General features: G+C 67.1%; 63 protein-coding genes (1 of these 63 running past the window's edge). 33 read left to right on the top strand and 30 right to left on the bottom strand.

The window, feature by feature from the left end; all coding sequences use genetic code 11:
- Positions 1-34: 34 nt before the first annotated feature.
- A complete protein-coding gene (locus tag ACRWNM_RS10825; protein WP_431966131.1) occupies positions 35-472 on the bottom strand; it encodes an STAS domain-containing protein in 438 nt (145 codons plus the stop codon).
- Between the two features lie 490 nt (positions 473-962).
- On the opposite strand from ACRWNM_RS10825, the gene ACRWNM_RS10820 reads away from it, so the two are divergent.
- Complete coding sequence (locus ACRWNM_RS10820; RefSeq protein WP_431966129.1) at positions 963-1,310, top strand: transglycosylase family protein; 348 nt, start codon at positions 963-965, stop codon at positions 1,308-1,310.
- 545 nt (positions 1,311-1,855) lie between these two features.
- Entirely contained in the window at positions 1,856-2,554 is a 699-nt protein-coding gene (locus tag ACRWNM_RS10815; protein WP_431966127.1) for a hypothetical protein, read from the top strand.
- Positions 2,555-2,744: 190 nt separating this feature from the next.
- On the opposite strand, the gene ACRWNM_RS10810 is transcribed toward ACRWNM_RS10815, so the two are convergent.
- Positions 2,745-3,434, bottom strand: coding sequence for a hypothetical protein (locus tag ACRWNM_RS10810; protein WP_431966125.1), 690 nt, complete (start codon positions 3,432-3,434; stop codon positions 2,745-2,747).
- Positions 3,435-3,621: 187 nt separating this feature from the next.
- On the opposite strand from ACRWNM_RS10810, the gene ACRWNM_RS10805 reads away from it, so the two are divergent.
- The 12 genes from ACRWNM_RS10805 to ACRWNM_RS10750 all read left to right on the top strand — a co-directional run bounded on the left by ACRWNM_RS10805 (position 3,622) and on the right by ACRWNM_RS10750 (position 14,972).
- On the top strand, positions 3,622-4,869 hold the full coding sequence (locus ACRWNM_RS10805) for an ATP-grasp domain-containing protein (protein WP_431966123.1): 1,248 nt from the start codon (positions 3,622-3,624) through the stop codon (positions 4,867-4,869).
- Positions 4,866-5,702, top strand: a complete 837-nt coding sequence (locus ACRWNM_RS10800) for a hypothetical protein (protein WP_431966121.1) — start codon at positions 4,866-4,868, stop codon at positions 5,700-5,702. The genes ACRWNM_RS10805 and ACRWNM_RS10800 overlap by 4 nt, the downstream gene beginning before the upstream one ends.
- Positions 5,699-6,739: a PLP-dependent cysteine synthase family protein gene (locus tag ACRWNM_RS10795; protein ID WP_431966119.1), complete on the top strand. Its 1,041-nt coding sequence runs from the start codon at positions 5,699-5,701 to the stop codon at positions 6,737-6,739. The genes ACRWNM_RS10800 and ACRWNM_RS10795 overlap by 4 nt, the downstream gene beginning before the upstream one ends.
- Entirely contained in the window at positions 6,736-7,776 is a 1,041-nt protein-coding gene (locus ACRWNM_RS10790; RefSeq protein ID WP_431966117.1) for a mandelate racemase/muconate lactonizing enzyme family protein, read from the top strand. Before ACRWNM_RS10795 ends, ACRWNM_RS10790 begins: the two co-directional genes overlap by 4 nt.
- On the top strand, positions 7,773-9,068 hold the full coding sequence (locus ACRWNM_RS10785; protein ID WP_431966115.1) for an MFS transporter: 1,296 nt from the start codon (positions 7,773-7,775) through the stop codon (positions 9,066-9,068). Before ACRWNM_RS10790 ends, ACRWNM_RS10785 begins: the two co-directional genes overlap by 4 nt.
- On the top strand, positions 9,065-9,898 hold the full coding sequence (locus tag ACRWNM_RS10780; RefSeq protein WP_431966113.1) for a class I SAM-dependent methyltransferase: 834 nt from the start codon (positions 9,065-9,067) through the stop codon (positions 9,896-9,898). The genes ACRWNM_RS10785 and ACRWNM_RS10780 overlap by 4 nt, the downstream gene beginning before the upstream one ends.
- Complete coding sequence (locus ACRWNM_RS10775) at positions 9,895-10,818, top strand: hypothetical protein (protein WP_431966111.1); 924 nt, start codon at positions 9,895-9,897, stop codon at positions 10,816-10,818. The genes ACRWNM_RS10780 and ACRWNM_RS10775 overlap by 4 nt, the downstream gene beginning before the upstream one ends.
- Complete coding sequence (locus ACRWNM_RS10770; protein WP_431966109.1) at positions 10,815-11,603, top strand: ABC transporter ATP-binding protein; 789 nt, start codon at positions 10,815-10,817, stop codon at positions 11,601-11,603. The genes ACRWNM_RS10775 and ACRWNM_RS10770 overlap by 4 nt, the downstream gene beginning before the upstream one ends.
- Positions 11,600-12,655 (top strand): FecCD family ABC transporter permease, encoded by a 1,056-nt coding sequence (locus tag ACRWNM_RS10765; protein WP_431966107.1) that lies wholly within the window; start codon positions 11,600-11,602, stop codon positions 12,653-12,655. Before ACRWNM_RS10770 ends, ACRWNM_RS10765 begins: the two co-directional genes overlap by 4 nt.
- Positions 12,656-12,680: 25 nt before the next feature.
- On the top strand, positions 12,681-13,652 hold the full coding sequence (locus tag ACRWNM_RS10760) for an ABC transporter substrate-binding protein (RefSeq protein WP_431966105.1): 972 nt from the start codon (positions 12,681-12,683) through the stop codon (positions 13,650-13,652).
- Positions 13,649-14,218, top strand: coding sequence for a GNAT family N-acetyltransferase (locus ACRWNM_RS10755; protein ID WP_431966103.1), 570 nt, complete (start codon positions 13,649-13,651; stop codon positions 14,216-14,218). The genes ACRWNM_RS10760 and ACRWNM_RS10755 overlap by 4 nt, the downstream gene beginning before the upstream one ends.
- Before the next feature lie 334 nt (positions 14,219-14,552).
- Positions 14,553-14,972, top strand: a complete 420-nt coding sequence (locus ACRWNM_RS10750) for a DUF6463 family protein (RefSeq protein ID WP_431966101.1) — start codon at positions 14,553-14,555, stop codon at positions 14,970-14,972.
- A 76-nt stretch (positions 14,973-15,048) separates the two neighbouring features.
- Here ACRWNM_RS10750 and ACRWNM_RS10745 read toward each other — a convergent pair whose 3' ends face one another.
- Positions 15,049-15,441 carry a hypothetical protein gene (locus tag ACRWNM_RS10745; protein WP_431966099.1) on the bottom strand — a complete coding sequence of 131 codons (393 nt, stop codon included), beginning with the start codon at positions 15,439-15,441 and terminating at the stop codon, positions 15,049-15,051.
- 303 nt (positions 15,442-15,744) lie between these two features.
- A complete protein-coding gene (locus ACRWNM_RS10740) occupies positions 15,745-16,773 on the bottom strand; it encodes an aldo/keto reductase (protein ID WP_431966097.1) in 1,029 nt (342 codons plus the stop codon).
- A 107-nt stretch (positions 16,774-16,880) separates the two neighbouring features.
- Here ACRWNM_RS10740 and ACRWNM_RS10735 point away from each other — a divergent pair, with 107 nt between their 5' ends.
- Positions 16,881-17,807, top strand: a complete 927-nt coding sequence (locus ACRWNM_RS10735; RefSeq protein WP_431966095.1) for an AraC family transcriptional regulator — start codon at positions 16,881-16,883, stop codon at positions 17,805-17,807.
- Here the strand turns inward: ACRWNM_RS10735 and ACRWNM_RS10730 are convergent.
- The 6 genes from ACRWNM_RS10730 to ACRWNM_RS10705 all read right to left on the bottom strand — a co-directional run bounded on the left by ACRWNM_RS10730 (position 17,794) and on the right by ACRWNM_RS10705 (position 22,154).
- The gene (locus tag ACRWNM_RS10730; RefSeq protein WP_431966093.1) at positions 17,794-18,894 is read right to left on the bottom strand and encodes a hypothetical protein; all 1,101 of its coding nucleotides are present in this window, start codon (positions 18,892-18,894) and stop codon (positions 17,794-17,796) included. The genes ACRWNM_RS10735 and ACRWNM_RS10730 overlap by 14 nt on opposite strands.
- 225 nt (positions 18,895-19,119) lie before the next feature.
- Positions 19,120-19,530: an arsenate reductase ArsC gene (locus tag ACRWNM_RS10725; RefSeq protein WP_431966090.1), complete on the bottom strand. Its 411-nt coding sequence runs from the start codon at positions 19,528-19,530 to the stop codon at positions 19,120-19,122.
- Positions 19,531-19,568: 38 nt separating this feature from the next.
- Entirely contained in the window at positions 19,569-20,237 is a 669-nt protein-coding gene (locus ACRWNM_RS10720; RefSeq protein WP_431966088.1) for an arsenate reductase ArsC, read from the bottom strand.
- A gap of 32 nt (positions 20,238-20,269) precedes the next feature.
- A complete protein-coding gene (locus ACRWNM_RS10715; RefSeq protein WP_431966185.1) occupies positions 20,270-20,629 on the bottom strand; it encodes a low molecular weight phosphatase family protein in 360 nt (119 codons plus the stop codon).
- Between the two features lie 53 nt (positions 20,630-20,682).
- Positions 20,683-21,732 (bottom strand): ACR3 family arsenite efflux transporter, encoded by a 1,050-nt coding sequence (arsB, locus tag ACRWNM_RS10710; protein ID WP_431966183.1) that lies wholly within the window; start codon positions 21,730-21,732, stop codon positions 20,683-20,685.
- A gap of 47 nt (positions 21,733-21,779) precedes the next feature.
- Positions 21,780-22,154: an ArsR/SmtB family transcription factor gene (locus ACRWNM_RS10705; protein WP_431966086.1), complete on the bottom strand. Its 375-nt coding sequence runs from the start codon at positions 22,152-22,154 to the stop codon at positions 21,780-21,782.
- Between the two features lie 105 nt (positions 22,155-22,259).
- Between ACRWNM_RS10705 and ACRWNM_RS10700 the strand changes: the two genes are divergently transcribed.
- Positions 22,260-22,790, top strand: a complete 531-nt coding sequence (locus ACRWNM_RS10700; protein WP_431966084.1) for a DinB family protein — start codon at positions 22,260-22,262, stop codon at positions 22,788-22,790.
- A gap of 38 nt (positions 22,791-22,828) precedes the next feature.
- Here the strand turns inward: ACRWNM_RS10700 and ACRWNM_RS10695 are convergent, their stop codons facing one another.
- Positions 22,829-23,668, bottom strand: a complete 840-nt coding sequence (locus tag ACRWNM_RS10695) for a helix-turn-helix domain-containing GNAT family N-acetyltransferase (RefSeq protein ID WP_431966082.1) — start codon at positions 23,666-23,668, stop codon at positions 22,829-22,831.
- A 36-nt stretch (positions 23,669-23,704) separates the two neighbouring features.
- On the bottom strand, positions 23,705-23,911 hold the full coding sequence (locus tag ACRWNM_RS10690; RefSeq protein ID WP_431966191.1) for a hypothetical protein: 207 nt from the start codon (positions 23,909-23,911) through the stop codon (positions 23,705-23,707).
- Between ACRWNM_RS10690 and ACRWNM_RS10685 the strand changes: the two genes are divergently transcribed.
- Together ACRWNM_RS10685 and ACRWNM_RS10680 are read left to right on the top strand one after the other, a co-directional pair.
- Positions 23,816-25,147, top strand: a complete 1,332-nt coding sequence (locus ACRWNM_RS10685; RefSeq protein ID WP_431966181.1) for a flavoprotein — start codon at positions 23,816-23,818, stop codon at positions 25,145-25,147. The genes ACRWNM_RS10690 and ACRWNM_RS10685 overlap by 96 nt on opposite strands.
- A gap of 6 nt (positions 25,148-25,153) precedes the next feature.
- Entirely contained in the window at positions 25,154-26,386 is a 1,233-nt protein-coding gene (locus ACRWNM_RS10680; protein ID WP_431966080.1) for an MFS transporter, read from the top strand.
- A 72-nt stretch (positions 26,387-26,458) separates the two neighbouring features.
- Here ACRWNM_RS10680 and ACRWNM_RS10675 read toward each other — a convergent pair whose 3' ends face one another.
- The gene (locus ACRWNM_RS10675; protein WP_431966078.1) at positions 26,459-26,860 is read right to left on the bottom strand and encodes a hypothetical protein; all 402 of its coding nucleotides are present in this window, start codon (positions 26,858-26,860) and stop codon (positions 26,459-26,461) included.
- Positions 26,861-26,958: 98 nt separating this feature from the next.
- Between ACRWNM_RS10675 and ACRWNM_RS10670 the strand changes: the two genes are divergently transcribed.
- From ACRWNM_RS10670 to ACRWNM_RS10650, 5 genes are all read left to right on the top strand, one after another.
- Positions 26,959-27,348, top strand: coding sequence for a MerR family transcriptional regulator (locus ACRWNM_RS10670; protein WP_431966076.1), 390 nt, complete (start codon positions 26,959-26,961; stop codon positions 27,346-27,348).
- 75 nt (positions 27,349-27,423) lie between these two features.
- Entirely contained in the window at positions 27,424-27,780 is a 357-nt protein-coding gene (locus tag ACRWNM_RS10665) for a hypothetical protein (RefSeq protein WP_431966074.1), read from the top strand.
- Positions 27,777-28,235 carry a MerR family transcriptional regulator gene (locus tag ACRWNM_RS10660; RefSeq protein WP_431966072.1) on the top strand — a complete coding sequence of 153 codons (459 nt, stop codon included), beginning with the start codon at positions 27,777-27,779 and terminating at the stop codon, positions 28,233-28,235. Before ACRWNM_RS10665 ends, ACRWNM_RS10660 begins: the two co-directional genes overlap by 4 nt.
- Positions 28,225-28,527: a hypothetical protein gene (locus ACRWNM_RS10655; protein WP_431966070.1), complete on the top strand. Its 303-nt coding sequence runs from the start codon at positions 28,225-28,227 to the stop codon at positions 28,525-28,527. Before ACRWNM_RS10660 ends, ACRWNM_RS10655 begins: the two co-directional genes overlap by 11 nt.
- A 26-nt stretch (positions 28,528-28,553) precedes the next feature.
- The gene (locus ACRWNM_RS10650; RefSeq protein ID WP_431966068.1) at positions 28,554-28,889 is read left to right on the top strand and encodes a YnfA family protein; all 336 of its coding nucleotides are present in this window, start codon (positions 28,554-28,556) and stop codon (positions 28,887-28,889) included.
- A gap of 311 nt (positions 28,890-29,200) precedes the next feature.
- Here ACRWNM_RS10650 and ACRWNM_RS10645 read toward each other — a convergent pair whose 3' ends face one another.
- From ACRWNM_RS10645 to ACRWNM_RS10630, 4 genes are all read right to left on the bottom strand, one after another.
- Positions 29,201-29,434 (bottom strand): hypothetical protein, encoded by a 234-nt coding sequence (locus ACRWNM_RS10645; RefSeq protein WP_431966066.1) that lies wholly within the window; start codon positions 29,432-29,434, stop codon positions 29,201-29,203.
- A 69-nt stretch (positions 29,435-29,503) separates the two neighbouring features.
- Positions 29,504-30,163, bottom strand: coding sequence for a sigma-70 family RNA polymerase sigma factor (locus ACRWNM_RS10640; RefSeq protein ID WP_431966064.1), 660 nt, complete (start codon positions 30,161-30,163; stop codon positions 29,504-29,506).
- Positions 30,164-30,608: 445 nt separating this feature from the next.
- The gene (locus ACRWNM_RS10635; RefSeq protein WP_431966062.1) at positions 30,609-31,418 is read right to left on the bottom strand and encodes an ABC transporter permease; all 810 of its coding nucleotides are present in this window, start codon (positions 31,416-31,418) and stop codon (positions 30,609-30,611) included.
- Positions 31,415-32,344, bottom strand: a complete 930-nt coding sequence (locus tag ACRWNM_RS10630; RefSeq protein WP_431966060.1) for an ATP-binding cassette domain-containing protein — start codon at positions 32,342-32,344, stop codon at positions 31,415-31,417. The genes ACRWNM_RS10635 and ACRWNM_RS10630 overlap by 4 nt, the downstream gene beginning before the upstream one ends.
- Before the next feature lie 130 nt (positions 32,345-32,474).
- On the opposite strand from ACRWNM_RS10630, the gene ACRWNM_RS10625 reads away from it, so the two are divergent.
- On the top strand, positions 32,475-32,669 hold the full coding sequence (locus ACRWNM_RS10625) for a hypothetical protein (RefSeq protein ID WP_431966058.1): 195 nt from the start codon (positions 32,475-32,477) through the stop codon (positions 32,667-32,669).
- Positions 32,670-32,701: 32 nt separating this feature from the next.
- On the opposite strand, the gene ACRWNM_RS10620 is transcribed toward ACRWNM_RS10625, so the two are convergent.
- Positions 32,702-33,862 (bottom strand): helix-turn-helix domain-containing protein, encoded by a 1,161-nt coding sequence (locus tag ACRWNM_RS10620; RefSeq protein ID WP_431966056.1) that lies wholly within the window; start codon positions 33,860-33,862, stop codon positions 32,702-32,704.
- A gap of 397 nt (positions 33,863-34,259) precedes the next feature.
- Between ACRWNM_RS10620 and ACRWNM_RS10615 the strand changes: the two genes are divergently transcribed.
- The 4 genes from ACRWNM_RS10615 to ACRWNM_RS10600 all read left to right on the top strand — a co-directional run bounded on the left by ACRWNM_RS10615 (position 34,260) and on the right by ACRWNM_RS10600 (position 36,314).
- Complete coding sequence (locus ACRWNM_RS10615) at positions 34,260-34,598, top strand: hypothetical protein (RefSeq protein ID WP_431966054.1); 339 nt, start codon at positions 34,260-34,262, stop codon at positions 34,596-34,598.
- Positions 34,595-34,813 carry a hypothetical protein gene (locus tag ACRWNM_RS10610; protein WP_431966052.1) on the top strand — a complete coding sequence of 73 codons (219 nt, stop codon included), beginning with the start codon at positions 34,595-34,597 and terminating at the stop codon, positions 34,811-34,813. The genes ACRWNM_RS10615 and ACRWNM_RS10610 overlap by 4 nt, the downstream gene beginning before the upstream one ends.
- A gap of 467 nt (positions 34,814-35,280) precedes the next feature.
- Positions 35,281-35,610 carry an ArsR/SmtB family transcription factor gene (locus ACRWNM_RS10605; protein WP_431966050.1) on the top strand — a complete coding sequence of 110 codons (330 nt, stop codon included), beginning with the start codon at positions 35,281-35,283 and terminating at the stop codon, positions 35,608-35,610.
- Positions 35,610-36,314 carry a cation transporter gene (locus tag ACRWNM_RS10600; protein ID WP_431966048.1) on the top strand — a complete coding sequence of 235 codons (705 nt, stop codon included), beginning with the start codon at positions 35,610-35,612 and terminating at the stop codon, positions 36,312-36,314. The genes ACRWNM_RS10605 and ACRWNM_RS10600 overlap by 1 nt, the downstream gene beginning before the upstream one ends.
- A 412-nt stretch (positions 36,315-36,726) precedes the next feature.
- Here the strand turns inward: ACRWNM_RS10600 and ACRWNM_RS10595 are convergent, their stop codons facing one another.
- The 3 genes from ACRWNM_RS10595 to ACRWNM_RS10585 all read right to left on the bottom strand — a co-directional run bounded on the left by ACRWNM_RS10595 (position 36,727) and on the right by ACRWNM_RS10585 (position 39,174).
- Positions 36,727-37,668 (bottom strand): sigma-70 family RNA polymerase sigma factor, encoded by a 942-nt coding sequence (locus ACRWNM_RS10595; RefSeq protein ID WP_431966046.1) that lies wholly within the window; start codon positions 37,666-37,668, stop codon positions 36,727-36,729.
- Between the two features lie 10 nt (positions 37,669-37,678).
- Entirely contained in the window at positions 37,679-38,869 is a 1,191-nt protein-coding gene (locus tag ACRWNM_RS10590; protein WP_431966044.1) for an NAD(P)/FAD-dependent oxidoreductase, read from the bottom strand.
- 137 nt (positions 38,870-39,006) lie between these two features.
- Positions 39,007-39,174, bottom strand: a complete 168-nt coding sequence (locus tag ACRWNM_RS10585) for a hypothetical protein (RefSeq protein ID WP_431966042.1) — start codon at positions 39,172-39,174, stop codon at positions 39,007-39,009.
- 121 nt (positions 39,175-39,295) lie between these two features.
- Between ACRWNM_RS10585 and ACRWNM_RS10580 the strand changes: the two genes are divergently transcribed.
- Positions 39,296-40,219, top strand: coding sequence for a cation diffusion facilitator family transporter (locus tag ACRWNM_RS10580; RefSeq protein WP_431966040.1), 924 nt, complete (start codon positions 39,296-39,298; stop codon positions 40,217-40,219).
- Positions 40,220-40,622: 403 nt separating this feature from the next.
- Here ACRWNM_RS10580 and ACRWNM_RS10575 read toward each other — a convergent pair whose 3' ends face one another.
- A complete protein-coding gene (locus ACRWNM_RS10575) occupies positions 40,623-42,458 on the bottom strand; it encodes an acyl-CoA dehydrogenase (RefSeq protein ID WP_431966038.1) in 1,836 nt (611 codons plus the stop codon).
- Positions 42,459-42,641: 183 nt separating this feature from the next.
- The gene (locus ACRWNM_RS10570; protein ID WP_431966036.1) at positions 42,642-44,537 is read right to left on the bottom strand and encodes a TetR/AcrR family transcriptional regulator; all 1,896 of its coding nucleotides are present in this window, start codon (positions 44,535-44,537) and stop codon (positions 42,642-42,644) included.
- Between the two features lie 315 nt (positions 44,538-44,852).
- On the opposite strand from ACRWNM_RS10570, the gene ACRWNM_RS10565 reads away from it, so the two are divergent.
- A complete protein-coding gene (locus ACRWNM_RS10565; protein ID WP_431966034.1) occupies positions 44,853-45,614 on the top strand; it encodes a lysophospholipid acyltransferase family protein in 762 nt (253 codons plus the stop codon).
- Between the two features lie 779 nt (positions 45,615-46,393).
- On the opposite strand, the gene ACRWNM_RS10560 is transcribed toward ACRWNM_RS10565, so the two are convergent.
- Positions 46,394-46,840 (bottom strand): VOC family protein, encoded by a 447-nt coding sequence (locus ACRWNM_RS10560; RefSeq protein ID WP_431966032.1) that lies wholly within the window; start codon positions 46,838-46,840, stop codon positions 46,394-46,396.
- Between the two features lie 70 nt (positions 46,841-46,910).
- Between ACRWNM_RS10560 and ACRWNM_RS10555 the strand changes: the two genes are divergently transcribed.
- Positions 46,911-47,582: a TetR/AcrR family transcriptional regulator gene (locus tag ACRWNM_RS10555; protein ID WP_431966030.1), complete on the top strand. Its 672-nt coding sequence runs from the start codon at positions 46,911-46,913 to the stop codon at positions 47,580-47,582.
- 126 nt (positions 47,583-47,708) lie between these two features.
- Here ACRWNM_RS10555 and ACRWNM_RS10550 read toward each other — a convergent pair whose 3' ends face one another.
- The 3 genes from ACRWNM_RS10550 to ACRWNM_RS10540 are packed head-to-tail and all read right to left on the bottom strand — an operon-like array spanning position 47,709 to position 49,224.
- Positions 47,709-48,113: a hypothetical protein gene (locus ACRWNM_RS10550; RefSeq protein WP_431966028.1), complete on the bottom strand. Its 405-nt coding sequence runs from the start codon at positions 48,111-48,113 to the stop codon at positions 47,709-47,711.
- Positions 48,110-49,051, bottom strand: a complete 942-nt coding sequence (locus tag ACRWNM_RS10545; RefSeq protein WP_431966026.1) for a hypothetical protein — start codon at positions 49,049-49,051, stop codon at positions 48,110-48,112. Before ACRWNM_RS10545 ends, ACRWNM_RS10550 begins: the two co-directional genes overlap by 4 nt.
- A complete protein-coding gene (locus ACRWNM_RS10540) occupies positions 49,048-49,224 on the bottom strand; it encodes a hypothetical protein (protein WP_431966024.1) in 177 nt (58 codons plus the stop codon). The genes ACRWNM_RS10545 and ACRWNM_RS10540 overlap by 4 nt, the downstream gene beginning before the upstream one ends.
- Positions 49,225-49,594: 370 nt before the next feature.
- Here ACRWNM_RS10540 and ACRWNM_RS10535 point away from each other — a divergent pair, with 370 nt between their 5' ends.
- Positions 49,595-50,083, top strand: coding sequence for a serine hydrolase (locus ACRWNM_RS10535; protein ID WP_431966179.1), 489 nt, complete (start codon positions 49,595-49,597; stop codon positions 50,081-50,083).
- 211 nt (positions 50,084-50,294) lie between these two features.
- Here the strand turns inward: ACRWNM_RS10535 and ACRWNM_RS10530 are convergent, their stop codons facing one another.
- The 3 genes from ACRWNM_RS10530 to gabT form a co-directional block, all read right to left on the bottom strand.
- Positions 50,295-50,702: a hypothetical protein gene (locus ACRWNM_RS10530; RefSeq protein ID WP_431966022.1), complete on the bottom strand. Its 408-nt coding sequence runs from the start codon at positions 50,700-50,702 to the stop codon at positions 50,295-50,297.
- 184 nt (positions 50,703-50,886) lie between these two features.
- Positions 50,887-52,341 carry an NAD-dependent succinate-semialdehyde dehydrogenase gene (locus tag ACRWNM_RS10525; RefSeq protein ID WP_431966020.1) on the bottom strand — a complete coding sequence of 485 codons (1,455 nt, stop codon included), beginning with the start codon at positions 52,339-52,341 and terminating at the stop codon, positions 50,887-50,889.
- A 33-nt stretch (positions 52,342-52,374) separates the two neighbouring features.
- Positions 52,375-53,724 carry a 4-aminobutyrate--2-oxoglutarate transaminase gene (gabT, locus tag ACRWNM_RS10520; protein WP_431966018.1) on the bottom strand — a complete coding sequence of 450 codons (1,350 nt, stop codon included), beginning with the start codon at positions 53,722-53,724 and terminating at the stop codon, positions 52,375-52,377.
- A 171-nt stretch (positions 53,725-53,895) separates the two neighbouring features.
- Here gabT and ACRWNM_RS10515 point away from each other — a divergent pair, with 171 nt between their 5' ends.
- Positions 53,896-54,432, top strand: the 5' portion of a protein-coding gene (locus tag ACRWNM_RS10515) for a PucR family transcriptional regulator (RefSeq protein WP_431966016.1). It continues 963 nt past the right edge of the window; the window shows 537 of its 1,500 coding nt (coding positions 1-537); its start codon is at positions 53,896-53,898; the stop codon falls past the right edge of the window.

Here is a 54,432-nt window from a genome sequence, read left to right as displayed (position 1 = left end):
ACCGCTTCTATTCGGGCCGCACGGCGGGCCCTGCTCAGTCGGTGGCGGCGATTGTCTCGTCGGGCCGGTTGAGGCGCCCAGGTCGGGGCGGATGGGTGGAATTCTCGCCGCACAGGTGATTCAGGCCGGTGAGGGTAAGCAGCCGGTGGACGGGTGGGGAGGGCTTGCGCAGGGTGAGAGTCGTGCCTCGTTCTCGTGCCGCGGTGCGGAGGAGCCAGAGCGTATCGATCGTCGCCGCGCTGAAGAAACTCACGTCGGCCAGGTCGATCTCGATGTGGTCGACGGCGGGATCGGTGACCGCCGTGCCGACGGCGTCGTAGAACTGTCCACCGGTGCCATAGTCGATTTCGCCGCGGCAGACGACTTCGCACCGGTCACCGGATCGGCGCGTCACCACTGAGAGATACGAGCCCGGGGTGACGAAGTCGTCCGCGATATCGGTGCTCGGCGAAATATCGTGCTGGTCGTTCATGAGGTGTCACCTCAGCGATCGAGGGCGGACACCCGCGCGCATTTGTGTGACGAGGGTGCGGGGGTTCGTCCATCAGACCGCAGGCCCGCGGTGGTGTCTAGTACCGGAAACGAACCGCGACCGGCCAGAATGCGAACCGCGGCCGCCCCGTCCTGCCTGAGCGGCACGCCCGAGGCCGCCACGATGCGCGGAATTGCCACTCGACCGGCCGCCCGTCCAAGGACCGGTTCGGCGCGCGCAGACACCGTTTGTGCCGCCCCCCGGCCGACCGGGATGAGGGGGCTCGCGACGACGTTATTCAACGGCGCATCGCCGCGCGCGAGCGCGGTTCACGCACGATATGGGTCTGTATTTCGATGTGGACACGATATCGAGGACCATTGCTCGAGGTCACCGCGCCCAGCACACACTCGAACGGGCTCAAAGATCAAGTGATCACCTTTCATGTTTGGACACCTGTTCAGGTTGCTGACTCGAAAGGAACTGTGACATGAGCGCTCTGGGCACCCCACTCAAGAAGATCGTCGCCATCAGCGCGATCATCGGCGGCGCCGGCATGGTAAACGTCGGCCAAGCTTCCGCCGTTACCGATCAGGAATGGGACAGCCTCGCCGCGTGTGAGTCGGGTGGTAATTGGAGTAGCAACACCGGCAACGGGTTTCACGGCGGCCTGCAGTTCTCGCCGGGCACATGGGCTGCATATGGCGGTGCCGCGTATGGGCGGACTGCCGACAAAGCCACCCGTGAGCAGCAGATCGCCGTCGCCGAGCAGGTACTTGCCGCTGAGGGCTGGGGTCCTTGGGCAGGTTGTTCGGCAGCGCTCGACCCTTTCCGCTGAGACGGCCGAGATGTCCAGCGGGTACGACCGAGCCATGACCCTGTCATCGTCCCGGTCCTCATGAACGCCGCCCGCTGCGGTGAACATCTCGCGGGGTGGTAGCCGCAGCGACGCCGGTCAGTGGGAACAGCACCAACCCTTGCGAGTGATAGTCGGCACTCCAGGATGTTCGGTCGAGTGTCAGCTGCCTCAGATGATCTCGGCGCGTTGATCTTCCACCGAGCCGCGTGGCCGTTTCGAACCACGCGGCTCGCGGCACAAGGGTGCATTCGGTGCATCTGACGGAACTGCCAGATGTCGAACCGGGTGAGGATCGCGGGGATAAGTCTCTCGGTCGCAGAACCTCTTGTTCCAGGCGCGCAATCCGATCGAGGCGATCGCGGTCTGTCGGCTTGCATGCCGACCGGATTGGTTCCGATCAGGACGCCGCCTACCGGGCAGGCGGTGATCCGAGGGTATTGAGATGGCGACTGCCTTGCAGACGACGAGGCGCCTGACACGGTGCGACGAGTGCGTTGGAGGGCAAGTCGTGCCTCTGGAGTAGATTGCGCGCCAAAGGTTTTACTGACTGCCCGATCTGGATTGGCCTGAGAATGTTTTTCGATGGGATGCCCGGCGACTGGAAGCCGATGCCGTTGGCGCAGGCGACACAACGCTTCGACATCGCCGAGGCGAGCGACGACAGTGTGTACCTGGAGGACCTGTTCGGCGACGAACCCCAGCACTTCTACGTACATACCGGCGACATCGAGGCCGATGGCCCGCTCGTGCTGGGTAACGGCCCCGGCGAAGATGAGGACACCGTCTACGTCGTCGACGGCGACCTGACTGTCAACGGCCCGGTCAGCTTCCTCAACATGGACATCTACACCTCGCTCTATGTCACCGGTTCGCTGAAGGCGCGTGATCTGATCTGCCTGTGGGACAGTTGCCTGTTCATCGGCGGCTCTCTGCACATAGACCAGCTACTCGCGACAGCGTTGACCGACGCCGGCCATCTGGTCGTCAAGAAGACGGTCTTCGCTCAGGCGTGGCTGGACGACTGTGACCGAGGCGCGATCTACTTCGATGACATCCAGGTGCCCAGACGGATCGGCGCTTCCGGCAATTCCTACCTCGGTGCCGACCACCCGATCGAAAGCCGGTCCGCCACCGTACGCCCCGAATACTTCGGCGAGAGTGGCGAACTCGACATGTTCCGGCTACGCACAGCGCTCATCCAGGGCCTGCCTGTGCTCCGCTGACTCACATCCCGTTTCCTCGGGCAAGCCGGACCCATCGCCGCAAACATCTCACTGGAGCACGTGGCAGTGGTTTCGGTGAGGGTGAAACGGCTCGGCCTCGTCGCCCCCGTCTGGCGACGGACTGAATGTCGTTTACTGACAAGGTCATCCGACCGGTTGGCCCGTCGTATGACGGACCAACCGGAAACACTCACTTCGCCGGGAACGGCGAGTTGATCGTGGTGAAGTACTGGATGGCCGCGCCTGCGGCGACCGGGGCGGTGACCAGGATCTGGCCGGCGAGCGTGCCGAGGGCGCCGACTGCGAGAATGCCGCCGATGCAGCCGACGGCGGCGGCGGGGATGAAGGGCCCGAAGAGGCCGACGATGGTGGCCGAGGCAACCGTAGCCCCGACGATGCCGCCGAGCACGCAGCCGACGGCGCCGCCGCCGAGTCCGCCGACCAGGGTGCCGATGGTGGCGCCCATGCTGATGGTGCTGGTCATCCGGGACCAGGCTGCCTGCTCCCGTTCGTATTCGGTCTTCCACGGCGCCTTGTCCTCGAAGGGCAGTGCGACCGGCTTGTAAACGGCCTTGTCCATGGACAGTTCCGGGGTGAGGGTGGCGGTGCGGCCGTTGATGTCGGCGCGGATCGGGAACTGGAAGTCGTCGATGTTGAAGGTCAGCGGCGTCGCGGCGATCACGGTCCCGCTCGGCGACTTCACCTTCAGCGCTCCGTCCTCGACCGTCAGCGCACCGGAATCGATCTCGACGATCGAGGCGGTGTCGGTGGCCTGCGCGGTGAAGGACACCGGCGATTCCGGTGTGGCGTGCGCGGTAGCGGTAGCGGTGGTCAGCGCGGCCAGAGCCAGCGCGGGCAGAGCCAGGGTCCTCATCAGCATGGAGATTTTCCTCGTTGTCGAACAGTGCCGAGCGGTGCGTCGGCTGTCTTACTATTGATAATGATTATCGTTAGCGCAAATCGGCCAACGAAACACGCTGTGCCGCAAGGTCGTCGCACCGCCGACTTGTCGTGCGATTAAAGATAATGGTTATCATTAGCGTCTGCGCGACGTTTGGAGGCTTCTGTTGGGACACCTGTTGATGGTGGAGAGCTGGGTCGGATCGATGAGCACACTGCTGCCTGCCGGAATTGGGGACAGCGGGCACACGTTCAGCTTCCTGACTCGCGATCTGGGGCACTACCTGCGCGGGAAGCCGGGTACGCATCCGCTGCTCGGCGCGGCCAATGTGCTCACCGCCGAGACCAACGACGAGGACACGCTGCTGCCGTACGTGCGGCGCCTGCACGAGGTGCTCGGCTTCGACGGGGTGCTGTCGTCATGCGACTACTACCTGCCCACCGTGGCGGCGATCGCCGCCGACTTGGGTCTGCCCGGCCCCGGCCGCGACGCGGTCGCCGCGGCCTGCCAGAAGCACCGCACTAGGGAACTGTGCGGTGCCGCAGGCGTTTCGGGTCCGGCGTTCGCGGTGGTGACGGGTGCCGAGGAGGCCGTCGAGGCGGCGCGGGGCATCGGATACCCGGTGGTGGTCAAACCGGTCGACTTGTGCGGCGGCATGTTCGTCACCCGCGCCGACGACGACGCGCAACTGCGCGAGGCGCTCGACAGGCTCGGCGGATTCCCGCGCAATGCCCGCGGCCAGGAGCGCTCACCTCAGGTACTCGTCGAAAAGCTCCTGCACGGACCGGAATTCAGCGTCGAGACCGTGACCGCCCGCGGCATCACCACGGTGGTCGGCGTCACCGACAAGCGTCTCACCGGCGCCCCGGCGTTCATCGAGGCGGGCCACATGTTCCCCGCCGCGCTCTCCCCGGCCGAACGCGACACCCTCACCGGCACGGCCCGCGCCGCGATCTCCGCGCTCGGTCTCGACGACACCGTCGCCCACATCGAGATCATGCTCACCGCGGAAGGTCCGCGTTTGATCGAGGTGAACCCGCGCCCGGCGGGCAACCGCATCACCGAACTCGTCCGCCGGGTCACCGGCATCGATCTGGCCGCTGTCCACGCGCAGGTCGCCGCGGGGCAGACGCCCGATCTGACGGTGCGGCCCACCGGAATCGGCAGTGCCGCCATCGCTTTCGTGGTGCCACAGGAGGTAGGCACCTTGACCGCGCTGACGGGTGCGCAGGACTGGCCGCTCGACCCGCGGATCGTCGAGCACACCCTCGCCGAACCCGGCACGACCGTGCAGGCCGCGACGAACAACAACACCTATCTCGGCCACGTCATGGTTGGCGTCGAATCCTCTGACGCCGCAGGAGATCTCGCTCGATCGCTGATCGAAAAACTGTCGGTCGAGGTCGCTCGATGAGTCCCGTGCAGACCACCGCCCCGTATTCGGTCGCCGAACTCCTGGCCCGGGCCACGGACGGACGCCTCGGCCCCGACCCGGCGACCCTAACGATCTCCAACGCCTTCCTCACCCGATACGACACCCGCCACCGGGGCAGCCGCAGCGGCTACCGCAATGCCGTGCTCGGCCTGCGCACCGGAGCCTCGGTCGGCTCGTGCAGTATCGAGCCCACTGCGGACAACGACGAACTGCTCGACGACTGTGTCGGCGTCCGTGTGGCCGATCTCCTGCGGCACTCGCTGCTCCCGGTGCGCATCGCCGCCTTGGACGCCTATCTGATGCACCTGCGCCCGCATCCGGCGGCAGTCGGCACGATGGCTCGTGCGGTGACGATCGAGCCCGGCGACAGCCTGGCGAAATCGCGGCAGCGGGCGCGGGCGGTGGTGGCGCTGCTGCCCGAGCACACCCGCCGCGTGCTGGTCGTCGGCGTGGTCGGATCGCTGCTCGCCGCGCTGCGTGAACGCGGAATAGCGTATATCCCTTGCGATTTCGCTGGCGGCACCACCGAGTGGGGTGAACCAGTGCGCCGCGACCTCGATGGAGTCGCCCGTGACTACGACGCCATGCTGGTGACCGGGATGACCCTGGGCAACGGTTCCTTCGACGATTTGGTGGCCGAGGCTCGAGACCGCTCGCTCCCGCTCGTCGCCTACGCCCAGAGCGGCAGTGCGGTGCTGCCGTGGTTCCTCGACGCCGGTGTGTACGCCGTGTCGGCCGAACCGTATCCGTTCTTCTCTCTCGACGGCGGACCGAGCACGCTGTTCCACTACCGCAGCGGGGTGGACGCGTGAAACCCCAACCGGATCTGCTGGCATTGGTCGGCGGTACTCCCGTGATCCCGGTCCCTGCCGGTGCCACCCACTATCTGGCCAAACTGGAGGCGGCGAGTATCGCGGGAATGAAAGCGCGCGCCGCGGTCTCCATGCTGACCGCCGCCCGCGCCCGCGGCGAGCTCGAGGCCGGTGCGCCGGTGATCGAATCCACAAGCGGCACGCTGGGACTGGGCCTCGCCCTAGCGGGCAAAGCGCTCGGCCATCCGGTGACCCTCGTGGTCGACGCCGGTCTCGAACCGGAGATGCGCTCCCTGTTCACCGTCTTCGGCGTCGGACTCGACATCGTCACCGAACCACACCCCGACGGCGGTTGGCAGCAGGCCCGCCTCGACCGGCTCGCCGCCCTCGTAGCCGCGACACCGGGCGCCTACTGGCCCGACCAGTACGACAACCCCGACAACGCGGCCGGATACACCGCCATGGGCCAGGAAATACTGGACCAGGTCGACCGAGTCGATGTCCTGGTCGCCGCGATCGGGTCGGGTGGGCACTGCGCGGGCCTGACGAAGGTGCTGCGCACCCGCTGGCCGGATCTGCGGGTCGTCGGCGTGGACGCGGCCGGGTCGCGGATCTTCGGCCAACCCGACCGGCCGCGCCTGATGCGCGGCCTCGGCAGCAGCATCCTGCCGCGCAATGTGGCCTACGACGACTTCGACGAGGTGCACTGGGTTGGTGCGGCCGAAGCGGTGGCCTCCTGCCGCGAGCTCGCCGCGCGGATCGGCGTCGCCGGTGGCTGGAGCACCGGGGCGGCCGCCCTGGTCGCGGACTGGCTGGCACGGCGCGAACCCGATTCCCGCGTCCTCACGGTGTTTCCGGACGGACCGCACCGCTACCTGCGCTCGATCTACGACGACGACTGGTGCCACCGGCACGGCCTCACCGCGATACCGGCCACCGAACCAGACGAGCTCGCCGCCCCGGATGCCGTCGAGGTCCACGGCTGGGCCCGGTGCGCGGTGGTGCGTGATCCCCGTCGCGAGCAGGTGGGCGCATGAGGATCACCTGGCAGAGCACCCGCTTGGAACTTGCTCGCCCCCTTCGCATCTCCCGCGCGAGCATGTCCGGACGCGACGCAGTGTGGGTGCGCCTGAGCGACGGGGAAGACTACGGCTGGGGTGAAGTGGTCACCAGCCCCCGGCTGGGACTCGACACCGCGCGCATCACCATCGCGCTCACCGAACTGGCCGCCCGGATCGAGGCCTGCGGTGCGCCCGAACAACTTCGCGCGAACCTGCCCGGCCTGCGCGCCGCCTTCCCGCTGCCGGTGGTCTGCGCCGTCGACAGCGCGGTGCACGACCTGCTGGCCCGCCGCGCAAGCGTCTCCGTCGCGACGTATCTCGGCCTGCCTCATCGTGTTCGGGTACCGACCGCCTGCACGATCAGCCTGACGAGCGTCGCCGAGGCCGGTGACCGCGCCGCCGAACTGACCGCCGCCGGGTTCTCCGTCGTGAAGATGAAACTCGGCGCGCCCGACCCTGCCGACGACATCGCCCGCGTCCGCACGGTGCGTGCCGTCGCCCCGTCGGCGACCTTGCTGCTCGACCCCAACGGCGCCTGGGACGCCACTACCGCAGTGACCGTGCTGCGGACATTGGCCGAGCTCGATATCGCCGCCGTCGAGCAGCCGGTGCCCGCCGCTCGGCCCGCGTGGCTGGCCGAGGTCGCCGCCCGTGCGCCGATGCCGGTGATCGCCGACGAGGACGCAGGCACCGTCGCCGACCTGGACCGGCTACCGGACGGGATCGGCGGCATCAACATCAAACTCGCCGAATGCGGAGGGCTCGATGCCGCGCTCGCCATGATCGGCCACGCCCGCGACCGCGGCCTGGACGTGATGCTCGGCTGTCAGGCCGCCAGCTCGCTCGGCATCGCCCCGGCGGTGCATCTGCTCGGCGCCGCACGCTGGGTCGACCTCGACGGGCACCTGCTGCTGGCCGAGGACCCATGGACCGGTCTCGGAGCCGCCGACGGCGTCCTGAGCACACCGGCCGGGCCTGGTCTTGGCGTCACCACCGCGGTGGCCGCGCGGTGAGCGCCTTGATGGAGCTGCGGAGTCTCCCGCGGTCGGTGCGGTTGCTGCTGGCCAATCAGTGCCTTGGCAATATCGGGTTCTTCATGCTCGTGCCGTTTCTGGCCGACTACCTGCGCACGGATTTGGCGCTGTCGGTGACGGTCGTCGGCATCGTCCTCGGCGTACGCAATCTCAGCCAGCAAGGCTTGTTCCTGGTCGGTGGGTCGGCCGCGGACCGGCTCGGCGCGCGCGGGGTGATCATCGTGGGCGCTGGCATCCGCGCGATCGGTTTCGTGCTGTTCGCGATCGGTGGGTCCCTGCCGGTGGTACTGGCCGGGTCGGTGCTCACCGGATTCGCAGGCGCCCTGTTCAACCCGGCCGTGCGTGCCTACATCGCCCGCGACAGCGAAGACCGCGCGGCGCAGGCCTTCGCGTGGTTCAACGTGTTCGGCAATGCCGGATGCGCGCTCGGTCCGGTGATCGGGACCGTGCTGGTGGGAGTGGGTTTCCGGATCACCGCGCTGACGGCGGCAGCGGTGTTCGCCGGATTGACCGTGGCGCAGCTACTGCTCCTGCCGAACCGGCCCGTACCGCCGAGCGGCACAACCTTGCGCGCGGACTTCACCACCGTGTTCACCGACCGCCGGTTCTGGGCGTTCTCGCTGGCGCTGGCCGGATTGTTCGCGCTGCAGAGCCAGCTGTACCTGCTGTTCACCCTGCAGGCACGCGACCTGGCCGGAGCCGCCGCGGGTCCGGCCGCCGTCGCCGCTCTCTTCGTCGTGGAGACCGTCGCGGTGGTGGTCTTGCAGGTTCCGGTGACCAGAGTGCTGGGCCGCCGCGGCGAGCGCGGCCCGATGATCGCGGCCGGAATGGCCTTGCTCGGCGCGGCGTTCCTGCCCGTGCCTCTGGCGGCGGCAGGAGATCTTCCCACCGGGACCGGCGTCACCGATGTCGCCGTGCGCATCGCTCCCGTCCTGCTCGGCGCTGTGGTGCTGGCACTGGGGGTGACGGTGGCGCAGCCGTTCGTGAACGAGGCCATCCCACGCTTCTCCGGTCCCGCGCTCACCGGAACCTATTACGGCGCTTTCTATTTGGCTTCGGGTCTGCTCACGTTGGTCGTGGGTGCTCTGGTCGGCGCGGTCGTCGACCACGGCGGCGGGCCGCTGGGGTGGCCGCCCGCTCTGGTGTGCGCCGCGCTCGGATTCGGCTCGGCCGCCGCGGTGCTGGCCCTGCACCGCGCGCGGCTCCTGCCCGGCCCCGAAGTATCGACTTCCCCGGCGCAGCCGCTGCGCCCCGCGAAAGGCAACCGATGACCCCCGCAGGCCCGGTTCTCTTCAGCGAGAACCTGCTCACCGACAACCCCGCCATCTACGAGCGCACCTTCCCCGGCACCGGTGCGGACAACGCGCGATTCGTCGCCGACCTGGTGGACCGCTTCGGCACCGGCCCGCGGCTCAGCCTGCTCGACGCGGGCTCGGGCACCGGCCGCGACGCCGCCCGCCTGGCCGAACTCGGCTATCGGGTGCGCGGCGTCGACCTGTCCGAACAGATGGTCCGCTACGCCCGGACCCGTTGCCCCGCCGTCGAATTCGTGGTCGGCGACCTGCGCGCCCTCGACACCCCGGCCCCGGTGGACGTGCTCACCTGCCTGGGCAGCACCCTGCTGCACCTGCACGACACCGCCGACGTGCTCACCGCCCTGCACCGTTTCGCCGCCTGCCTGCGGCCTGGCGGCCTGCTCGTCCTCGAGATGCGCAACGGCGCCTTCCTGCTGACCGACCGAGGCCGTCGCGAACTTCTCGACGACCAGCCGCAGCGGCACATCGAATGGGAGGGTCTGACATACACCTCGCGCACCCGCCTCACCGTCGACCTGCCCGCCCAGCTGCTGCGCCGAGAACGAGTGTGGACCTGGCCGGGCTGCGCGGAGCCTGTCGCGCAGCACACCGCCTGGCGGCTGCTCTTCCCGCAGGAACTGCGTCACCTGCTCGGCAGTGCCGGATTCGAGGTGCTGGCCCTGTTCGACCAGCCGGGACCGCTGACCACACCGGCGTGGCCCGGTGACGGAACACTCGGCGACCGTCTCGACGGCGACCGATTGCACGTGGTCGCTCGCCGGGCCCGCGGCGAGGAGGCGCGATGAGCGTCCCGATCCGCGTCGGCGTCGGCGCCGCCTTCGGCAGCTGTGGTGAACTCCTCCAGGGCGTCACCGCCGAGAACGGGCGCGATTTCCTGGTCACCCTGCCGATCACCCGCGGCTCGGTGGCCGTGTTCGAACCCGACCCCAGCCGCGACGACGTGACCGTCGTGCCCGCCCACAAGACCAAGTCGCGTGCTGTCGCGGCCGCCGTGCTCGCCGGATCCGCGGCGCTGCGCGGCGGCGTGCTCACCGTGCTCGGCGACCTGCCCGAGGGTAAGGGCCTGGCCAGCTCCACCGCCGACTTGGTCGCGACCGCACGCGCCGTCGCCGACGCGGAGAACAGGACCCTGGCCGCTACCGAGATCGAGGCCGTCTTGCGCGGCATCGAACCCTCCGACGGCATCATGTATCCGGGGGCGGTGGCCTACTACCATCGCGAGGTCCGCCTGCTGGCCGCACTCGGCGCGCTGCCGCCGCTGACCGTCGTCACCGGTGACGAGGGCGGCTGTATCGACACCGTCGTCTTCGACCGGCACCGGCCGACCGTTTCAACAGCCGTCGCACGCGAATACAGCTCCCTGCTGGCTACACTCAGCGACGCCATCAGCCGCGGCGACGCCGCCACCATCGGCGCGGTCGCCACCCGTAGCGCCCGCCTCAGTACACCCCTGCGTGAGCGCCCACACCTGGAAGCCACCATCACCGCCGCCGAACGCATCGGCGCCCTCGGCGTGGTCGTCGCCCACAGCGGAACAACCACCGGCATTCTGCTCGACGAACACGACCCGCAATTATCGGCGAAAATAACTGCGGCACAACAGATTTGTGCACAGTTTGCGGTGTCGGTCGATGTCCATCGCTCATGGCGGCCGGGCCCGCCCGACGGCGCGGATCCGGCGCTGTCCGCGGCGGTGGCGCGGTGATCACCCTGCACGACATCGGTTTCTCCTACGGCGGGACGGTCGTACTCGACGGCGTCGGGCTCCTTGCCGAGTCCGGTGACACCGTCGGGCTCATCGGCCCCAACGGGTCGGGCAAGTCCACGTTGCTGCGGTTGATCTACCGCGCGTTGCGGCCGACCGCCGGGGTGATCACCATCGACGACACCTCCGTCACCGCACTGCGCGGCCGGGCGCTGGCCGAACGCCTCGCGGTGGTCACCCAGGAGTCCCCGTCGGATACGCCCATGACCGTCACCGAATCGGTCCTGCTCGGTCGGGCGCCGTGGGCCAGTGCGGTGCAGGGCATTTCGCGGGCCGACCGGATCACCGCGGCGGCCGCGCTGGAACGCGTCGGCGCCCGGCACCTGGCCGCGCGGCCGTTCGCGCAGCTGTCCGGCGGTGAACGCCAGCGGGTGCTGATCGCCCGCGCCCTGGCCCAGCAGGCCGATCACCTGCTGCTCGACGAACCCACCAACCACCTCGACATCGGCTACCAGCACGAACTTCTCGGCCTGGTCCGGGATCTGCCAGGCACCACGACGATTGTGGTGCTGCACGATCTGAACCTGGCCGCTCGCTACTGCGACCGCCTGATCCTGCTGCACCACGGACGGGTCCGCGCGGCGGGCACGGTGGACGAGGTACTCCTCCCCGAGGTCCTCGAACCCGTCTATGGCGTCGCAGTGCAGCGGGCCGACGCGTTCGGCGCGCCGCAACTGCTGTTCGGTCCGCGTGCAGGCACCGAGGAGAAGGTGGCGGCGCGATGAGCGTCGATGATCTCGGCCACGACCGCCACCGCAGGCACATCCTGCTGTGGGTCGGCGGCCTCACCGCTCTGCTGCTGCTCGTGTTGATCCTGGCGACCGGCCTGGGCCCGGTGTCGGTGCCGCCGGCGACGGTCGCGCGAATCGTGGGCCATCACACCGTCGGGTTGCCCGCCGCGGGGGAGTGGACGCCCGCGCAGGACTCCATCGTCTGGCTCGTGCGCGTGCCCCGGGTTCTGCTCGGCGCGCTCGTCGGCGCCGCGCTGGCGCTCAGCGGTGCGGCCCTGCAGACGCTCGTGCGCAATGTGCTGGCCGATCCGCACATCCTCGGTGTCACCTCCGGCGCCTCCACGGGCGCCGCCGTATCCCTGCTGTTCGGCGTGTCGGTCGCGGCGGGCGCGCTGGCCGCCAGCGCCTTCGCCGGTGCGTTGGCCGCCACGGCGCTGCTGTTCGCGGTCGCGCGCATCAACGGCGCGATGACCTCGCTGCGGCTGCTGCTCGGCGGCGTCACCATCGGCTACCTGTTCTCCGCGGCCACCAGCTTCCTGATCTTCGCCTCCGACAACCAGGAAGGCGCTCGCACGGTGCTGTTCTGGCTGCTCGGCTCACTCGGCTCGGCCGCCTGGTCGAGCGTGGCCACGACGACCACGGTCACCCTGGCCGCCCTCGCCACGTTGATGCTGCTCGCACCCCGCCTCGACGTGCTCGCCGCCGGTGACGACACCGCGCGGGCGCTGGGCATGTCCCCGGTCCGGTTGCGCATGCTCGCGCTCGGTGTCGTCGCGCTCGCAGTCGGCGCGGTGGTGGCGGTCGCCGGGGCGATCGGATTCGTCGGGCTGATCGTGCCGCATGTGGCCCGGCTGTGCGTCGGCGCCACACACAGGCAGCTGCTGCCGGTCTCGGCGCTGCTGGGCGCGCTGTTCCTGGTGACCGCCGACGTCGTGGCCCGCACCGCGTTCGCGCCGCGTGAGCTGCCGCTGGGCATCGTCACCGCCGTGGTCGGCGCCCCGTTGCTGCTGGTGCTGATCCGGCGATTCCGCCAGTCCTCCACCTGATTTCACCCGTTCGAAAGGAATACCCGTGTTCACCCGTCTCCTGCGCCGCCGCGCCGCGCTCCCGGCCACCCTGCTGGCAGCCGCCATAGTCACCGGCTGCGGCGGACCGGCCCCCGCCACCACACCTGCCGCCGACGGCTTCCCGCTGACGATCTCGAGCTGCGGCCGCGACGTCACCTTCACCGCGCCGCCGCGGCGAGTCGTCACCGTCGGCTCGGTAGCCGCACCGCTCATCGCCGCTGCCGGCGCCGCGGACCGCATCGTCACCCGCACCTTCGAGACCGCGCCGTTTCCCGGCCAGTACGCCGAATCGCTGAAGAATATCGAGATCGTCGCGCCTACCGGCGAACTCGCACGCGAGGAGATCATCAACCGGGCCCCGGACCTGGTGGTGAGTTTCGAGGGTGCGGCAGTGACGCCCGACGACCTGGCGAAGGTGAACATCCCGTTGCTGGTGACCCGCGGCTACTGCCGTGACGCCGCGGGCACCTTCGACGACGTGTTCGCCGACATCGAGCTCTACGGCACTCTGTTCGGCTCCCGCGCCGCCGCCACCGCTTCCACGGCCGAATTGCGCGGCCGCGTGGCCGCGGTCGCGGTGCGGCACCCGGCGGGCGCGATGGCGAAACCCGCCGCCGCGCTGATCATTTCCCGTGACGGGGCCAAGGTCAGCGCCTACGGCAGCACCAGCACGGTCGCGACCCAGATGCGGATGCTCGGCCTGGACAACATCTTCGGTGACGTGACCAAGCGCAACTTCGACGCCAACACCGAGACGCTGATCCAGCGCGACCCCGAGGTGATCATCCTGCTCACCCAGGGCACCCAAACCCCCGAGTCGGCGACCGCCGCGCTGAAGGCACGCCCGGAGTTCGCCGGGTTGCGCGCGGTACGGGACAACCGCATCATCGCGGTGCCCTTCGGCTACACCGGACCTGGTCCGGTCGCGGTAGAGGGTCTCGAGGCCCTCGATCGAGCTCTCGGCGGTCTGCGGTGAGCGCGGAAGGCTACCGGCTGCGCGTGGCCCGCCCGGCCGACGTCGCCGGCGCGCGCAGCGTCATGCTCGACACCTTCTACCACGTCTTCGGCATCGGCTACCTGCCCGAACACCACCACGACGTCATAGACCCGGAGTCGGCCTACCTGCGTCACCCGCTCAACCGGCTCTGGGTCGCCGAACATGCCGGGCGCATCGTGGCCACCACCGCGGTGCGCGCCCAGGGGCCGCGCCACCCACCGCACCCGCGGTGGCTGACCGAGCGCTATCCCGATCCGCGCACCGCCCAGCTGTTCCGGGTCTACGTCCGGCCCGAACACCAGCGCCGCGGACTGGCCCGCCGACTCGTGGCAATGGCGGTCGAATACGTCGACACCACAACGGAATTCGACGACCTGTACCTGCACACCGACGCGCGCACACCGGGCGCGCTGGAGTTCTGGCGCAGCTGCGCCCGCCTGGTCCACGACGCGCGCACCCCCGGCGAGGGGTTCCAGACGGTGCATTTCGACATCCCGCTGTCCCGGCACGCCCGTACTGCGGAACGCGAGCACGCCGTGCGGTAACAGCGTGGGTTCAGAGTCCGGGGCCGCGCAGACGCGCGCTCCTCTGCGTGGCCTGGGGACAAGAAGTAGTGACCTCGGGTCGACTGCGCGCTGATCAGCGGTGTCGATGCGGTCCGCATCGAGGTGCGCGGTGTGCGGGCCACGCCCACAGCGTGACTCCTTTCACGCTTTCCCATCTATACGGAACCGTATATAACGGCTAGGCTCGGTGGTATACGCAACCGTATATAAGAACTCGAGGGTGACGGTCTGCGCGGCGACGTGAACGCCCGCGGTCGCGGAGACAACCCGAATGGGGCCACCCGGCCCCGCGCACGAGAAATGGGGAGTTCACATGATCAAGTGGGCCGGCTGGCTCATTGTCTTGTTTCCAGGAGTCGGGCACACGCTGGGCGCTCTCATAGAAACGGCCCCGCGCTACGCCAAGGCGTGGTTCAGCGGAGAGGGGTGGGCGGCGGATGCCACTGCCATGAACTACGCCGAGGCCACGTTGTGGTACACCGTGTTCAGCTTCGGCGTGCCGTTCCTCCTGATCGGCCTCATGGTGCTGTGGCTGGACCGCCGCGGCATCACACCGCCGCCGTTCCTCGCGTGGATGGTGGCCGGTTGGACTTTGGTCACTGTCGCGGTTGGCGGCCCCTCGCCTTTGCTGGTCCTCCTGATCGCCGCCGGCCTGCTACTGGCCGGCTCCAGACGCGCCACCCGCCGCGACAACCCTGGAACTGCGGCTGAAATATCCATCCGGACGAGTTGACCCCACAAACCCCGGCGACCGGTGGTGCGCTGGCCGGTCTGTCTCCGCCTGTGACTCGTGGAGCGAGTCAACGCCGTCAGGGCGCATCCAACACACTTACCGGAACCCCATAGGGCAGAAACCGCACGCGACGGCGAGCATCGGTGTTGTCGCGATGCGCGCGTAAGGCCTCGAGCTCGCTCGGAAAGACCTGGTCGACCCTGGCCTCGCCGATGTCGTCGATGCTGTAGATCGCCCACACCCCGCTGCCGGTCTCACCGGTGGTCTCGCCTTCGGGTTTCGGTGGGCGTGGCCGTTCCGGTTGGACGAACTGACCGAGCAGCGACGCCAGTGAACCGACGCTCGCGTGATCTACGCGGTCCAGGTATACGCCGGCTTTCCCGAGCAGATCGCGGAGCTCGGTCCCTGCCTCACGCAGTGCGCGTTCGAAATCTTCCGGATCGATGCCGAAAGGCCCGTTGGTTGGCATCGCATGTGCTCCTAGGGACGAGTTGGCGCTACGCCCTCAGTGTCCTCGCGAAACGCCGACCTCGCCACGCCGACCTCGCCCGTCCTCGACGCCGTCACGCTTCCCAATGTGCCGGCGATCTCACCGGTGGGTAGCCGCCCGCGGGCGATATCCCGGCGCTTCGCTGGAGAGAACGCCCACTGCCGCCCCTACGTCGGGGCCGTGGGTGATCGGCCAGGCTGACGAGTCGTACTGAAGCTGGCCTATGTGCCGAACCACTGGCCGCTTCGCGATGTTTCTGGCCGAAACGTCCTGGTGCGGTCCTCAATTCGCGGGGCGATCGCCGGGCGACCGACGGCGCAGCTCGGTGCGCAGGATCGCCGGGGGCTGATAGGCCATGTCGAGTGTGCCGACATCCGTACCGGGCGGCGCGATCTTGTCGATCCGGTCCAGGAGGTCGTCGTCGAGCACGACCTCTGCCCCCGCGAGCAGATCGTCGAGATGTGCCATCGTGCGCGGGCCGATGAGCGCCGAGGTGACGCCAGGGTGGGCGAGTACGAAGGCTATCGCCAGATGCGTCAGAGGCATGCCCGCTTCGTCGGCGAGCGGGATCAGCTGCTCGACGACGTCCAATCGCCGATCGTCCTTCAGATGCTGGAAGCCGAACTGCGAGCGATGTGTTGCGACGTCCTGGCCTTTGCGATAGCGACCGGTCAACAGACCCCCGCCGAGCGGCGACCACACGAGTGTGCCCATGCCGAACTCCTGCGTGATCGGGAGTACCTCGCGCTCGATGCCGCGGTTGAGGATCGAATAGACGGGCTGCTCGGTGCGCAGTCGGGCCAGTCCGCGCTTCTCGGATACCCAGTGCGCCCGGACGATTTCCGAGGCAGGCAAGGCGGATGTGCCGAAGGCGCGGATCTTGCCTGCCCGCTGTAGGTCGGTGAGTGCCGAAAGGGTCTCCTCGATATCGGTGTCGGGGTCCGGGCGGTGGATCTGGAACACGTCGATATGGTCGGTGCCCAGGCGTCGCAGCGAGTCGTCCAGGGCGCGGACCAGCCAGCGCCGGGACGCGCCTTGATGATTCGGGTTGTCGCTCATCGGCATCCGCGCTTTGGTCGCGACCACGACGTCGTCCCGGCGGCCACGCAGGGCCTTGCCGACGATTTCCTCGGATTCGCCGTGCGAGTACATGTCGGCGGTGTCGATGAGGTTGATCCCCGCGTCGAACGCGCGGTGGATGATGCGGAGGGACTCGTCGTGGTCGGGGTTGCCGATGGCGCCGAACATCATCGCCCCGAGGGCATAGGGGCTGACCTTGATACCTGTCCGGCCGAGGGTGCGGTACCGCATCGCTGTCTCCTGTCTGCGTGCCTTGCTGGGTGCGATCTCCAGCTTTCTCCCGACCAGTCGAACTCTGAATACTTGTTCGTCCGGATTTTCTGCGCGATAGTACGAACATGCCCGACGATCGACTGTCCGAAGTGTTCGACCTCGTCGAGGTGACCACCACGCTGACCGGTGGCGTCACCGCGCGCGGCGGCTGGTGGTCGCGCACGCTGCTCGACGACCCCGTGAAGTTCTTCGCCATGGTGTCCGGACGGGCCCGGCTGACCACCGATGGCCTCGACGCGCCGATCGAGCTCGAGCCGGGCGATGTCGCGATCCTCATCGGGCGGTCCTGGGTGGCGTTCGAGGCGGGCGATACGCCGCGACTCGAGGCGCTGCCCGAGTCCGACTTTTCCGCCGAGCGCTTCGCGATCGCCGACCGCGTCGCCGACGACGTCCTCGTCGGCGGCTGCGTCGACCTCACCCCGGCTGGGCGGGCACTGCTGCTGGGGGCACTGCCGCCGGTGGCGCACGTGCGAGCGGCCGCCGCCGAATCGGGCCGGCTGCACGCCACACTGATGCGGCTGTTCGACGAGGTGACCGGCGACCGGATCGGCTCGGTATTCGCGATCCGGCAGTACGCGCGGCTGCTGTTGCTCGAGGTCCTGCGGGCCTACGCCGGCCAGGCCGACGCACCGCCCGGACTACTGCGGCTGCTCACCGACCAGCGGCTGCGCCCCGCGCTCGCGCTGATGCACGCCGAGCCGGGCCGTGCCTGGGGCTTGGAGGAGCTCGCCCGCGCCGCGGCCATGTCGCGGACATCGTTCGCGGTGCGGTTCCGCGAAGTGGCAGGCGTGCCGCCGTTGAGTTACCTCAATACCTGGCGAATGCTCCTGGCGCAGCGCGCCCTTCGCGCAGGCGACGTCCGCGTGGGCGAGCTGGCCGCCCAACTCGGCTACGGCTCGGAGAGCGCGTTCAGCACCGCTTTCAAGCGAGTAGTGGGCGAGTCGCCGATGCGCTACCGGCAGCGTGTGCGCGGAGCCGTCACAGTGGTGTGATCTCGCCAGCCGCAGGAGGCGGCTGGCACCCAATTCGGGCGTCGCCGCGCAGATTCCGGATCGCAGGCCCGGGCGGTCGCGAAGCTGGCGGAGGTCGACGCCGAGCTCGCCGAGCTGACCGCGGTGCGCGACACCCTGCGCGCCGCACTGGCGGCCGGATGCGATGACCTGATCGCCTGCAAGTGAAAGCCCTTGCTGCCCAGTGCCCTTCACCGACAGCGACGACAGCGTCACCGGAGGCGGTTGTGGCTGCTGAGCGTACGACCGGCCTTCTCCTCACGATCACGCTCAGCGTCTGCTCCCGAACACCGGCTTGGTCGGCGGCAACCTGGGTGCGGGCGCGCATGAGGGAGGCCTGGACGTACCCGATGAGCACGACGATCAGGTCCCCGGGCGCCGAAAGAATGGTCTTGCTGAGCAGTGACTCCAGGTCACGCTGCGCCTTGAGCGTATCCGACGTGAGTACCGCTAACGCGCCCCACAATTCGTCCACGGGCTGGGCCGCGAACTGCGACCGCAGCGCTTCGAAGGTCTCATTGCGCCGGGCCGATGCCTCCCGCACATCGCGGAGCGCGTCATGGAGCTGCGACTTGAGATTGTCAGGGAGGTCGTAGACCTGCATCTGCTCCGTCGTGCCGACCGCTTCGGCTAGGCGGCCCACCGCGGCGAGCGCATCGTCGATATCGCTCATCGCGACACGCAGTAGCGGCGCCGTGATGGAGAAGCGGGGCTCCATGGCCTGCATGTCGTAGAACTCGTTGATGCGCTTACTCGTCACCGCGAGGCTGCGAGTCAGCAGCACGATATTTTCTTGCACGCCCATGCGGTGCAGCCGCTCCTCGAATACCCGATCCGTCGCCGCCGTGATGCTTTCGTCACGCTGTTCCAGGATCAGCTGCACCGCAGCTGGAACACCCTTGCGGGAGAACGCTTTTGTGAAGAAGAAGGCACTCAGCGACAGCGAGGCGCCGAGCACGAAGTCGGGTTCGGCCTGGTAGATATTGTGGAGCTCGGCGTTGGCGATCACGAGCACCGCGACGACAACAGCGAGCCCCGCAATCGCCCATAGGTATTGGGCCCTGGTCATGTGAAAGCGACCGACACCGAACCGACCGGGCATACACCCCCTGTAACATCCGCTGGACTGCCGACAGTGTAGCCACTACGAAGTCGCGAATCCGGCCAACGATGTCGCCGCGGAGATTCGTTGAACCACGGTAGCCACGTCGAGCGACAGGATCCGCAATTTCGTGGTCAGCTCGCGCCAACTCCACCACAATCCCCGCGGATGAGCGCACCTAGGCTCGGCAGGTCAGGCGCGGGCAGGCAGCAGCTCGGCGACCAGTTCCTCGACTCGCTTTTTGATTTCGTCGCGAATGGGGCGCACTGACTCGACACCCTTGCCTGCGGGGTCTTCCAGGACCCAGTCGCGGTAGCTGACGCCGGGGAACATCGGGCAGGTGTCGCCGCAGCCCATGGTGATGACCACGGTGGAGGTCTCGACGGCGTCGAAGGTGAGGATCTTCGGCTTCTGATCGGAGATGTCGATGCCGAGTTCGGCCATCGCCTCGACCGCTGCGGGGTTGATCGAGTCGGCGGGCGCGCTTCCTGCGGAGCGGACCTCGATGTCCTCACCGGCCAGGTGGGTCAAGAACCCGGCCGCCATCTGGGAACGCCCGGCGTTGTGGACGCAGACGAACAGGACACTGGGCTTGGAAGCCATGAGCGGGAGAGCCTTTCGAACAACGGAGTGCTGCTGGGTCAGGAAGCCGGGATGTCGAGCTCGGCGAGCAGGTGCCGGACTCGGGTCTCGATCTCCTCGCGGATCGGCCGGATCGCTTCGACATCGAGCCCGGCGGGATCGTCGAGGCTCCATTCCTCATATCGGCGGCCCGGATAGATCGGGCAAGCGTCGCCGCAGCCCATGGTGACGATCACGTCGGCGGCGCGAAGGATCTCCTCGGTCCATGGCTTGGGGAACTCGGTGGTGATGTCGATGCCGACCTCGGCCATCGCTTCGATGGCAGCGGGATTGATCGCATCGCCGGGTTCGCTACCGCCGGACCAGGCGACGGCGTTGTCTCCGAGGTGGGTGAAGAATCCGAGCGCCATCTGGGACCGTCCTGCGTTGTGAGTGCACAGGAACAGCACTGTCGGCTTGCCGGTGTGGGCCTTGCCCTCGACTCGGGCCAGGGCGTTGAGGCGTTGGCGGGCAAAGCGTTCGGCCAGCGAGGGGAGGAAGTTCAGGACGGTGGCGCGTCCGGCGAACTGGTCGTAGGAGGAGTGCAGGAACCGCTCGATCGTCTCGACACCGAAGGTGCCGTCGAACTCGCGCTGCAACCGCGTGGCCGCGGTCTCGAGCGCTAGCTGCTGGTCGATGGTCAGATCGTCACGAACGTGGTCGGCGTGGGCGAGGAGACTGTCGCTCATAACGTGTTCCGATGCTCCGAGGAATGACGGTATCAGTTGGGTGGACAGAGTTCGGTCAGCAGCTGATGCACGCGGGCGGCGATGTCGTCGCGGACCAGGCGCATGCGTTCGATGCCCTCGATTCCGCGTTCGGAAGGTTCGTCGGTGTCCCAGTTGATGACTCGCACATCACCAACAGGGTCGACTCGAGCCTCACGGCCAAGGGTGACGACCAGATCGACCGCGCGCAGCAGCCGCGAGTCGATGGGTTTGGGGCGCCCATCGCGGATGTCGACGCCCACCTCGAGCAGCGACTGCACCGACAAGTCGTTGAGTGCTCCACCGGGATCGGTACCTGCGGAGTAGGCCTCGACTCGGCCTTGTGCGGCGTGGCACATCAGGCCGGCGGCCATCTGGGACTTGCCGCCGTTCTTCACGCAGACGAACAACACGGCTGGTGTCGCGGTCACTGCTGAGCTCCGTGCTCGGCAGCGGCGGCGGGAACCGGTGTGAATCGCTTCCGAAGTGCCAGCGACACATACACCAAGCCCACAAGCACCGGAACTTCGATCAGCGGACCGACGACCCCGGCGAGCGCCTGCCCCGAAGCCGCGCCGTAGGTGGCGATCGCGACGGCGATGGCGAGTTCGAAGTTGTTGCCCGCGGCGGTGAAAGCCAGCGTCGTGGTCCGTTCGTAGCCCAGGCCCATCGCAGCGCCGAGGAGGTAACCGCCGCCCCACATGATTGCGAAGTAGGCCAGCAGCGGGATGGCGATGCGCACGACGTCGAGGGGCTGGGAGGTGATCTGCTTGCCCTGCAAGGCGAACAGGATCACGATCGTGAACAGCAGCCCGTACAGCGCCCACGGGCCGATCGTCGGCAGCAGTGTCGACTCGTACCAGTCGCGGCCCTTCGCGCGTTCGCCGAAGCGGCGGGTGAGGTAACCCGCGAGCAGGGGGATACCCAGGAAGATCAGCACCGATTTCGCGATCTGCGACGGCGAGGTGTCGATCGTCGTCTGCTCCAGGCCGAGCCAGCCGGGCAGCACGGACAGATAGAACCAGCCCAGCGCCGCGAACATGATCACCTGGAAGATCGAGTTCAACGCCACCAGCACCGCGGCGGCTTCGCGGTCGCCGCAGGCGAGGTCGTTCCAGATGATGACCATCGCGATACAGCGGGCCAGCCCGACGATGATCAACCCGGTCCGATACTCGGGCAGATCCGGCAACAGCAACCACGCGAGGGCGAACATCAGGGCCGGGCCGAGGACCCAGTTCAACACCAGCGAACCGACTAGCAGCTTGCGGTCGCCGGTGACGGTGTCGAGGCGGTCGTAGCGCACCTTCGCCAGCACCGGGTACATCATGATCAGCAAACCGATCGCGATCGGCAGCGAGATCCCGTCGATCTCGACCGCGCCGAGCGCGTCGCCGAGGCCTGGAATCATTCTGCCCAGCAGCAACCCGGCGGCCATCGCCACGCCGATCCACACCGGCAGGAACCGGTCCAGCATGGACAGTTTCGCAACGACTCCGGTGTGCGGGGTTTGTGTCTCCACGCTCACGCCATCACCCCAGCTGCGCCGCTCTCGACCAGCAATACATCCGAAAGCCGCTGCATCGCTTCGGGAACGACCCGGTAGTACACCCACGACGCACGGCGTTCGCTGGTGAGCAGACCAGCCCCGCGCAGCACTTTCAGATGGTGGGAGATGGTCGGCTGGGTCAGCTCGATCCCCTCCGAGATGTCGCACACGCACGCCTCACCGTTCTCGCGGCTGGCGACCACGCTCAACAGTCGAAGCCGCACCGGGTCCGACAACGCCTTGAACACCGCCGCCAACTCCGCAGCCGCGTCCGCGGTCAACGGTTCGCGCACCAGCGGCGCGGCCGCGCACTGCTCCAGCGGCGTGATCGACAATTGCGACTTAGACATGCGGCTATATTGACAGATATCGAATCCGATCGGCAAGCAAACTCTCGGTGAACGCTTAGTCCACTGGCGAGGGGCGACAATCGAAGACGACGGTGAGTCGTGGTGATGACGAGGCGTGCAGTGGATCGACGGGCGCTTGCCGCCGAACTCGAAGGAGCTCGGCGGCGCTTGCACGAGCTGGTCGACTCCTGCACCGACGACGACTTCGATCGTCCCTCCCGCGGCACGCGCTGGACCAATGAGCAGCTGCTGTTCCATATGGTCTTCGGGTTCATGGTCGTGGCGCGGCTGCTGCCGCTGGTTCGGTTGTTCGGCAGGCTGCCCGGCGGAGTCGGTCGAACCTATGCCCGACTGCTCAACGCCGGAACGCCTGTGTTCGACGTGATCAACTACTACGGCTCCTGTGCCGCGGCGCTGGTGTTCAACAGGCATCGGGTGGCCAGGCGATGTGATCGCGTCATCGCCAAGCTGCAATACAAGCTAGCCAATGAACCGGAGGCCAACTTCACCCTGGCCATGGCGTTCCCGGCGCGGTGGGACCCGTTTTTCTCCGCAGTGATGACTGTCGAAGATGCGTACCGATATCCAGTGCGGCACTTCGATTTCCACGAACTCCAGCTCACGATCCGCGAGTGAACGCATCGTGGGGCTGACCCGGCGGTGGGCCGCATGGGTCAGCTGAACGGTGAACGTCGTTCCAGGAGCACGGTGTCGCGCCAGATCCCGTCATGTCGGACGATGCGTTCGCGGACGCCGACGGTGCGATATCCGCCGCCGTGGTGCAGGGCGAGTGCGGCGCGGTTCTCGGTGAAGATCGAGGTCTGCAACGTCCACAGCCCGGCGTCGTCGGCGGCGAGAATCTGCTTGCGCAGCAACGCCTTTCCGGCTCCGCGGCCTCGATGCTCGGCACCGACGTAGACGTCGGTTTCGACCACTCCGGCGTAGGCGTCGCTGTCGGAGACCGGGGCTGCGGCCGCCCAGCCGACGACGGCGCCGTCACGTTCGGCGACCCAGCGGTGCTCCGGCAGCCAGCGCTCGGCGAGGTAGTCGCGGCCGGGCAGTTCGGTGTCGGCACCGGCGTTGCCGGTAGCCAGGCCCTCGGCGTAGATCCGCAAGACCGCGTCCCAGTCCTGATCGTCCATTGCCCGCACGGAGATGTCGGTGGGGACCTCGGCGGGGTGGCTCGGCTGGGGTCCGAGGAGTCCCATGACCGCGTCGGCGGCGTGCGGGAGTCCGGCGCAGCAGGCTTCGTTGACGGTGACGATCGTGGTCCGGCCTTCCCTGTGCAGGCGCACGAATCCGACGTCGGCGAGCTTGCGCAGGTGGTGGGAGGTGGTGGATTGGCTGGTGCCCACGATGTCGGTCAGCGCGCCCACGGTGATCCCCTTCGGGGTGGTGGCGACCGCGTGGAGCAGTTGCACCCGCACGGGTTCGGCCAGGCAGGCGAACCATTCGGCGTAGGTGCTGGCCTGCCCGAGCGGCAGGACCTGGGCAAGAGGCAAGGCGGTGGACATGCACCCGATTATATCGATCTGTATCGATGGTTGCATTCATCGATGGGCGTCGATAGGATCTTCGTTGATTGATCGATCCGCATCGATGAAAGAGGATTTCTGATGAGCTTCCTGCCTGTTGTCGTCGTCGGCGCCGGTCCGGTCGGACTGTCTGCCGCTGCCGAGCTTGTAGCCCGTGACCTGCCGGTTGTGGTTCTCGAACGTGGTGAGCACGGCGGTGCCGCGGTCGCGCAGTGGAACCACGTGCGGCTGTTTTCCCGCTGGGCCGAACTGATCGCTCCGGCCGCGCGGCCGCTGCTGGCCGAGGCTGGTTGGGCCGAACCCGACCCGGGCACTTACCCGACCGGAGCCGAGTGGGTGGAGGCCTACCTGCGTCCGCTCGGTCAGGCGCTGGGACCGCGGGTCCGGTTCGGCGCGGAGGTGGTCGGGGTAGCGCGTCGTGGCCGCGACCGGGTGGTGGACGCCGGGCGCGACAGCGAGCCGTTGACCGTGCACGTCCGCACCGCCGAGGGTGGTGAGGAGCGTCTTGCGGCGCGGGCGGTGATCGATGCCTCGGGGACGTGGGGCGCACCGAATCCGCTCGGCGGGGACGGGCTGCCCGCCATTGGAGAATCCGCAGCTGGCGACCGGATCACTTACCGGGTGCCGGACCTGAGCGATCCGGTGGTGGTCGAGCGGTATGCGGGCAAGCACATCGCGGTCGCCGGTAGCGGGCATTCGACGATGACCGCGCTGGTCGCGCTCGCGAGCCTGGCCGAGCAGCATCCCGGCACCCAGGTGTCGTGGCTGCTGCGGCGCGGTGAGATCGGCTCGACCTTCGGTGGCGGTAAGGACGACCAGCTCCCCGCCCGCGGTGCGCTGGGTGTGCGAGCACGGGCCGCGGTCGAGGCCGGACACATCAGCGTGGTCACCGGATTCCGCACCGAGACCGTCGAGCGCGACAGCGAGGGACGCCTGAACCTGGTTCCCGCCGAGGGGAACCCGGTCTCGGACGTCGATGAGGTGATCGTGCTGACCGGTTTCCGTCCGGACCTGTCGTGGCTGTCGGAGATCCGCCTCGGCATGGATGCCACTTTGCAGGCGCCCACCCTGCTGGCGCCGATGATCGACCCGAACATCCATTCGTGTGGGACGGTGTATCCGCATGGGGTCAAGGAGCTTTCCCATCCCGAGCCGGGCGTGTTCCTGGCCGGGATGAAGAGCTACGGCCGGGCGCCGACGTTCTTGGCGATGACCGGCTACGAGCAGGTCCGTTCCCTGGCAGCCTCGCTGGCCGGAGATCACGAAGCCGCCGAGCGCGTCGATCTGGTGCTCCCGGATACCGGTGTCTGTGGCGGCTCCGGGGTGTTCGACGCCCCCGCCGAGCAAGCTGCGGAGAGCTCGGGCTGCGGCGGCGCACCGGCACCAGAGTCGGAGCTGGCACTGTCGGCGCCGGTCGCGCTGCAAGAGCTGCCGTTGACCGTCCCCGCTGCCCACTGATCCGTCGTGGTAGACGTCGTTTCGGCGCCGCCCGCACCCGCCGCGACCGCCTCCGGGTTGCGGCGGGTGCTGGTGGTGCTGTGTCTGACCGAGATCACCAGCTGGGGAATCCTGTTCTACGCCTTCCCCGTTCTGCTCGGCGACATCGCCTCGACCACCGGCTGGTCGGCGACCGCGCTGACCGCCGCGTTCTCGGCCGGTCAACTCGTCGCCGCGGTGGCCGGGATCCCGGTCGGGCGCTGGCTCGATCGCCACGGCCCCCGCGGGGTGATGACCGCCGGATCGCTGCTGGCTGTGCCCGCACTGGTCGTGATCGCGACCGCCCCATCGCTGGCGTGGTTCGTCACCGGATGGTTGCTGGCCGGGGTTGCGATGGGTGCGGTGCTCTATCCACCCGCCTTCGCCGCGCTCACGCGCTGGCACGGTGCCGACCGGGTGCGTGCCTTGATGGTCTTGACCTTGGCCGCGGGGTTGGCTTCGACCGTGTTCGCTCCGCTGACGGCTGTGTTGTCGGACCGGATGGATTGGCGGGCAACGTATCTGGTGCTGGCGATCGTGCTCGCCGCGGTGACGGTGCCGGGCCACTGGTTGGGGCTGCGACTGCCTTGGCCGCCGCGCCCGACCGCCGAACCCGGCCACGCGCACGTGACCGATCCCGGCCCCATCGCCCGCAGCCGCCCGTTCGTCGCGCTGGCGATCGCGTTGAGCGCCAGCGGATTCGCCTCATTCGCGGTGATCGTCGCGTTGGTTCCGCTGCTGACCGAACGAGGTCTCGACACCGGCCTGGCTGCGATCGCGCTCGGACTCGGCGGCGCCGGGCAAGTCGCCAGCCGCCTCGGCTACTCGGCGTTCGTGGCCCGCACGAGCGTGCGTACTCGCACCATCGCCATCGTGAGCGCTATCGCCGCCACCACCGCACTGCTCGGGGTGTTCACCACCGCGGCTGCGTTGGTCGCGGCCGCGATCGCGGCGGGCATGGCCCGCGGAGTGTTCACCCTGCTGCAAGCCACCGCCATCACCGACCGCTGGGGCGCAGCCCACTACGGCCAGCTCACCGGACTGCTGTCGGCGCCGCTGACCATCACCATGGCGTTGGCGCCCTTCGCCGCCACCGCTCTGGCCAGCGCGCTCGGCGGCTACTCGAACGCCTTCCTCCTGCTGGGCGCCCTCGCCGCCGCCGCTGCCGTCCTGTCCGCCGCCACCATTCCGACGCCAGCGCCGAAAGAACATCGCTCGTGACCAGTGAACCCGGCCCGATCACCACCGGTCATCGTCGGCTTGCACGGCGGGCAACGGCTCGACGATCTCTGACTAGCGTTGGTCGTTCAGAGTCATTCCCGACGCGATCGTGCGATCGCGAAGCGCGTCGACGCTGCCGAACGCGGTCTGTGGCAACTGGACGTACTCGTCGAGGAACGCGCCCGCGTTGGCCGGTCCGATCACATCCCACACCACGGTGCCGTCGGCGACGGTGATCGCCATGCGCAGGAATGGACAGCATCCCTGCTCGAACGCCGCCTGCTGCCGCACCTGGGTCTCGATGTCGTCTTGCTGGCGAAAGGTCCAGCGCACCCCCCATTCGGTGCGCTGCCCGCTGATGAACGCTTCGGCGAACAAGCCGCGGTAGGCATCGACTATCGCGTGCTCGTCGTCGCCGGGTCGGATCGTGCACACAATGGGTGCATCGGGCGGGATGTCGTGGGTGTCGGTCACCGATCTGCTCCTCGTTGTCGTTGTGGTGTTCCTGTCACCGGCAACCGTAAAGTCTGGACCTAAGTCCAGAGTCAAGACCGATCGCAGGAGAGGTGACGATGAAGATCGGCCAGGTCGCCAAGGATGCCGGCGTCACCGTCGACACAGTGCGCTACTACGAACGCCGCGGTGTCCTGCCCGCCCCGCAACGGGAACCGTCCGGCTACCGCCACTACGGACCAGACGCTGCCGACCGCATCAGGCTGACGAAGTCCTTGCAAGCACTCGGATTCACTCTCGATGAAGTCGTCGACGCCTTCCGCGACCTCGACGATGGCGACACCACGTGTGCCAATCAACGCTGGCGACTCGAGCAGGTGCTTCACCGCATCGACACCCAACTCGCTCACCTGCAACAAGTCCGCGACAGCGCGATGACCGTGCTCGAAAGTTCCCACGCCGGTCAGTGCGACCACTGCGTGAGCCAACCGATCAGCACGCACCCTTGACCGGACCAGTTGCCCGGACCGCCCGGCATTTTCGGGGTTGCATCTTGTACCTAGGTACAGGCTTACCGTGATCGTATGACCACCAACGATCATTCCGATCCGATGATGAACCTGTCGGCATGCACGCTGCCGACAGTGGAGCGTCCGACGCGGCTGGCCGAGTTCGACCAGTTCTTCGCCGAATTCGTGCGGGCCACCCACCGCCCGGATCCCGCCCGCCTCGAGCTGACGCTCACCGCCGACGCAGACGCTGAGCCGGTCGGGCGGGATCTGGCCGCGAGGGAGTCGGCATGCTGCTCGTTCTTCACCTTCACCTTTCAATCCACCTTGGCGGGCACTGTCATGCGGATCGAGGCGCCCACCGCCTACGTCGAGGTGCTCGACGCGCTGGCAGCTCGCGCCCAGACCGCCGTCGCCGGAGCCGGTCGATGACGGGCATGCGCAGCGGGGAGCTGGCCGCCGCGGCCGGTGTGAACGCGCAGACCTTGCGCTACTACGAACGCCGCGGCCTGCTCGCCGAACCGGACCGGTCCCTTGGCGGGCACCGCATGTACCCCGAGCAGGCGGTCACGGTGTTGCGGGTGATCAAGGCCGCCCAACGCCTCGGGTTCACCCTCGACGAGGTAGCCGACCTGCTCGAAGCCACCCAGCTCGGGCGCCGCCGCACCGAGGCCGGGTTGCAGGCCCGCGCCGCCGCCAAACTCGCCGAGGTCGACGCCGAACTCGCCGAACTCACCGCCGTGCGCGACATTCTGCGCGCCGCCCTGGCCGCCGGATGCGACGACCTCATCGAATGCAGCGAACACCCGTGCTGCCCCGTGCCGTTCGACACAGACATCACCACCGGCATCGACAGCGGTATCGAAGGAGGCCGTTGTGGCTGCTGAACAGACCAAGACCCGCCGCTGGTGGGCGCCGATCGGGCTCGGCGCCGCCCTGTGCGTGGCCTGCTGCCTGGCCCCGATCCTCCTCGCCGCCGGAATCATCGGCAGCGGAACGATTCTGGTGAGCCTGTCGTGGCTGGAACCCCTCGGATTCGTCCTGCTCGCAATCGGCGTGGCCGGGCTGATCTGGTCACGCACCCGCGCCCGCCGCACCGGATGCGCGACCACCGACAACGCCACCGACGGCGGATGCGCGAGTGCGGGATGTGGCTGCACCACCGCCGCGACGCGGTGAGCCCGGTTCCCTGGGCTCACCCGGTCATGACCGTTCTGCGTTCGATCCTGCTGTTCGCCTTGGCCGCCGTCGCCGAGATCGGCGGCGCCTGGCTCGTCTGGCAAGGAATCCGCGAACACCGTGGCTGGGCGTGGATCGGCGCCGGAGTCATCGCCCTCGGGTTGTACGGATTCGTCGCCACCTTGCAAGCCGACCCCCACTTCGGACGCATCCTCGCCGCCTACGGCGGTGTCTTCGTCGCCGGATCCCTGCTGTGGGGAGTGGCCCTGGACGGATTCCGCCCCGACCGCTACGACCTCATCGGCGCCATCCTGTGCCTGATCGGAGTCGCTGTCATCATGTACGCACCCCGCCCCACCTGAACCAACACAAGCCTCCGCGCGTCATGTCGGCCAGCTCGAACCCCGCTGCCGACTCGGGCGCACCACCACCGATCGTGCTCAGCAGCGACACCAGGGCCGCCGATTCTGCGGGCGCGCCGACGTTTTCGAGTCGTAATCGGTGACGACGTCCGAACTCCGTCAGCTAAACCTGGACACGACAGCCTCAGCGCTCGCAGGACCCTGCCAAATCTCGACCGTGCCGCGACTGTCTTGCATCGAATGCTCCCACTGCGGCCCAGGTGCGTCCTTTCCTGTTCTCCTCCGTCTGTCCTGATGCCTATCCCCACGAATCAAGGAGTCACCATGACCAACCCGAACGAGTTCTCGTCCCCGGCGGCACAACGATCAGACGCACCATCGCAGCCTGCGGCGGCCGCGTGTTGCAGCACCGAACGGCAGACCACATGCTGCGATGACAGCGAGAAGGCGGCGTGCTGCGGTCCGGCGGCGACGTCCGGCGGCGGGTGCGGCTGCCAGTAGCACTCACCCGGCACGGTGCGGTGCGAGCCTCGAGTGGCTCGCACCGCACCTTTGTCTGGTTGTGGTGACCCTGCGGATGACCGGCGGCTGTTTGCCCGAGCCGGGGTGTCGGTCTACTGGTCCGAGGGTGGTGTGGCTCCACAGGCGCAGGCTCCTCCGCCTCCGCCGTCGCAGGTTCCGCTGCGGGGTTGGTAGTCGTGCACGTGGCCGGTGCGGTCCTGGCTGATCTGACAGCAGGCGTGCAATCGGGCATGGAGGGCGGCGCGGCCACGTTGGACGCGGGACTTCATCCCCGACACCGAAATTCCCGCTTCACTGGCGGCAGCGGCGTGCGTGCGGGCGTCGAGGTCGACCATCTTCACCGCAGCAGCCTGCTCGGCGGGCAGCCCGGAGAGCATCGGCACCAAGCACGAGGCGAGTTCTCGCTCGGCGGCCTGTTCGGTGTCGGGTTCAGCTTCGCCAGTGGATGGGTTGTCCGGGACGGTGTCGACGGGTAGTTCGCGGCGATGGGGCGCGGACCGGTAGTAGTCGGTGATCGCGTTGCGGGTGATGGCATACATCCAGCCCAGAAGCCGGTCCTGATCTCGCAAATTGTCCAAGCTCTTGGCCATCCGCAGGAACACGATCGACAGGATGTCGTCGGCGTCCTCCGGGCGCGAGACCCGGCGGGCGATGAAGGCCCGCAGGTCGCTGGAAAAGCGGCGCCAAAGCTGCTCGAGATCACCATGTTCCGGCCGGGGTGTGGCCGCGGTAGTGGCCGTTTCCTCGCTCATGATCCTGGCTCCTCTCTGTCTCCAGCATCCTCGCCTGGTACCGCAGTGGCGAGCCTTGGCTGGTCATTACCGGTACGGACCGCGATCGGGACGCATTTCCTGCGTCCGAATCCGGGGTGTCACGTCTGTATGGGTGTCGATGTCGAGTTCTTCGATTCGACCGATCAGGAAGCGCGGTGAGGAGGTGAGAGCGATGCTGACGACACATCTGTTGTCGGATCTGACCGAGGAAGAGGTCGATCTGATCGTGGCGGAGGAACTGCATCTGCTCGACGCCGCCGCATGAGCGCCGCCGACGCCCACACCGGGCGTATCCGCTGAGAAGCACCCCAGATGTGCCTCTATCCCCGGCGGGGTAGGGGCCATCGGAGTGCCCGGTTCCGGGCGAAGAACCCGGCCCCGTCCTTCCCTCTGGCAGGGAAGGGCAGGGCGGGTGCGTCGCCGGTCAACGAGCGCGTGCCGACCGAACCAGGCCGGTGAGGACGGGGACAGCGGTGACTGCGGCCCACAATCCGATCGCCGCGACCAGGGCGGTGGCGGTGTCGCCGGCGGTGGCAGTGCCGAGCACGTGCCCGCGCAGGGCGTCGGTGGCGTGTGCGACCGGATTCACCGTGGCCATGGCCTGCATCCAGCAGGGCATGGTCTCGATCGGTGCGAACGCACTCGAGACGAACATCAGCGGCATCATCACCGTCATCCCGGCGAACTGGACCACGTCCGGGCGGCGTAGCCGGTCCCCGATCAGACCGAACAGGGCGCTCATCGCCCCCGCCAGCACCACCAGAACCACGACTGCGGCGACGGCATCCACGGCGGTGCCGTGGAAGTCGAAACCCAGCAGCACCGCGGCGATCCCGAGCAGCGCAGCTCGAGCGAGAGTGAAGACCGCCTCGTTGATGGTGCGAGCCACTCCGGGCAACGTTGCCCGCATCGGCAGCGCCGCGAAGCGGTCGTGCAGGCCGTTGGTGTGGTCGATCGCGGCCGAGACTCCGGCGTTGGTGCCGGCCATCACCGTGGAGACGGCGAGCATGGCCGGGGTGAGGAAGTCGATGTAGCTGACCCCGGCCGGGAAGCCGGGTCCGGCGGCGACGCTGCGGAACACCTGGCTGAACAGCACGAGCATCGCCATCGGCATGGTCAGCGAGAACATCAGCAGCTGCGGGACGCGGGCGCTGGTGCGCAGGTTCCGGACAGTCAGGGCGGCGAGCTGGTTCCCGATCGGGGAACGCCCGATCACGGTCGTGATGGTGGTCATCGGTGGGCTCCGGTGGTGTGGGCGAGGTGAGTGAAGACGTCGTCGAGGCTCGGCGAGGTCACATCCAGGTCGGCGACGTCGATACCGCCGCGGTGCAGGTCGGCGACCAGTGCAGTCGCGGTGCGGGCGTCATCGACGGTGACCGACACCCGCACCCGAGTGCCGTCGACCCGGTCGCTGTCCGGGGTGAACGGCAGATCCGCGATCTGGTGGATGGGGAGAGTGGCGTGCAGGACCTTGCCGCCGACAATCCGTTTCAGCTCGGCCGGGGTGCCACGCGCGGCGACCCGCCCGCGACTCAGGACCACGATGTGGTCGGCGAGCCGGTCGGCTTCCTCGAGGTACTGGGTAGTGAGCACGACGGTGGTGCCCGCGGTGGTGAGCTCGTCGACGACGTCCCACAATCCCGCGCGGGCCAGAGGGTCCAGACCGGTGGTCGGCTCGTCGAGGAACAGCACCGACGGATCACCGACGAGGCTGGCGGCCAGATCGACACGGCGGCGGGAGCCGCCGGAGAGTTCCCCCACCCGCCGGGTCGCGTACTCGTGCAGCCCGAGCCGGTCGATCAACGCGTCGGCACATGCGCGGGCAGCGCCGCGGCGCAGCCCAGCCAGGCGACCGATCAGCTCCAAATTCTCACGCGCAGTGAGGAATTCGTCGAGTCCAGCGTACTGACCGGTCACCCCGATCCGGCGGCGAACCTCGGTGGCGTCGGCGACCACGTCGAGGCCCCCGATCTCCACGCGGCCGACGGTGGGCCGCACCAGGGTGGTGAGGGCACGGATCAGGGTGGTCTTGCCCGCGCCGTTGTGGCCGAGCACCCCGATCGTCGTTCCAGCAGCAGCCTCCAGGTCGACACCGTCGAGGGTCCACGTCCTGCCATAGGCGACGTGCAGATCCTCGACCACGACCGCCGGGGTGGTCATCGCACACCCCCGACGTGATCAGGGAGGTCGTTGGACAGGTAGATGGTCATCGCAGGGTTCCTCTCGACAGAAGGCGTGCTCACACCCGGGGTGGATGGGAGTTCGCTTCTTCAGACGAACCAGCCGAGAGATGGACGCACCGGTACCGGTGGCGGCCGACTATGACGCCGCTTTCGACGTTCTTGCCCAACTTTCTCGCGAGGCGCGGCCGTGGTTGGTCGAGCAACGGATGGCCAGGGATCTACTCGGCCGGATCATCGCCAAACGCCGCACTCTCATACCGGAAATGCGTGTACTGGCGGACATCATTCGGCTCGAGTACTGACTCGACCTCCTGAAAACCAGCTGTCGCTGCGTCTAGAGGCTTGCACCGAGCCAGGATGCGAAGCCGACGAGTCCATCGGTCTGACGCCGCTGCGCCGCTGCGATACCGAAGAGCGTTTCACGCACCGATGGGTGCAGGCGAGTCTGCTGGGGCGCTGCCGCTCTCGCCTTGTTGAGCGCGGCAAGTGCCCGATCGGGCTTACCGGACATCAACCACGCGCGAGCGTTGTCGTGCCAATGATGGGCGATCCGTGTGGGAGCTGCGCCGGCCGGATACGTCAGTTCAGCCCCTTCCAACGCCGCTCGGTTCGGGTCGCCTGCTTCGAGTTCGATTGCGTGGGCGTGGATATCCACGTTCAGCGGGCCGAACGATGTCATGTACAGGTCGGTTTCGCCGGTATGCCGAGCCAGCTCGCGTGCCGCTTGGACGTGAGCTGTCGCATTCGGGTAGTTGAGCTTTCGCGCTTCGTTGATCGCTCCGGCCAGATGGGAATAGCCAGCCAGCACCATGCCGGCTTGGCTGTTGTCCGCCGAACTGATCGCGGAAGCGATCAGCTGCTCTGCTACCTCTGCCTCGCCGTAGTGCGTCAGTACTCGAGCTCGAGCCAGGACCGAGAACGCGCCGTATTTCGCGTCGTCGGCAAGCGGGGCGTAGGTGTCGGCCAAATCCAGTGCTGGAAGGGCGAGCACGAGATGACCGGTCCTGCGAACCGACCACTCTGCCAATACGTACGCTGACGTCAACAGGGTGTAGGCACGGGCTTTCTCGTCGTCGGCCAGTTCTCGCACGGCCCCGTGCAACTGGCGGATAAGGCCCGGAAGTACTTCGATCGTTTGTCGAGTGCGATCGGTGCGGTAAAGCCGTTGTGCCGCCCCAAGTTCTGCTTCCAGCACTACGAGATCGGCGGGCTCGGTTGCTCGGGCGTACTGCCCCTCTGCAAGCAATATGGACAGGTCATTGACGGCGTCTGACAGAGGCTTGCCATCGTCGTAAGGTGCGCCTGTGAGCTGCTCCGGCGTTATCCGCAGTGCTCGAGCCATTGCCGAAAGAAAGCCTGGGGATGGCACCTCGCGGCCTTGCTCGACAGCCTTGACCATGCTGAGGCTGTACTTGGCCCGGCTGGCCAACTGACGTTGGCTCAGCCCGGCGATCTTGCGCTGCGTGGCGATTCGCTCTCCTGCGTGCTGACCCATACATCTGAGCGTAGATCGATCCTTCCCCGCTGTCCTTTGCTGTCGACAGCCTGTCCCTCTACTGACCCTTCGAGCCTTTGCCAGCGGTCAAGCTCAGATCTAGCCCCGCCGTCGGACTGACATGGTGTCCCCTCGAGGTCTCCGGCGGCGGGCGCTCACCAAGTCTTTGAGCAAGCAGGGAGGGTGCTGCCCGATGGAATTGTCCGAACGTGATGACGGGATATCGACTACACACACGACGTCAGCGCCGACACGCACTGACCCCAGCGCAGTGGCAGTGGGGGATACCCCGCGTTCACGGGTTGAGTATTACCGCGCCGTATGCCACCTGCCTGCCGTACTCCAACCCGATACGGGGCGAATCGGTTTCACGGCAGGCATGGTGTGGGCGGTTGCGATGCCCGCTGAAGTCGGCCAGATGGTCAAGGTGGAGCTGGAAGCCAAAAGACATGGCGGCGGACCGATTATCACCATGCCCCGCACGGCGACATGGACCTTTCTGGTCCGCTCCGACATTCCCGCAACCATGATCGCCGCCGAAGCAGCCTTGTACCGCAGCCACCGTGTGGCGGTGCTGGGTAACGGTGACTTCGTGGCGTTGCCGTCTCCTGCCGATCAGGGCTCGGAGTACCGAGGATGGATCACCGCGGCGCACTCGGTGTTCCGGCCCTCCGTGCGGGCGGTGCTGTATGCGGTCCACGCTGTCCTGGGCCCGCAACGACAGTCGGTCTTGTGAGAGCCGAGCCGGTGTCGCCCTTGCCGAGCGAGCCGGACGTGCACCTTTCGGTGTTTCTGCACGGGGTGCGTATGGATTTCGTCGCCTGCCTGACCGCTGCGTTGGTGTTCGTTGCCGAGCACCGAGACCGCCATTATCTCGACGCAGTGAGCGTCGATACGAGCGTGAGTGGGCACCCCCGGTTGCCCAACGAGCGGCTCTATCTCGAGCCCTGACCAAACCGATGCGAGGGACAGACGAAATGACCAGCAGCACAATGGATTCACAATGGCAGCGCAACGACTTCACCCCCGCTCAGATCGCCACACTCACCACGCTGAACGAGGCCGGACGCGCGTGCTCGGCGCGGGAGCTGGCAGGCGACCATCGGATCGCCCCGGTCACCCCTGACGTTGCAATGGCTGATCACCAAGGGGCTACCTCCCGAAGTCGCCCACACGGGGCTGCGCGGCCCGAGCCGCTGGGCGAACCCTTCGGTGTTCAGGGTTAGTTTTTCGAAGTGGCTTCGGTGTTCGGACGTAGTTTCCGGGTGAGCGGGTAGCCGATGTCGGCGCTCCGAGTGGGAGACGTAGGAACGGCAATCGTCGTCGGCGCACGACCGAGCGCGGGTGGTTCGGGGCTGCGCCCTCGACCTGATAGTTCATCTTGATCTGAATACATTTGAATCTGTACTATTGGTGTCGTGGAGACCGTGTTGCATTCCGACGCGCTCGCCCGTTTCGGGCACGCGCTGTCCGATCCGACTCGCACCCAGATTCTGCTGAGCCTGCGGTCTGGGCCGGGGTATCCGTCGGATCTGGCCGAGCGGATCGGGGTGTCGCGTCAGATCCTGTCCAACCACCTGGCCTGTCTGCGCGGGTGTGGTCTGGTCGTCGCGGTCCCGGAAGGGCGACGCAGCCGCTACGAGCTCGCCGATCCGCGCATAGCCGCCGCGCTCGAGGATCTGCTCGGGCTGGTGCTGGCGGTGGATCCCGCGTGCTGCCCGGCCTCCGGGACCGAAGGGTGCTGCTGATGTCGGCATCGCTGGGCATGCCATCGGTGGTCGCCGCATCGGGGCCGCTACCGCAGCGGCGGGCGGTGCTGGCGCGGCGGATTCGCTGGTTGGTCGCGGCGACGATCTCCTACAACGTGATCGAGGCGATCATCGCCCTCACCGAGGGGACACGGGTGTCCTCGACCGCGTTGATCGGGTTCGGGCTGGACTCGGTGATCGAGGTGTCCTCTGCGGCGGCGGTCGCCTGGCAGTTCGCCGGACGTGACCCCGCCGCGCGGGAGAAGGTTGCGCTGCGCGTCATCGCGTTCTCGTTCTTCGCTCTCGCGCTGTATGTCGCCGTCGACTCGATCCGCGGCCTCCTCGGCGTCGGTGAAGCCGAACATTCCCCGATCGGAATCGGTTTGGCCGCAGCCAGTCTGGTGATTATGCCGGTCCTGTCATGGGCACAGCGCCGTGCGGGACGCGAACTCGGTTCCGCCTCGGCAGTCGCCGATTCCAAACAGACCCTGCTCTGCACCTACCTATCGGCTGTCCTGCTGGCCGGGTTGCTGCTGAACACCCTGTTCGGCTGGTCATGGGCCGACCCGATCGCGGCACTGGTCATCGCCGCCATCGCGGTCAAGGAAGGCATGAATGCCTGGCGCGGGGACACCTGCTGCCCCACGCCGGCCGCAGTCGGCGACGCTGGTGTGACCGGACACGACTGCGACTGCTGCGACTGACCATCCCAACCGACGCTCCGGCCTCTCCTGAATCCGAGAACCGGATCCGAACAGACACATCGCCAAACTATTCGCCCGACGTGTGGCCGCAGGCCGGTCGCAATCAGGGTCCCGGTGGTTCCTCCGAAAATCGGGTGGATATGCCGTAATCGTCTGGTATGGAACGTGTTCCGCAGACTCGAACGGTGCGAATGTGCCGATGGCCGAGTCGGCCTCGAACTCGGCGACCATCGCTAGGATCTGCCCTGACCTCACCGGAAGGTGATCGGTCACCTCCGCGAACTCGCGCGCAAGCACCACGCCACTCTGCTCACTACCACCCGTGATGTCGACCACGGTCAAGCCGCGATGCCCGCCGGATGTTTCGACGGGAATCGACTGACGAACGTGAGATCGATTGTCGGACAGCCGGTTACCACGATTCGATCAGCGGGACATCATGCTCCCGCCGCTGCCATTCCTCGGTGACGCGACCGAGTCGGTCCTGGGCGGCGATGCCGCGCACGGCTGCGATCTTGTCGTCACGGATCTCGAGGATCACGACGCCCACGACCCGGTCGTCGAGTGTGGCGAGCATGGCCGGGCAGCCGTTGACCACGGCGGCATGGATCGAGGGCGAGCCACCGGCGAGTCTCCGCTTGGCTGGAGACGGTTTGAAGCCGGCCCGCACCGCGCTGGCGATCCGCTCGGGGGTCGCGTACCGGATCAGCTTCCCGGCCAACCCCAGTCCGGCGCCGTCGGAGATGCCGGTCGCGTCGTCGGTCAGCAGCGCCACCAGCCGTTCGGTCCGGCCCGAGGAGGCGGCAGCGACGAATGCCTCGACGATTCGACGTGCGGAGGCATGGTCGATGTCAGTGCCGTTGCCGGCGGCGGCGATTCGACGCCGGGCTCGGTGGGCGTGTTGCTGACTCCCGGACTCGGTGATGCCGAGAATCTCGGCTATCTCGGCGTGGCTGTACGAAAAGGCCTCGCGCAGTACATAAACGGCCCGTTCGACCGGCGACAGACGCTCCATGAGCGTCAGCACCGCCAGGGTCACCGATTCGCGCTGCTCGACGGTGTCGGCCGGGCCCAGCATCGGGTCGCCGTCGAGGAGCGGTTCGGGCATCCAGGCGCCGACCGCGCGTTCGTGCCGCACCTTCGCCGAACGGAGCCGGTCGAGCGCCAGGTTGGTGACGATCTTGGTCAGCCACGCCTCGGGTACCTCGACGTACTCCCGGTCGGCGGCCTGCCACCGCAGGAACGCGTCCTGCACCGTGTCCTCGGCGTCGGCGGCCGAGCCGAGCAGACGGTAGGCGAGCGAGGCCAGTCGATTCCGGCTGGCCTCGAAACGCGCCACAGTGGCAGTGTCCATAAGCACGACTCTATCCGGCGACCAATTCGGGCGAGTGCTCTCGGACGGTGGCCAAGCGATACTTGTGACCCGGCTTTCCGAAGGTCGGGTGGCTGATGGCCCAGCCGCTGGTTGCCACGATCGCCGACTTGACTCGCGCCGCCGATCGGCCGCACAGGGCCCCGGGCTTCGAGCGAGCGTCACCGTCGACCAGCTGGAAGATCCCGTCCTTGCGTCCGAGGCTGATGTGGTTGCCGAAATAGGTCAGCGCGGTCGCCTTGATCTTGCGCCCGGCCAGGTCACCGATGATCGCGGCCGTTGCCTGCGTACCGGTGTATCCCGCGGAAGCGCAGGACATCGGCAATGGATGACCGTTCTCGCCGATGACGAAGGCGCTGTCACCGGCAACGTAGACATTCGGGTGCGAGACCGACCGCATCTGACGATCGACCGTGATCTGGCCGTTGGTTTCCACCGCGAGGCCGCTGGCGGCGGCAATCGGGTGGACGGCGAAGCCGGCGGCCCACACGGTCGCGTCGGAGGCGAAAGCGGTGCCGTCAGCCGCGACCGCCGCCGCCTCCTCGACGCGCTCGATGGTGGTGTGCTCGTGGACCGTGATACCGAACCGGTCGAAGGCGCGCAGCAGGTGACGGCGGGCCTTTGTACCCAGCCACCCGCCCAGTTCGCCGCGGGTGGCGAGACTGACCTGAAGTCCCGGACGGGCTTCGGCGATATCGGTGACGGCTTCGATCGCGGTCAGATTGCCGCCGACTACCAGCACCGTCCCGTCGTCGCCCAGCTCATCGAGGCGTGCGCGCAGGCGCACCGCGGACGGTCGCGCGGCCACGTGGAACGCGTGCTCGCCGACGCCAGGAACGCCGTGGTCGGCGGCGGTGCTGCCGAGCGCGTAGAGCAGGGTGTCGTATTCGAGCCGGTCGATGCCCTCACGGTCGGCGACGGTGACCGTCCGGTGCTCGGCGTCGACGTTGGTTACCCGCGCCACTCGTAGCCGGATGCCGGTGCCCGCGAACACCTCCGCCAGCGGCCGGTGGCGGAGATCATGCCCGGCGGCGAGCTGATGCAGGCGCAGCCGCTCGACGAAATCGGGTTCGGCGTTGACGACGGTGATCTCGAAGTCGTCGGAGTGGAGCTGGCGGGCCAGGTATCCGGCGGAGAAGGCTCCGGCGTATCCGGCCCCGAGGACGACGATGCGGTGCTTCATTGTTCGCTCCTGTCTGGTTCGCGTGCACCCTGAACGAGACAGCCGCCGAATTCCTGACAGCATCAACCAGTGACGTGTGTCACCCCCGGCGCACACCAGCGGACGAACAGCCGTCACGGGCCACGCGGTTGCGGCGACTACCCGATGAACAGGACCCCGATCGCGGCCGCCGCGACGGCGGTGCCGATCGCCACTGCGACAGCGAGCTGGCGTGCGCTCAACACCTGGTCGCGCCGCACCCACGCGAACACGAACACCGTCACCGGCAACGCCACCGTCGCGGCGGTGACCATGACCTCCTGCATATAGATAATTACATGCGCATGTTACTATGTGTTTGCATCGCTGGATGGATTTTCCGCCGCGGCGCGGTGAACGTGATGTGTCGACAGTCGGGGTCGGCACTGGTGAGCGAGGAGGTCGACGGTGGGGCAAGGACATGATCACGGGGTGTCATCGGTGGATGCCGGTAGCGCCTCCGGAAAATATGTGGGTCGGCTGATCCTGGCGATCGGCTTGGGTCTGGTCACGTTCGTGACCCAGCTCGTCGTCGGGCTGTCGACCTCGTCGCTGGCGTTGCTGTCCGATTCCGCGCACGTGTTCACCGATGTGTTGGGTGTCGTGATGGCGCTGGTGGCGATCCTGGTGGCCCGAGGGGCGACGCGACGGGACGACCGCTCCTACGGGATGTATCGCGCGGAAGTGCTTGCCGCACTGTTCAATGCGGTGCTGCTGTTCGCGGTGGCGGGTTGGGTGCTGTACGAGGCGATCGGCCGATTGGCCGAACCACCGGAGGTGCCGGGCCTTCCGGTGACCATCGTCGCCGTGGTGGGTTTGGTGATGAACGTGTCCGCCCTGTTGCTGCTGCGCCGCGGGGCGGGGGAGGGCCTGAACGTTCGGGGCGCCTACCTGGAAGTCCTGGCCGACATGCTCGGCTCTATCGGCGTCCTGATCAGCGGTCTGGTGGCCCTGCTATTCGGGTGGCGCTACGCCGACCCGCTCATCGGTATAGGCATCGGCCTGTTCGTCCTGCCCCGGGCCTACAACCTGGGCAGGCAAGCATTGCGAATCCTGTTCCAGCATGCCCCCGCTGGGATGGACGTCGACGAGGTCCGCACTTCCCTGGAAAACCTCACCGGCGTGCGGCAGGTTCACGACCTGCACGTGTGGACACTGACCTCCGGGATGGAAGTGGCCTCAGCGCATCTGTCGATCGATGACGACACCGACCCCGACGGAGTGCTCGTCGCGGCACAGGAACTCCTGTCCGGCTCTTACAACCTCAACCATGCCACCCTGCAGCTCGAACCCACCAGCGCGGCCGAACGCTGCGATCGACTGCCTTGGTAGTCCAACCGCAACCATCTCCGCAGATCCGCTGCTCGGCAACGAATTCGCCGAGACCCCGGTGGGACTCGCCGACCTCGGCGCATCCCTGGACCGGCTCGCCGCAGGCCAGGTGGAACGCAAAATCCTCATCAACCCCGGCACGTGACCGCAGCTCCACCGATATCCGTGGAGTACTTGCGGTGCAGTACATTTCGGTTGAGTAAGCAAGAACGGCTATGCGCGATATGCCCCGCATCACTTGCTCGCCACCTGCGACGGCTGTCTGCGGAAACCGCTGTCCGCGAACGTGGATCGGTGCATCACGTGACGTTCCTCGGTCCTACATGTGGATGTCAGCCGTGGCGGAGATGGATCCTGCCATGTCCGGTCGGGCCGCACGCGGTCCGACCGGAAGCGTGCGGGTTCAGAATCCGGATTCGTCGAGTTCCATCACCGCGAGGTCGGTGCCGGAGATGACTGCCCGTTCGGCGGTCAGGTGGGGGAGGACGGTGGTGGTGAAGAACGAGGCGACAGTGATCTTGCCTCGGTAGAAGGCGGCGTCGGCGGCGGAAACGTCGGTATCGAGTGCCGCGAGGGCGATTTCAGCGGCGACGATGAGCCGCCATGCCACGAGTAGGTCACCGACGGCGAGCAGGAACCGCACGGCGTTGAGGCCGATCTTGTAGAGCTCGTTCGGCTGTTCGCCCGCGGCGAGCAGGTGCGTGGTGAGATCACCCGCGATCTCCTGCACGTCCTCGACAGCGTGGGTGAGCAGGATCTTCTCGTTCTTGAGGCGCCCGTCGTCGGCGTCGGACTGGGCAGTGGCGTGTATCTGGTCGAACAGGTGGGCCAGGGCGACGCCGCGGTCGCGGGCGATCTTGCGGAAGAAGAAGTCCTGCGCCTGGATCGCTGTGGTGCCTTCGTAGAGTGAGTCGATCTTGGCGTCGCGGATGTACTGCTCGATCGGGTAGTCCTGCAAGAAGCCCGAACCACCGAACGTTTGTAGGGATTCGGTGAGGTATTGATAGGCGCGCTCGGAGCCGACGCCTTTGACGATGGGCAGCAGCAGGTCGTTGACACGGGCGGCGAGGTCGTCGTCGGCACCGGAGACGTGGTGGGCGACCGTCGGGTCCTGGTGGGCTGCGGTGTAGAGGTAGACCGAGCGCAGGCCCTCCGCGTACGCCTTTTGCATCATGAGCGAGCGGCGGACGTCGGCATGGTTGATGATGGTGACCTTCGGCGCGGTCTTGTCGGAGGCCCGGGTCAGGTCGGCGCCTTGGACACGGGATTTCGCGTAGTCGAGGGCGTTGAGGTAGCCGGTGGACAGGGTGGCGATGGCTTTGGTGCCGACCATCATCCGGGCTTCCTCGATCACCTTGAACATCTGGGCGATGCCATCGTGGATCTCTCCGACGAGATAGCCGACCGCGGGAACGCCGTGGCCGCCGAAGGTCAGCTCGCAGGTCGCCGAGGCTTTCAACCCCATCTTGTGTTCGACGTTCGTGACGAAGACGCCGTTGCGTTCGCCGGGTTCCCCACTGTGGTGGTCGAAGTGGAATTTGGGGACGATGAACAGGCTCAGTCCCTTGGTTCCCGGTCCGGCTCCTTCGGGGCGGGCCAGCACCAGGTGGAGGATGTTCTCGAACAGATCGTCGGAGTCGGCGGAGGTGATGAATCGCTTCACGCCCTGGATGTGCCAGGAACCGTCCTCCTGCTCGACCGCCTTCGCGCGGCCCGCGCCGACATCGGAACCGGCATCGGGTTCGGTGAGCACCATCGTTGCGCCCCAATTGCGCTCGACCATGCGAGCGGCCCAGCGCTGCTGCTGCACCGTCCCGATCTCACCGAGGATATCCGCCATCACCGGTCCCGTGAGGTACAGGTAGGCCGCGGGCTGGGCGCCTAGGACCAGCTCGTTGATCGCCCAGCCGAGCATCGAGGGTGCGGGCACGCCCCCGGTCGGCTCGCTCTTGGCTACCCGCCACCAGCCGGCCTCCTGCCAGGCGCGCACGGCGTTCTTGAACGGTTCAGGCAGCCGGACGGAGTGGGTCTCGGGAGTGAATACCGGTGGGTTGCGGTCGGTTTCGGCGTACGGGTCGGCGAGCGGACCTTCGGCCAGCCTCGCCGCCTCGGACAACATCATGCGCACGGTGTCGCCGTCGAGGTCGCCGAAGGTGCCCGAATCGAGAACGGTGTCGAGACCGTAGACCTCGAACAGGTTGAACTCCAGATCACGAACGTTGCTCTTGTAGTGGCCCACCGGCCCATCACCTCTCGACGAGACCCGCCGTGATCGGGCAGGTGCTGACGAAGCGCACATCGCGCCGCGGAGCCATGATGTCGCAGCGCCTGCGTCCATGCAACATAAGTAACACTACGATAAGCCTGTTCGACGGTATGTAGAGGCGCTGACCTGCGGCTTCTGCGCGAAGTCAGTCCCAAGTCACTCGTGGCAAAGTTCGAACTGAGACTGAGTGGGAAGCTCGGCGAGGGCGATCCGCTCGCCGACGACGCACAGCAGGTCGGCCAGGTCGTTGCGGCGGGTGAGCCGAGGGTTGCGGACCGCATCGGTGATGACGGTGGTGATGGTGTGAATCAGCACTCGTGCCATGGGCATCGACAGCTCCGGGCGCAGTGACTGCAGCAGGCGTGCCCAGCCGATGTTGCCTTCACGGTGGATGCGGCGGTACCTGGCCGCGGCATCGTCGGGAAGGTGCCCGACCTCGCTGACAGCGGTGCCGACCAGGTCGGTTTGTTCGATGGCGAACTGGATGTAGTACCGCAGCACGAGCCGCAACGATGCCGATGGTTCCCCGCCTTCGGTGAGTGCGCGCTGGGCATAGATCTCGACCCATTCGTTGTTGCGGTCGATGATCTCGTTGAGGAGATGGGTTTTGCCTGCGAAGTGGTGATACAGCGCGGGCCCGCTGACGCCGACCGAAGCGCCGATGTCCTCGATGCTCACCGCGCCGAAGCCACGTTCGTTGAACAACCGTGCGGCGGCGATGATCATCTGCTCCGGTCGTGGTTCGGAGCCGGGCGGCGTTCCCGCCTCGTCGAACTCGGTGACATCGAGCCTGGACGCGGAGCGGCCACCGGGAAAGGTGGAGCCGGTGATCGCATCGATGGCGGAGTCGAGCACCGTGGCGAAGACCTCCGTGGGCAGCTGAATGTGATGGTTGGACGGGCTGGTCACCACTGACAGCGCGATCCAGCTCAGTGCTTCGCGATCCGTCGTGTTCAGGGTGGGTCGGCGGAGTTGGATGGCTTCGCGGATGAGCTGTGTCAGGCGAACCGCGCGGGAGAGGACGCCCACTCGGTCGGCCTGTGTGAGGCTACGGAATTCGAGCTGCCACAGCCGGGCGAGTCCCCGGATCTCCAGGGTCACCCGCACCAGCTCCTGCAGCGCTCCGCTGTCGTTTCCGGAGCTTTCGCGCGCAGCGTCGACGCGGGTGATGATCAAGTCGAGGCTTTCGCGGAGGCAGGAGCCGAGAAGGTCCTGCTTGGTGCGGAAGTGCCGATACAGCGCGGCATGCGTGATGCCGATCGCCGAGGCGATATCCGCCATCGATGTGCGGTGATAGCCGCGCTCGGCGAAAGCGCGGGCGGCTACGCGGAGAATGGTTGCCCGGCGATCGCGTGGGCGACGGCGCACCGGTGGGTGCTCGGCTTCGAGTGGGGGAGCCGGTGGTTCGGTCCGATGCGGGATACCGAGAACTCCGAAGAGCATGCGCAACGCGCTCTCGGTGAGCTGGTCCGTGGTGGCATCGATCCAGCCGACTGCCCAGTCGTGCACCAGTCCGTTGATCGCGCCGGCGAATGTGGTGGCGGTGAGGCGGAAGTCGTGGGGAGCGATCTCCCCACGCGCGGCGAAGCTGTCGAACATGTCGCAGAGCAAGTCCAGCCACCGCGACCGGCACTGCAGGCGTTGGGTATCCATCCGCTCGCCGACGCCGACGACTTCGACGAAGGCAATCCGGGCGCAGCGCCGATCGGTGCAAAGGGAGAACAGATAGGCGCGCACCATTGCCGTTGCCCGGTCGGTCGGTGGTTGTCCCACCGTTCGGCCGACTTCATCGAGCACGCGCTGTTCGACCATGTCGTTGATGTGCAGGTACAATTCGCTCAGGAGATCTTCGAGCGTGTCGTACTCCTGGTAGAACTGCCGGGTCGACAGGCCAGCGGCTCGGCAGAGTTCAGCCAGCCGGGTGTTGCGGTATCCGACCCCCGCGCCGAATGTTTCGATCGCGACTTCGCGGAGCCGGCTCCGGCGCTCGGTCCGCCGTTCGCTCGCGGACAGGCCTCCGTAGACGCGCGCTGCCGGTGTGATTCTCGCCACCGATTCTCCGTTCACCGAAGGGGTGTCCGCCTGTGTCGCGCGACCGGTGGTGCGGTGTCGCGCACCCACAATTTCCAAATATGGATACAACGATATTCAGAATACCGCAGGCGTGATCTTGCCGGTATGAGCAGGGGTGATCATGTATCGAGCGTGCCGGGGGAGCCGGAACCGGGTCGGCGGGCAGCCGGATCGGCAGGGTCTCGAGCCGGTGCGACGAGCCCGTTCCGGCTCGCACCCTCGGGCGCCACGAGCGCGCGCGGCAGCGATTTGTCGCCTGTCGGTGCCGAAACCGGCTCGGTAGTGTGTCGCGCCATGCACCAACCGCCCGTCCTTCTGGAAAACAGCACCGCCGTCTACGAGCACTATCTGCGACATCGCCAGAATCGAATGCGGGCCTTGGCGACTCATGCGGTGATGGGTTACCGGTTCCGGCCGCGCGTAACATTCGACGAGGGCGCGCGCGAGCAGTTGCAGCAGCTACTGCGCGGCAAGCAGCCCGCCATCTTCGCGCTCAACCACCTGTCGCAGAACGATCCGCACGCCGTCGCGGCCATGGCCTGGTGTTCGCCGTTGCGCCCCCTCATCGGGCGGGTACGAATGTTGGCAAAGGACGAGTTGTTCGACGACCCCGAACAGCGCCGCAAGATCGACATGATGGGCGGCATCCCGGTGTTCCGCGGCAAGGACCACGGCATTCGCGCGGTGAACGCGGCAGGCCAGCAAATGATGGATGTCTGCGCTCGACGATTGACCCGCGGTGACTATCTGGCGCTTTTCCCGGAGGGCACCTGCAATACCGTCGATCCGGCCCGAGTGCAGGCCGTGGGCAGCGGCATCGGGCACATCGCGTTCCGGGCGGCCAAGCTGGGCGCGCCGCCCGCTCTGGTCTGCATCGGCATCAGCTACGGGGAACGTCTGGATCCCTCGATAGAACCCACCAAGGAGGAGGTGCGTAGTGCCTCGTTCTATTTCCGTAGACCCGTGCTGGAACTGCCCTCACGGCCCATCGAAATCGCTCGTTTCGTCCGTACGGAACTGCAATCGGCCGTCGATGGCGCAGTGAAAAGCTACTGATTCAGGCTGAACCCGGGTCTACCTCGAGGCCACACCCGACTATCGAGCTGATCTCGATATGCACTGAAAGGCCGTTGTCGAGTCCCACGAAGCCTTGGACGAGCGATTCTTCCTGTCATGTGTGGTTCCATGCGCGAAACCATTGCTGTCCGGGGTGCCCGTGTAGTCGCCCTGAGGGCCGCTGCTCCAGTTGATCGTGAAGCTGACCACCGCAGGGGTGTTGCCGTTGGCCCAGTTCGAGTGCCAGCCGACCGTCCCGTCCATCATTGTGGCGCGGGACGAGGTGGCCAGCGCTCGTGACGTGACCTGTTGGCCGACGCCCGTGAAGGTCACGGTCCAGCCGTTGCTTTGGGTGATGCGAACGATCCGTCGGCGGGGAATGCCCAGAGAGCGCACGGCCCCGCCGCCTCGGCGGTGCCCTGACCTACAACGAGCAGCCCCGGTATCACTGCGGCGCAGGCAATCAGGAATCGGAGTCGCTTCGAACGATCGCGCGATTCTGCAATCGCGCGGAAACCTCTACGGGCGGTGACGAATTGTGTGCTGGATGCCATGATCGACTCCTTGTCGATGCGTTGTACTTATCGGAAAATTGCGCTCGCCCGAGGTCGGGCTCCCGAGTCGTCGGCGGCCTGCGCCTGGCCGGGCGCAGGGGCGACCAGCGTCCCAGCGAGAGGTGGCGCGCTGATGCGAGCGGTGATGGTCCTGCGAGTTGGCGAGATCATGGCTTCATCGGCCGAGTTTCGGCCGATGAAGCGTGAACGGCGGGTACAGGATCGCTATTGATTGGTTTCGCGGGCGTCGGTGACGACCAGGGGATGGTCACCGAGTTCGGTGTGGGATTCGACAGTGTAGAAGCGGATTTCGTGCCCGTCGGGGTCGCGCAGCTCGGGCAGGATCCAGCCGATCGTGGCGAAATGCACCCCGGCGTGGGATTCGCCGAGACCTGTCAGGTTCGCCGCGAGTGCTTCCAGCGCCGTCTTGTCCGGCACGCCGATGGAGAAGTAGTCGAATCCCGCTGCCGCCGCGGCCTTTTCCGGGTCGCGCCGAAGACCGAGCATCGGACCGCCTGCCGAATGGTGTAGCGCCACGCCCATCAGGATGCCCTGCTCGTGGAATTCGATGCCGACGACGTAGCCCAGCCGGGTGCGGTACCAGTCGATGGAACGCGTCAGATCGGAGACGGGAAGTTTGAGGTGATGCACCCCAGCGAGTGTGGGAATCATCGCTGCTATCCTTTGCAGAAGTAATGTAATGGTGCAGCATTACTGTAGTAATGCAGTAAGGATGCGGTAAATGGGCGAGAGTGTCAAGGGTCCGGCGAGCAAGAAGACATCGCCGCTATGGGACGCGCGCAAGGCCGAGACCGAACAGAAGATCATCGACGCGGCGACCCGGCTGTTCATCGCCGACGGCTACGCCGCGACTTCTCTCGCGGCGGTCGCCAACGCCGCGAAAGTGGGGTCACGCACGGTGTATCTGCGTTTCGGGTCCAAAGCCGAACTGCTCAAGCGCGCTATCGACGTCGCGATCGTCGGCGACACCCAAGACGTCGATCTGGCCCACCGCGACTGGCACCTGCGCGCCGCGACCGCCCCCACCCTGCACGAACGGATCGCCACCTACGCACAGGGCGCACGCGCGCTCATGGAACGCGTCGCCGCGCTCATCGCGGTCGCCGTCCAAGCCGAGGCCAGCGAACCGCTGATCGCACAGGCCGCACAGGCCGGACGAACCGCCACCCAGGACAACATCGCCGGAATCTGGCGCCGTATGCACGCCGACGGCATGCTGCACCCCGACGCCGACCTGGACTGGATCATCGCCACCGCGGGCCCGCTCGGGCAAGCCGAAACCTACATCCTGCTCACGCGCACCCTCGGCTGGGACCCCGCCACCTACCAGCAGTGGCTGTACGACACCTGGCTGCACTTCGCGACCACCCCATCACGACCAGCCCAGCCGTAGCCGTAACCAGTCCGACCGGCATCGCACATCTCCACGACCTGCTTCATGCCCGGCACCGACAGGCGCGGCGGGTGAAAACAATCAATCTCGACCCAAAACCGTTTCGCCACAATGTCATTCGTGAAGCTACAGGTCGCTCGAGCCCTCGGTCGAGTCACAACCCGTGTGCAGAATCTTTGGGCGCTCAGGTCCTGACGCGAGGCGCCTCGCCTGCCTCGCGGACGTTCGATCCAGCCACGTCGTCGGGCGGGGTTTCGAATCGGTTCGGCGCAGGATGTGCGTAACCGCGTACGCCACAACGCGGTAGGTGAGGACAGCCGGTACGACGACCAGTAGCGCCATGCGCAGCGTCAGGAGCGCGACGCTGACGGCCAGGTAGTCCAGGCCGGTGCCGTCGGGCGAACCGAACCCCTGTCGCTGCGACAACGCCGTCATCACCGGATGCAGGGCGAGATACAACACGACCAAGATCAGAGGCATACGGATCAGCCGCAGGCCCGCGAGCAACCACGAGGTACCGGGAAGTCTCATCGCGCCAGCTCCGGTCCGGAGGTGAGGAATGCGAGTAGCAGGGAGTTGCCGATCACCCCGCCGGTGGCGAAACGCAAGCGGGTCCCGCTCCGCAGTGGCAAACCGACGAGGTTTGCGGTGCGATACAGGCGGGTGAACACGTCGTGGTGACCGAAGGAACGGGCCGGGGCGAGCGCGAAACCGGTGGCCGCGACCGACTTCCCGAGTATCAGGGGACCGCTGTCCATATCGCCCGCGCCGTGATAGCCGTCGCCGTACTCGTGAATCGCACTGAAGCCGAGGAAACTTCGCTCTTGGCCGAACAACCCGGTCGCCAACTCCTCGGCGAGCGCGCGGTCCGCGAAGCCCACGAAGTAAGCCGCCAGTCCGGTCCCCGAGGCGCGGGGGGCGTCGTGCGCACGCCCGTTCACACCCATGCGCTGGATGACCAGCCCGGTGTCCCGATCGATTTGTACCGCGCGCACCTGCTGCGCCCAGTGCGAGAGGACCGCTGTGTGGTCGATGCCGGTCGCGCGGCCGTGGACCGCGATCGCGGCGGCGACGGCTGCCACGTCGGTGGGGTAGGCCTCGCCGGGAAAGGTGTCCAGCAGCCCGGTCGGTGAGGCGAGCAATCTCCGCTCGTAGGAGGCGATCAGCGCGTCATGTCGCGTCGCGAGGTCGGCCGGAAACGCCGGATCGATGAGGCGCGCCATCCCGAGCGCGAGGGCGGGATAGGAGAGATAGGCGTGGCCGTTCGCACTGTCGAGATGGATTGCTCCGTCCTCCCCGTGCCAGGCATCGGTGAATACCGAGCGCATCTCGGGCAACAGACTCTTGGTTGCCGCGCGGGTCACGACAGGGGCGTAGCGTTCCCGCCATTCGGGGTGCGCCAGACACACTTGCGCCAGTCCCAGCGCGGTCATTTGGTGCGCGAGCAGCCCCCACATGCCGTCGATCACCCCTGCCGAGCCCGTGGCTCGTCGTCGATCATCCTCGACTTCGAAGCCACCAACTCCTCGGCGAGCCCACGCACCCGTGCCGGATCCCCACGGAACCAGCTATCGGCGTCGCGACCGCACCACCAGCTCGGCAGCAAGCCCGCGACGAGCATCGCCACCACGATGCCGGCCACGATCGCGAGTGGACGGCGAAACCTGGTTATCGATGCCCCGGGCTGATCGGACTCCCCGCGGTCCGAACGTATTTCCATACCTCACCGTACATTGCACGAGAATTGCTCCCGACGTGATCGGCACGCCGACAGCGAACGCTCCCGGTCATGTCCACCAGCAGTGTCGACGCCCGATGCCGCTGTAGGCCAGCAACATTCACGCACGAACACGCCGGAGACCAGTTGCGCGCCGTCCCATCCGTTCGAGGCCGCTCTCTCCCGATCCGAAAGGTGGATTCGAACACCCGCGCCGCCGAACGGTTATGGTGTGGATGTCTAGCGAGGGGGGAGCGTCGATGAGCGCGGTGGTACGACGAATCGGGTTGCTGGCATCGGTTTCGGCGGTGCTGGTCGGCTGCGGCTCGGCAGATCCGGTGGCCGCACCTGTCTCGACGACGACGGTGGCACCGGCGTTGGACATGAACGGCTTGCGGCGGCGGAACAGAGTCCGTCATGGTTCGGGCCCGCCGGTTATATGGTTTCCACCGCAACAGATCTCGGTCGCTTCGGCCACGCGCTGTTCGGTGGCGAACTCATCTCCGCCGAACTGCTCACACAGATGAGAACCCCAGGGGTGTCCGGGTATTACGGGCTCGGCGCCTTCATGATGGGGACCGACCCCTGCGGCAACCCCGAGCGGCTATGGGGCAACCGCGGTAACGGTATCGGCTCGAAGTCCTATCTGATCGCCAGCTACGACGGCAGCCGGGTTGCCGCGATGACCTGGACCGGCGCAGACACCGACATCCCGAACGACCGGCTCAACGCCACGATGCAGCAAACACTCGGTGCCGCGCTGCTCGCCGCGTGCCCACGCTGAGGCCCGATCGAACATGGTGACCCCCTCCGGACACCCGTGCTGATCGGCCCCGACAACAAGATCGTCGGGGCCGATGCCGTGGGGTGGGGGTTTGCGGATTCGCTCCCGCTTCGATGGCGGTCAGGTGGCGTTCGAGCCAATACGAGCTCTGCCCGGCCTCTCGACACGCATCGCCCCAGATCACCGGTCCGATGCCGGTTCTCGGTCCCGATCAAGCGGCGTCGAGGGCCGCGGTGATCTTGCGAGCCATGTCGGCCATGGTGGGACTGGGCTCGCCCTTGTGGCGCTGGCCGGTTGCTTCGATGGCGACGAGGACAGTGCTGCGGAAGTTTTCGGCCTCCGCCCGATCCTGCTTCTCGAGCAGGCCCACCGCGGCGGTCAGCGCAGGCAGCACCTGGTCGGCGAGTCCGGCGACGGACTTGCCATTCAGCTTCATGCCCTTCGGCTTGGCGAGCACGTGCCCGACCAGGCCGGTCGCCGAGGACAGGGCGATGCTGCCGTCGGTGGCGGCCTTGTGGGGCGAGCCACCGGCAGCAGCGGCGGCCGACATCAGCGACACGGCACCGTACGCGGCGGTCTGCAGGGTGAGCTTGTCCTGGTCGGTGAGGGTGATGGACATGGTTGCTTGCTCCTTGGAATCCGTTGTTACCCAACAACCATGACTATACGTAGATGTATACGTATATGCAAGATCGAGTTCTCGGCGGACTGCGTCCTCGTCAGCAGATCGCCCCGTAGTTCCCAGCCCTCCGGTCATGCCAGCGGGTGTGCGTCTCAATCCGTTGCCTTGGTGGCCGGAACAGTCAGGGAAAGGCGATGTACTTGGTTTCGAGGTATTCATCGATACCTTCGCTACCGCTTTCGCGCCCCAGTCCCGACTCCTTGACTCCGCCGAATGGCGCTGCCACATCGGAGATGATGCCGCGATTGACGCCGACCATCCCGGCCTGCAGGGCACGCGTAACCCGCAGGGCGCCGTCGAGACCGTTGGTGTAGATGTAGGCGGCGAGGCCGTATTCGGTGTCGTTGGCGGCGGCCACTCCGGCCGCTTCGCCGTCGAAACCGACAATGGCCGCGACAGGACCGAAGATCTCCTCCCTGAGGATGCGCGCGTCCGGGGAGACGCCGGTCAAAACCGTTGGGTGGTAGAAGTATCCGGTGTCGCCATAGCTGTCTCCGCCGGTGGCGACGACAGCGCCCTTGTCGACCGCGTCGGACACGAGTGCGGCGACACGCTTGCGTTGCTTGTCGGTGATCAGCGGACCCACTTGGGTGCCTTCGACATCGCCAGGTCCGATCCGCAGTGCTTTCATTCTGGCGGTGAGCTTTGCGCAGAATTCGTCATGCACGGCGTTGTCGACGTAGATGCGGTTGGCGGCGGTGCATGCCTCACCGATGTTGCGCATCTTCGCTGCCATCGCTCCGTCGACCGCGGCGTCGACATCGGCATCGTCGAACACCACGAACGGCGCGTTGCCACCGAGTTCCATCGATGTCCGCAGCACTCGAGTCGCGGCCTGCCGCAACAGGATCTTGCCTACTTCGGTCGACCCGGTGAATGTCAGCTTCCGTAGCCGCGCGTCGGTGAGCAGGGGAGCGGTCACCTCCGCCGCATGCGTCGACGGCAGCACCGACAGCACGCCGTCGGGGAGCCCGGCGTCGCGGAACACCTCGGCAAGCAGAAGCATGGTGAGCGGGGTCTCCGCTGCCGGTTTGACGATCATCGTGCAGCCTGCCGCGAGCGCGGGCGCGATCTTGCGAGTGCCCATCGCCAGCGGGAAGTTCCAGGGCGTGATGGCGAGTGTCGGTCCGACCGGCTCCTTGGTCACCAGGATGCGCCCGTTGCCCGACGGTGATTCGCTGTAGCGCCCGTTGATGCGAACGGCCTCTTCGGAGAACCATCGCAAGAACTCGGCGCCATAGTTCACCTCGCCCTGGCTCTCGGCGAGCGGTTTGCCCATCTCCAGCGTCATGAGGAGGGCGAACTCGTCACGGCGATCGATCACGATCTGCCATGCCCGGTGCAGAATCTGCGCCCGCTCCCGTGCGGGAGTCGCGGCCCATTCCTGCTGGGCGGCGGCTGCGGCGGTCAAAGCGGCCGCAGCATCGTCGGCGCCTGCGTCGGCGACCTCGAGCAGCACCTCACCGGTGGCCGGGTTGTACACCGCGAATGTGCCGCCCGCTGCCGCCGCGGTCTCCTTGTTGCCGATCCAGACGGATGTCGGTAGGTGGGCGAGCAGCGTTTTGGTTTCGATCATGGTCATGTCCTCGTGATTGATCTCTGGATGTATTCAGCGCGCCGCGGCGGCTGAGCGGAGAGCGGTCTCGAGTACGCCGAGCGCTTCGTCGAGGAGGTCGTCGCTGATCACCAACGGGGGGAGCAACCGGATCACATTGCCGTACGTTCCGCAGGTGAGAGCGATGACACCCTCCGACAATGCTTGCGCGGCGACAGCTTTCGTGGTCACGGGGTCCGGAGTGTCGGTGCCGGGGTGGACCAGCTCGATCGCGAGCATCGCTCCTCGGCCACGAACCTCACCGATGATGTCGATCTCGTCCGCGAGCTTGCGCAGACGCGGCTTGACCAAGGCTTCGATCTCCCGGGCACGTGCGGGAAGGCCCAGGCGCGACATCGTCTCGATCGTGGCCAGTGCTGCCGCGCACGCGACCGGATTGCCGCCGTAGGTTCCGCCGAGCCCTCCGGGATGGACCGAGTCGAGCAGGTCCGCCCGGCCGGTCACCGCGGCCAGCGGCATGCCACCTGCGATGCCTTTGGCCATCGTGATCAGATCCGGAACGATGTCTTCGTGCGTGCTGGCAAACCATTCGCCGGTGCGCGCGAAGCCGGTCTGCACCTCGTCGGCGATGAACACGATCCCGTTGTTCTTGGCCCAGGACACCAGGGTCGGCAGAAATCCGTCCGCAGGCACGATGAACCCGCCCTCGCCTTGAATGGGTTCGTAGATGATTGCCGCGACCGCGTCGGCGCCGAGCTGTTTCTCGATCTGGTCGATCACCTGCTGCGCGGCTTGCGGGCCGGTCAGACCGTGCGCGTCTCGATAAGGGTAGGACGCGGGCATTCGGTAGACCTCCGGCGCGAACGGGCCGAAGTGCGCCTTGTAGGGCATGGTCTTCGCGGTCAGGGCCATCGTCAGGTTCGTACGCCCGTGATAGGCGTGGTCGAAGGTCACGATCGCGGAGCGTCCCGTCGCCAGGCGTGCGATCTTGACGGCGTTCTCCACGGCCTCGGCACCGGAATTGAAGAGCACGGAACGCTTTTCATGGTCGCCGGGCGTCAGTTCGGCGAGCGCTTCTGCGACTCGGACGTACCCCTCGTACGGTGTGACCATGAAGCAGGTGTGCGTGAAGTGCGCTGCTTGCTCGGCGACAGCCGCGGCGACGGAGGGATGCGACGCGCCGACACTGGTGACCGCGATGCCGGAGCCCAGATCGATCAACGAGTTTCCGTCCACGTCGACGATCACGCCGCCGTCGGCATCGACCGCGTACACGGGGACCGATGAGCCGACGCCTGCCGCCACCGCGGCGCGGCGCCGCCGAGCCCATTCGAGTGAGCGTGGGCCGGGCAGCTCGGTGACGAGCTGCCGTTTCTGCGCCAGCCGGTAGGTCAAGTCGGTCACGGATTCGTCCTCGTGGATTGGGGTTTGCTTGTCATGTGCCGAGCGGGCCGGTCCCGCTCGGATCTGGACAGGGCCAGAGCTAGGGCAAGTGTCGCTGGCCGTCGAGTCTGCTGCCAGTGGCCACATTGGACACTTCGTACTTCCGATGGGCCAAAGTGGCACACTTGATGGGTGCCGCTGACCGTCCGTCAACTTGTCGCCGACCCGACCTTGCGCATCACGCTTCGGGCGGGGGCCGAACATGCCGACCGGGAATTGAGCTGGGCCCACGTATCCGAACTCGACGACCCCGCCGCGTTTCTCAGCGGCGGAGAACTACTACTGACCACAGGGGTGGCGCTGTCCGACTCCGACAAGGAGATTTCGGACTGGGTCAGGCGTTTGGTCGCCGCCGGTGTCGCGGCGCTGGGGTTCGGTGTCGGTCTCAGGTATGACGAGATACCCGCGGCCGTCCTCGACACCGCGCACGCGGAAGGTCTGCCGTTGCTCGAGGTGCCACTCGAGGTGCCGTTCATCCTGCTGGAAAAGGCCGTCTATCAGGCGTTGTCGTCCGAAGACCACGCCCGGCTTCAGCTCAGCCACCAGCAACAGCGGCGACTGATCCACGCCACACTGGCAGCCGACGGGGCCAAGACCTTGGTTCGGCGCACCGCGAAGCTCATCGGTGGCTGGGCGGCTCTGCTCGACGCCGCAGGCGACATCGTCGAC

The sequence above is a fragment of the Nocardia sp. bgisy134 genome, assembly GCF_965341865.1.
In the GTDB taxonomy this organism is placed as follows: Bacteria; Actinomycetota; Actinomycetes; order Mycobacteriales; family Mycobacteriaceae; genus Nocardia.
Note: the sequence above shows the minus strand (reverse complement) of the source record. Positions and strands in the feature narration are given on the sequence as shown.

Bases quoted from the DNA above. Each gene is read 5' to 3' on its own strand.
- ACRWNM_RS10825 (WP_431966131.1), bottom strand. From the start codon at position 472: ATGAACGACCAGCACGATATTTCGCCGAGCACCGATATCGCGGACGAC.
- ACRWNM_RS10820 (WP_431966129.1), top strand. From the start codon at position 963: ATGAGCGCTCTGGGCACCCCACTCAAGAAGATCGTCGCCATCAGCGCG.
- ACRWNM_RS10810 (WP_431966125.1), bottom strand. From the start codon at position 3,434: ATGCTGATGAGGACCCTGGCTCTGCCCGCGCTGGCTCTGGCCGCGCTG.
- ACRWNM_RS10800 (WP_431966121.1), top strand. From the start codon at position 4,866: ATGAGTCCCGTGCAGACCACCGCCCCGTATTCGGTCGCCGAACTCCTG.
- ACRWNM_RS10790 (WP_431966117.1), top strand. From the start codon at position 6,736: ATGAGGATCACCTGGCAGAGCACCCGCTTGGAACTTGCTCGCCCCCTT.
- ACRWNM_RS10780 (WP_431966113.1), top strand. From the start codon at position 9,065: ATGACCCCCGCAGGCCCGGTTCTCTTCAGCGAGAACCTGCTCACCGAC.
- ACRWNM_RS10775 (WP_431966111.1), top strand. From the start codon at position 9,895: ATGAGCGTCCCGATCCGCGTCGGCGTCGGCGCCGCCTTCGGCAGCTGT.
- ACRWNM_RS10765 (WP_431966107.1), top strand. From the start codon at position 11,600: ATGAGCGTCGATGATCTCGGCCACGACCGCCACCGCAGGCACATCCTG.
- ACRWNM_RS10750 (WP_431966101.1), top strand. From the start codon at position 14,553: ATGATCAAGTGGGCCGGCTGGCTCATTGTCTTGTTTCCAGGAGTCGGG.
- ACRWNM_RS10745 (WP_431966099.1), bottom strand. From the start codon at position 15,441: ATGCCAACCAACGGGCCTTTCGGCATCGATCCGGAAGATTTCGAACGC.
- ACRWNM_RS10740 (WP_431966097.1), bottom strand. From the start codon at position 16,773: ATGCGGTACCGCACCCTCGGCCGGACAGGTATCAAGGTCAGCCCCTAT.
- ACRWNM_RS10735 (WP_431966095.1), top strand. From the start codon at position 16,881: ATGCCCGACGATCGACTGTCCGAAGTGTTCGACCTCGTCGAGGTGACC.
- ACRWNM_RS10730 (WP_431966093.1), bottom strand. From the start codon at position 18,894: ATGACCAGGGCCCAATACCTATGGGCGATTGCGGGGCTCGCTGTTGTC.
- ACRWNM_RS10725 (WP_431966090.1), bottom strand. From the start codon at position 19,530: ATGGCTTCCAAGCCCAGTGTCCTGTTCGTCTGCGTCCACAACGCCGGG.
- ACRWNM_RS10720 (WP_431966088.1), bottom strand. From the start codon at position 20,237: ATGAGCGACAGTCTCCTCGCCCACGCCGACCACGTTCGTGACGATCTG.
- ACRWNM_RS10715 (WP_431966185.1), bottom strand. From the start codon at position 20,629: ATGGCCGCCGGCCTGATGTGCCACGCCGCACAAGGCCGAGTCGAGGCC.
- arsB (WP_431966183.1), bottom strand. From the start codon at position 21,732: ATGCTGGACCGGTTCCTGCCGGTGTGGATCGGCGTGGCGATGGCCGCC.
- ACRWNM_RS10705 (WP_431966086.1), bottom strand. From the start codon at position 22,154: ATGTCTAAGTCGCAATTGTCGATCACGCCGCTGGAGCAGTGCGCGGCC.
- ACRWNM_RS10700 (WP_431966084.1), top strand. From the start codon at position 22,260: ATGACGAGGCGTGCAGTGGATCGACGGGCGCTTGCCGCCGAACTCGAA.
- ACRWNM_RS10695 (WP_431966082.1), bottom strand. From the start codon at position 23,668: ATGTCCACCGCCTTGCCTCTTGCCCAGGTCCTGCCGCTCGGGCAGGCC.
- ACRWNM_RS10670 (WP_431966076.1), top strand. From the start codon at position 26,959: ATGAAGATCGGCCAGGTCGCCAAGGATGCCGGCGTCACCGTCGACACA.
- ACRWNM_RS10665 (WP_431966074.1), top strand. From the start codon at position 27,424: ATGACCACCAACGATCATTCCGATCCGATGATGAACCTGTCGGCATGC.
- ACRWNM_RS10660 (WP_431966072.1), top strand. From the start codon at position 27,777: ATGACGGGCATGCGCAGCGGGGAGCTGGCCGCCGCGGCCGGTGTGAAC.
- ACRWNM_RS10650 (WP_431966068.1), top strand. From the start codon at position 28,554: ATGACCGTTCTGCGTTCGATCCTGCTGTTCGCCTTGGCCGCCGTCGCC.
- ACRWNM_RS10640 (WP_431966064.1), bottom strand. From the start codon at position 30,163: ATGAGCGAGGAAACGGCCACTACCGCGGCCACACCCCGGCCGGAACAT.
- ACRWNM_RS10635 (WP_431966062.1), bottom strand. From the start codon at position 31,418: ATGACCACCATCACGACCGTGATCGGGCGTTCCCCGATCGGGAACCAG.
- ACRWNM_RS10630 (WP_431966060.1), bottom strand. From the start codon at position 32,344: ATGACCACCCCGGCGGTCGTGGTCGAGGATCTGCACGTCGCCTATGGC.
- ACRWNM_RS10625 (WP_431966058.1), top strand. From the start codon at position 32,475: ATGGACGCACCGGTACCGGTGGCGGCCGACTATGACGCCGCTTTCGAC.
- ACRWNM_RS10620 (WP_431966056.1), bottom strand. From the start codon at position 33,862: ATGGGTCAGCACGCAGGAGAGCGAATCGCCACGCAGCGCAAGATCGCC.
- ACRWNM_RS10615 (WP_431966054.1), top strand. From the start codon at position 34,260: ATGCCCGCTGAAGTCGGCCAGATGGTCAAGGTGGAGCTGGAAGCCAAA.
- ACRWNM_RS10600 (WP_431966048.1), top strand. From the start codon at position 35,610: ATGTCGGCATCGCTGGGCATGCCATCGGTGGTCGCCGCATCGGGGCCG.
- ACRWNM_RS10595 (WP_431966046.1), bottom strand. From the start codon at position 37,668: ATGGACACTGCCACTGTGGCGCGTTTCGAGGCCAGCCGGAATCGACTG.
- ACRWNM_RS10590 (WP_431966044.1), bottom strand. From the start codon at position 38,869: ATGAAGCACCGCATCGTCGTCCTCGGGGCCGGATACGCCGGAGCCTTC.
- ACRWNM_RS10585 (WP_431966042.1), bottom strand. From the start codon at position 39,174: ATGCAGGAGGTCATGGTCACCGCCGCGACGGTGGCGTTGCCGGTGACG.
- ACRWNM_RS10565 (WP_431966034.1), top strand. From the start codon at position 44,853: ATGCACCAACCGCCCGTCCTTCTGGAAAACAGCACCGCCGTCTACGAG.
- ACRWNM_RS10560 (WP_431966032.1), bottom strand. From the start codon at position 46,840: ATGATTCCCACACTCGCTGGGGTGCATCACCTCAAACTTCCCGTCTCC.
- ACRWNM_RS10555 (WP_431966030.1), top strand. From the start codon at position 46,911: ATGGGCGAGAGTGTCAAGGGTCCGGCGAGCAAGAAGACATCGCCGCTA.
- ACRWNM_RS10550 (WP_431966028.1), bottom strand. From the start codon at position 48,113: ATGAGACTTCCCGGTACCTCGTGGTTGCTCGCGGGCCTGCGGCTGATC.
- ACRWNM_RS10530 (WP_431966022.1), bottom strand. From the start codon at position 50,702: ATGTCCATCACCCTCACCGACCAGGACAAGCTCACCCTGCAGACCGCC.
- ACRWNM_RS10525 (WP_431966020.1), bottom strand. From the start codon at position 52,341: ATGATCGAAACCAAAACGCTGCTCGCCCACCTACCGACATCCGTCTGG.